51 protein-coding genes and 1 tRNA gene (1 of these 52 cut by a window edge) are annotated in these 56029 nt (G+C 64.6%); 26 read left to right on the top strand and 26 right to left on the bottom strand.

Going from position 1 to position 56029, the window contains the following annotated elements; translation table 11 throughout:
- Nucleotides 1-5 precede the first annotated feature (5 nt).
- From ACP4XC_RS11540 to ACP4XC_RS11525, 4 genes are all read left to right on the top strand, one after another.
- Nucleotides 6-791: a sulfite exporter TauE/SafE family protein gene (locus ACP4XC_RS11540; protein WP_427169678.1), complete on the top strand. Its 786-nt coding sequence runs from the start codon at nt 6-8 to the stop codon at nt 789-791.
- A 7-nt stretch (nt 792-798) separates the two neighbouring features.
- Nucleotides 799-1608, top strand: coding sequence for a TrmH family RNA methyltransferase (locus ACP4XC_RS11535; protein ID WP_427169676.1), 810 nt, complete (start codon nt 799-801; stop codon nt 1606-1608).
- A 187-nt stretch (nt 1609-1795) separates the two neighbouring features.
- A complete protein-coding gene (locus tag ACP4XC_RS11530; RefSeq protein WP_024365679.1) occupies nt 1796-2053 on the top strand; it encodes a type B 50S ribosomal protein L31 in 258 nt (85 codons plus the stop codon).
- A 78-nt stretch (nt 2054-2131) separates the two neighbouring features.
- Nucleotides 2132-3241 carry a lipoate--protein ligase family protein gene (locus ACP4XC_RS11525; protein WP_427169673.1) on the top strand — a complete coding sequence of 370 codons (1110 nt, stop codon included), beginning with the start codon at nt 2132-2134 and terminating at the stop codon, nt 3239-3241.
- Nucleotides 3242-3250: 9 nt separating this feature from the next.
- Here the strand turns inward: ACP4XC_RS11525 and pepN are convergent, their stop codons facing one another.
- On the bottom strand, nt 3251-5917 hold the full coding sequence (pepN, locus tag ACP4XC_RS11520) for an aminopeptidase N (protein WP_427169671.1): 2667 nt from the start codon (nt 5915-5917) through the stop codon (nt 3251-3253).
- 12 nt (nt 5918-5929) lie between these two features.
- On the bottom strand, nt 5930-6973 hold the full coding sequence (locus ACP4XC_RS11515; RefSeq protein ID WP_427175093.1) for a YeiH family protein: 1044 nt from the start codon (nt 6971-6973) through the stop codon (nt 5930-5932).
- Between the two features lie 158 nt (nt 6974-7131).
- On the opposite strand from ACP4XC_RS11515, the gene ACP4XC_RS11510 reads away from it, so the two are divergent.
- The 3 genes from ACP4XC_RS11510 (at nt 7132) to ACP4XC_RS11500 (ending at nt 10541) form a co-directional block, all read left to right on the top strand.
- Nucleotides 7132-8691: a circularly permuted type 2 ATP-grasp protein gene (locus ACP4XC_RS11510; protein WP_427169669.1), complete on the top strand. Its 1560-nt coding sequence runs from the start codon at nt 7132-7134 to the stop codon at nt 8689-8691.
- 75 nt (nt 8692-8766) lie between these two features.
- On the top strand, nt 8767-9693 hold the full coding sequence (locus ACP4XC_RS11505; protein WP_427169667.1) for an alpha-E domain-containing protein: 927 nt from the start codon (nt 8767-8769) through the stop codon (nt 9691-9693).
- Entirely contained in the window at nt 9690-10541 is an 852-nt protein-coding gene (locus ACP4XC_RS11500) for a transglutaminase family protein (RefSeq protein WP_427169665.1), read from the top strand. Before ACP4XC_RS11505 ends, ACP4XC_RS11500 begins: the two co-directional genes overlap by 4 nt.
- A 94-nt stretch (nt 10542-10635) precedes the next feature.
- Here ACP4XC_RS11500 and ACP4XC_RS11495 read toward each other — a convergent pair whose 3' ends face one another.
- Complete coding sequence (locus ACP4XC_RS11495; RefSeq protein WP_427169663.1) at nt 10636-11121, bottom strand: pyridoxamine 5'-phosphate oxidase family protein; 486 nt, start codon at nt 11119-11121, stop codon at nt 10636-10638.
- Nucleotides 11122-11294: 173 nt separating this feature from the next.
- Between ACP4XC_RS11495 and ACP4XC_RS11490 the strand changes: the two genes are divergently transcribed.
- Nucleotides 11295-12977: a GAF domain-containing sensor histidine kinase gene (locus tag ACP4XC_RS11490; protein ID WP_427169661.1), complete on the top strand. Its 1683-nt coding sequence runs from the start codon at nt 11295-11297 to the stop codon at nt 12975-12977.
- A 26-nt stretch (nt 12978-13003) separates the two neighbouring features.
- Here ACP4XC_RS11490 and ACP4XC_RS11485 read toward each other — a convergent pair whose 3' ends face one another.
- Nucleotides 13004-13747, bottom strand: coding sequence for a response regulator (locus ACP4XC_RS11485; protein ID WP_427169659.1), 744 nt, complete (start codon nt 13745-13747; stop codon nt 13004-13006).
- A gap of 260 nt (nt 13748-14007) precedes the next feature.
- On the opposite strand from ACP4XC_RS11485, the gene ACP4XC_RS11480 reads away from it, so the two are divergent.
- Entirely contained in the window at nt 14008-14448 is a 441-nt protein-coding gene (locus ACP4XC_RS11480; protein ID WP_427169657.1) for a universal stress protein, read from the top strand.
- A gap of 126 nt (nt 14449-14574) precedes the next feature.
- Here ACP4XC_RS11480 and ACP4XC_RS11475 read toward each other — a convergent pair whose 3' ends face one another.
- Nucleotides 14575-15405, bottom strand: a complete 831-nt coding sequence (locus ACP4XC_RS11475) for an oxidoreductase (protein ID WP_427169655.1) — start codon at nt 15403-15405, stop codon at nt 14575-14577.
- A 169-nt stretch (nt 15406-15574) separates the two neighbouring features.
- On the opposite strand from ACP4XC_RS11475, the gene ACP4XC_RS11470 reads away from it, so the two are divergent.
- Nucleotides 15575-16414, top strand: a complete 840-nt coding sequence (locus ACP4XC_RS11470; RefSeq protein ID WP_427169653.1) for an SDR family oxidoreductase — start codon at nt 15575-15577, stop codon at nt 16412-16414.
- Nucleotides 16415-16461: 47 nt separating this feature from the next.
- On the opposite strand, the gene ACP4XC_RS11465 is transcribed toward ACP4XC_RS11470, so the two are convergent.
- The 3 genes from ACP4XC_RS11465 to glgC form a co-directional block, all read right to left on the bottom strand.
- On the bottom strand, nt 16462-16926 hold the full coding sequence (locus ACP4XC_RS11465; RefSeq protein ID WP_427169651.1) for a pyridoxamine 5'-phosphate oxidase family protein: 465 nt from the start codon (nt 16924-16926) through the stop codon (nt 16462-16464).
- A gap of 94 nt (nt 16927-17020) precedes the next feature.
- Nucleotides 17021-18472, bottom strand: coding sequence for an SDR family NAD(P)-dependent oxidoreductase (locus ACP4XC_RS11460; protein ID WP_427169649.1), 1452 nt, complete (start codon nt 18470-18472; stop codon nt 17021-17023).
- A gap of 51 nt (nt 18473-18523) precedes the next feature.
- Complete coding sequence (glgC, locus tag ACP4XC_RS11455) at nt 18524-19936, bottom strand: glucose-1-phosphate adenylyltransferase (protein ID WP_427175092.1); 1413 nt, start codon at nt 19934-19936, stop codon at nt 18524-18526.
- 95 nt (nt 19937-20031) lie between these two features.
- On the opposite strand from glgC, the gene glgA reads away from it, so the two are divergent.
- Complete coding sequence (gene glgA, locus ACP4XC_RS11450; protein WP_427169647.1) at nt 20032-21228, top strand: glycogen synthase; 1197 nt, start codon at nt 20032-20034, stop codon at nt 21226-21228.
- A gap of 101 nt (nt 21229-21329) precedes the next feature.
- On the opposite strand, the gene ACP4XC_RS11445 is transcribed toward glgA, so the two are convergent.
- Nucleotides 21330-22130: an AfsR/SARP family transcriptional regulator gene (locus tag ACP4XC_RS11445; RefSeq protein ID WP_427169645.1), complete on the bottom strand. Its 801-nt coding sequence runs from the start codon at nt 22128-22130 to the stop codon at nt 21330-21332.
- 303 nt (nt 22131-22433) lie between these two features.
- Here ACP4XC_RS11445 and ACP4XC_RS11440 point away from each other — a divergent pair, with 303 nt between their 5' ends.
- Together ACP4XC_RS11440 and ACP4XC_RS11435 are read left to right on the top strand one after the other, a co-directional pair.
- Nucleotides 22434-23756 (top strand): aspartate kinase, encoded by a 1323-nt coding sequence (locus ACP4XC_RS11440; RefSeq protein WP_427175091.1) that lies wholly within the window; start codon nt 22434-22436, stop codon nt 23754-23756.
- 94 nt (nt 23757-23850) lie between these two features.
- Complete coding sequence (locus tag ACP4XC_RS11435; RefSeq protein ID WP_427169643.1) at nt 23851-25323, top strand: aspartate aminotransferase family protein; 1473 nt, start codon at nt 23851-23853, stop codon at nt 25321-25323.
- Between the two features lie 95 nt (nt 25324-25418).
- Here ACP4XC_RS11435 and ACP4XC_RS11430 read toward each other — a convergent pair whose 3' ends face one another.
- On the bottom strand, nt 25419-27491 hold the full coding sequence (locus tag ACP4XC_RS11430) for an acyl-CoA dehydrogenase (RefSeq protein WP_427169641.1): 2073 nt from the start codon (nt 27489-27491) through the stop codon (nt 25419-25421).
- 50 nt (nt 27492-27541) lie between these two features.
- Nucleotides 27542-28231, bottom strand: a complete 690-nt coding sequence (locus ACP4XC_RS11425) for a TetR/AcrR family transcriptional regulator (protein ID WP_427169639.1) — start codon at nt 28229-28231, stop codon at nt 27542-27544.
- Between the two features lie 61 nt (nt 28232-28292).
- Between ACP4XC_RS11425 and ACP4XC_RS11420 the strand changes: the two genes are divergently transcribed.
- From ACP4XC_RS11420 to ACP4XC_RS11410, 3 genes are read left to right on the top strand one after another with little or no spacing between them, the layout of a single operon-like run.
- Entirely contained in the window at nt 28293-29657 is a 1365-nt protein-coding gene (locus ACP4XC_RS11420; protein WP_427169637.1) for an acetyl-CoA C-acetyltransferase, read from the top strand.
- A 9-nt stretch (nt 29658-29666) separates the two neighbouring features.
- Complete coding sequence (locus ACP4XC_RS11415; RefSeq protein WP_427169635.1) at nt 29667-31007, top strand: 3-oxoacyl-ACP reductase; 1341 nt, start codon at nt 29667-29669, stop codon at nt 31005-31007.
- The gene (locus tag ACP4XC_RS11410) at nt 31004-31918 is read left to right on the top strand and encodes a MaoC family dehydratase (protein ID WP_427169633.1); all 915 of its coding nucleotides are present in this window, start codon (nt 31004-31006) and stop codon (nt 31916-31918) included. The genes ACP4XC_RS11415 and ACP4XC_RS11410 overlap by 4 nt, the downstream gene beginning before the upstream one ends.
- 91 nt (nt 31919-32009) lie before the next feature.
- Here ACP4XC_RS11410 and ACP4XC_RS11405 read toward each other — a convergent pair whose 3' ends face one another.
- From ACP4XC_RS11405 to ACP4XC_RS11385, 5 genes are read right to left on the bottom strand one after another with little or no spacing between them, the layout of a single operon-like run.
- Nucleotides 32010-33176 (bottom strand): FUSC family protein, encoded by a 1167-nt coding sequence (locus ACP4XC_RS11405; RefSeq protein ID WP_427169631.1) that lies wholly within the window; start codon nt 33174-33176, stop codon nt 32010-32012.
- 51 nt (nt 33177-33227) lie between these two features.
- Nucleotides 33228-34358, bottom strand: a complete 1131-nt coding sequence (locus ACP4XC_RS11400) for a serine hydrolase domain-containing protein (RefSeq protein WP_427169629.1) — start codon at nt 34356-34358, stop codon at nt 33228-33230.
- Nucleotides 34359-34397: 39 nt separating this feature from the next.
- Nucleotides 34398-35480 (bottom strand): glutathione S-transferase family protein, encoded by a 1083-nt coding sequence (locus ACP4XC_RS11395; protein WP_427169627.1) that lies wholly within the window; start codon nt 35478-35480, stop codon nt 34398-34400.
- A gap of 9 nt (nt 35481-35489) precedes the next feature.
- Entirely contained in the window at nt 35490-36245 is a 756-nt protein-coding gene (locus ACP4XC_RS11390; protein WP_427169625.1) for a M50 family metallopeptidase, read from the bottom strand.
- Nucleotides 36242-36607, bottom strand: a complete 366-nt coding sequence (locus ACP4XC_RS11385; protein WP_427169623.1) for a TraR/DksA family transcriptional regulator — start codon at nt 36605-36607, stop codon at nt 36242-36244. The genes ACP4XC_RS11390 and ACP4XC_RS11385 overlap by 4 nt, the downstream gene beginning before the upstream one ends.
- A gap of 187 nt (nt 36608-36794) precedes the next feature.
- Here ACP4XC_RS11385 and ACP4XC_RS11380 point away from each other — a divergent pair, with 187 nt between their 5' ends.
- Complete coding sequence (locus ACP4XC_RS11380; protein ID WP_427169621.1) at nt 36795-37298, top strand: hemerythrin domain-containing protein; 504 nt, start codon at nt 36795-36797, stop codon at nt 37296-37298.
- A 50-nt stretch (nt 37299-37348) separates the two neighbouring features.
- The gene (malQ, locus tag ACP4XC_RS11375; protein WP_427169619.1) at nt 37349-39502 is read left to right on the top strand and encodes a 4-alpha-glucanotransferase; all 2154 of its coding nucleotides are present in this window, start codon (nt 37349-37351) and stop codon (nt 39500-39502) included.
- Nucleotides 39503-39544: 42 nt separating this feature from the next.
- Here the strand turns inward: malQ and ACP4XC_RS11370 are convergent, their stop codons facing one another.
- The 6 genes from ACP4XC_RS11370 to ACP4XC_RS11345 all read right to left on the bottom strand — a co-directional run bounded on the left by ACP4XC_RS11370 (nt 39545) and on the right by ACP4XC_RS11345 (nt 44362).
- Nucleotides 39545-40408: an HNH endonuclease gene (locus ACP4XC_RS11370; protein WP_427169617.1), complete on the bottom strand. Its 864-nt coding sequence runs from the start codon at nt 40406-40408 to the stop codon at nt 39545-39547.
- Between the two features lie 26 nt (nt 40409-40434).
- Nucleotides 40435-41082: a hypothetical protein gene (locus ACP4XC_RS11365; RefSeq protein WP_427169614.1), complete on the bottom strand. Its 648-nt coding sequence runs from the start codon at nt 41080-41082 to the stop codon at nt 40435-40437.
- A gap of 64 nt (nt 41083-41146) precedes the next feature.
- A complete protein-coding gene (locus ACP4XC_RS11360; protein WP_427169612.1) occupies nt 41147-41305 on the bottom strand; it encodes a hypothetical protein in 159 nt (52 codons plus the stop codon).
- A 28-nt stretch (nt 41306-41333) separates the two neighbouring features.
- Entirely contained in the window at nt 41334-41810 is a 477-nt protein-coding gene (locus ACP4XC_RS11355; RefSeq protein ID WP_427169610.1) for a hypothetical protein, read from the bottom strand.
- A gap of 546 nt (nt 41811-42356) precedes the next feature.
- Nucleotides 42357-43640, bottom strand: coding sequence for a class I SAM-dependent methyltransferase (locus tag ACP4XC_RS11350; RefSeq protein WP_427169608.1), 1284 nt, complete (start codon nt 43638-43640; stop codon nt 42357-42359).
- 179 nt (nt 43641-43819) lie between these two features.
- A complete protein-coding gene (locus tag ACP4XC_RS11345) occupies nt 43820-44362 on the bottom strand; it encodes a hypothetical protein (protein ID WP_427169605.1) in 543 nt (180 codons plus the stop codon).
- 324 nt (nt 44363-44686) lie between these two features.
- Here ACP4XC_RS11345 and ACP4XC_RS11340 point away from each other — a divergent pair, with 324 nt between their 5' ends.
- Both ACP4XC_RS11340 and ACP4XC_RS11335 read left to right on the top strand, forming a co-directional pair.
- On the top strand, nt 44687-45826 hold the full coding sequence (locus ACP4XC_RS11340) for a S53 family peptidase (protein WP_427169603.1): 1140 nt from the start codon (nt 44687-44689) through the stop codon (nt 45824-45826).
- Between the two features lie 180 nt (nt 45827-46006).
- The gene (locus ACP4XC_RS11335) at nt 46007-48046 is read left to right on the top strand and encodes a hypothetical protein (protein ID WP_427169601.1); all 2040 of its coding nucleotides are present in this window, start codon (nt 46007-46009) and stop codon (nt 48044-48046) included.
- 83 nt (nt 48047-48129) lie between these two features.
- Here the strand turns inward: ACP4XC_RS11335 and ACP4XC_RS11330 are convergent.
- Nucleotides 48130-48212: transfer RNA gene (locus ACP4XC_RS11330), tRNA-Leu, on the bottom strand.
- Between the two features lie 153 nt (nt 48213-48365).
- Between ACP4XC_RS11330 and ACP4XC_RS11325 the strand changes: the two genes are divergently transcribed.
- Together ACP4XC_RS11325 and ACP4XC_RS11320 are read left to right on the top strand one after the other, a co-directional pair.
- A complete protein-coding gene (locus ACP4XC_RS11325; RefSeq protein ID WP_427169599.1) occupies nt 48366-49670 on the top strand; it encodes a M20/M25/M40 family metallo-hydrolase in 1305 nt (434 codons plus the stop codon).
- A gap of 47 nt (nt 49671-49717) precedes the next feature.
- Nucleotides 49718-50881: an acyl-CoA dehydrogenase family protein gene (locus ACP4XC_RS11320; protein WP_427175090.1), complete on the top strand. Its 1164-nt coding sequence runs from the start codon at nt 49718-49720 to the stop codon at nt 50879-50881.
- A gap of 41 nt (nt 50882-50922) precedes the next feature.
- On the opposite strand, the gene ACP4XC_RS11315 is transcribed toward ACP4XC_RS11320, so the two are convergent.
- The gene (locus ACP4XC_RS11315; protein ID WP_427169597.1) at nt 50923-51156 is read right to left on the bottom strand and encodes a DUF5703 family protein; all 234 of its coding nucleotides are present in this window, start codon (nt 51154-51156) and stop codon (nt 50923-50925) included.
- Between the two features lie 39 nt (nt 51157-51195).
- Between ACP4XC_RS11315 and ACP4XC_RS11310 the strand changes: the two genes are divergently transcribed.
- Nucleotides 51196-51465, top strand: coding sequence for a hypothetical protein (locus ACP4XC_RS11310; protein ID WP_427169595.1), 270 nt, complete (start codon nt 51196-51198; stop codon nt 51463-51465).
- A gap of 42 nt (nt 51466-51507) precedes the next feature.
- Here the strand turns inward: ACP4XC_RS11310 and ACP4XC_RS11305 are convergent, their stop codons facing one another.
- A complete protein-coding gene (locus tag ACP4XC_RS11305) occupies nt 51508-52461 on the bottom strand; it encodes an aldo/keto reductase (RefSeq protein WP_427169593.1) in 954 nt (317 codons plus the stop codon).
- 51 nt (nt 52462-52512) lie between these two features.
- On the opposite strand from ACP4XC_RS11305, the gene ACP4XC_RS11300 reads away from it, so the two are divergent.
- Both ACP4XC_RS11300 and mshC read left to right on the top strand, forming a co-directional pair.
- Nucleotides 52513-53346 carry an undecaprenyl-diphosphate phosphatase gene (locus ACP4XC_RS11300; protein ID WP_427169590.1) on the top strand — a complete coding sequence of 278 codons (834 nt, stop codon included), beginning with the start codon at nt 52513-52515 and terminating at the stop codon, nt 53344-53346.
- A 15-nt stretch (nt 53347-53361) separates the two neighbouring features.
- Nucleotides 53362-54639, top strand: a complete 1278-nt coding sequence (gene mshC / locus ACP4XC_RS11295; RefSeq protein ID WP_427169587.1) for a cysteine--1-D-myo-inosityl 2-amino-2-deoxy-alpha-D-glucopyranoside ligase — start codon at nt 53362-53364, stop codon at nt 54637-54639.
- A 44-nt stretch (nt 54640-54683) separates the two neighbouring features.
- Here mshC and ACP4XC_RS11290 read toward each other — a convergent pair whose 3' ends face one another.
- Nucleotides 54684-55589 (bottom strand): PAC2 family protein, encoded by a 906-nt coding sequence (locus ACP4XC_RS11290; protein WP_427169585.1) that lies wholly within the window; start codon nt 55587-55589, stop codon nt 54684-54686.
- 166 nt (nt 55590-55755) lie between these two features.
- Here ACP4XC_RS11290 and ACP4XC_RS11285 point away from each other — a divergent pair, with 166 nt between their 5' ends.
- Nucleotides 55756-56029, top strand: partial view of an HAD family hydrolase gene (locus tag ACP4XC_RS11285; protein WP_427169583.1) — the 5' portion only. It continues 476 nt past the right edge of the window; only the first 274 of its 750 coding nucleotides appear in the window; it begins with the start codon at nt 55756-55758; its stop codon lies off the right edge, out of view.

Raw genomic sequence — 56029 nt, 5'->3', positions numbered from 1 at the left:
ACAGCGTGGAGATTCTCAGCGGCCTTCTTGTCTTTTTTGCCGGCTTGTGGGCCGGAACCATCAACAGCGTGGTGGGTTCCGGAACGCTGGTCACCTTTCCCGTCCTCATAGCACTGGGGGTCGCGCCGGTCACGGCGTCCATCAGCAATGCAATGGGACTCGTGGCCGGCAACGCCGCCGGCGCGTGGGGGTACCGCAAGGAACTTCAAGGCCGCGGCCAACAACTCGTCAGGCTCCTGCCGGCGTCCCTGCTGGGCGGGATCAGCGGCGCATGGCTGCTGCTGCACCTGCCGGAGAAGGTCTTCCAGTACGCCGCGCCGGTACTGATTGTTGTGGCCCTGCTGATGGTGGTGTTTCAGCCCAGGCTGCAAATGTGGGTCCGGAACCGGGAGGAAAACCCCGAACACGCCATCCGGGACAAGGGCCACAGCGTGGCCCTTGTGGTGCTGGTGTACCTGGCCGGGGTCTACGGGGGCTATTTCGTGGCCGCCCAGGGAATCCTCGTGGTGGGAATTCTTGGCGTCTTCATGACCGGCACCATCCAAAACGCCAACGCCATGAAGAACATCCTGGTCCTCGGGGTCAACATCGTGGCCGCGGCGTCATACCTGCTGTTCGCGTTCGGCCGGATCAATTGGCCGGTGGTTGCCATCATCGCCGTCAGCTCGCTGATCGGAGGGGTGGTCGGCTCGAAGGTGGGGCGCAGGTTGTCGCCGCCGGTCCTACGTGGAGTGATCTTCACCCTGGGGTTGGTGGCGCTCGGATTCATGGTCGCCAATCTGCTGAAATAATCGGCCAGTGACTTTTCATTATCTGGAATCCGCCGAGGATCCTCGGGTGTCGGACTATACACAACTGACCGACGTGCACCTCCGCAAGCTCCGGGAGCCTGCCGAGGGCATGTACATTGCCGAATCGTCACGGGTGCTTCGCCGGGCGTTGGCGGCGGGCCACAGGCCACGGTCCTTCTTCCTTGCGGAAAAGTGGCTTGAGGACCTTCGTGACATCTTCTCGGAATTCCCGGACGTTCCGGCGTACGTCGGCTCTGCGGAACTGTTGGAACAGATCACGGGCTTCCACCTCCACCGCGGAGCCATGGCGGCCATGCACCGTCCGGCCCCTGTGCCGCTCATTGATCTTCTTGCCGGGGCCACGCGCGTGGCCGTGCTGGAGGACATCGTTGACCACACCAACGTCGGCGCCATTTTCCGCTCCGCGGCCGCCCTGGGTATGGACGCCGTGCTCGTCTCGCCCCGCTGCGGTGACCCGCTCTACCGGCGAAGCGTCCGGGTGAGCATGGGCACTGTGTTCCAGGTTCCATGGGCGCGCCTGGATTCCTGGCCCGAAGACCTCGAAATCCTGAAAGAACAGGGCTTCACCGTGGCCGCCATGGAGCTCACTCCGGACGCAGTGGACGTGGACGCGCTGGCGGCACGGAATCCGGCGAAGCTGGCACTGGTGCTGGGCACCGAAGGCGCCGGGATGAGCGCAGGGACCCTTGCCGCCGTCGACCTCGCCGTGAAGATTCCCATGCGCGCGGGAGTCGACTCACTCAACGTCGCGGCCGCCTCAGCGGTGGCGTTTTGGGAGCTCCGTCCCCGGGCATGACGCCCGGAAGGACGCCCGGAACGGCGCCGGGAACGGCCCCCGGACTGAAACCGCCACCGGTTCGTCACCACGGCTGTTATCCGCTAGTATTGATAGCTGGCTGTAACGTGCCCTCCGGGGCCGGATCAGCTATCCCATTCATACCTGGCAACTGGCAAAATCCAGTTGTGCGAACAAAGGTCCCATTATGAAGTCTGATACTCACCCGAAGTACGAAGCTGTTGTTTTCAACGACCTGGCTTCCGGCGTCAAGTTCCTGACCAAGTCCACCGTGTCTTCCAAGAAGACCATCGAGTGGGAAGACGGAAACACCTACCCGGTCATCGACGTCGAAATCTCCTCCGAGTCCCACCCGTTCTACACGGGTAAGCAGCGCATCATGGACTCCGCAGGCCGCGTCGAGCGCTTCAACGCCCGCTTCAAGGGCTTCGGCGGCAAGAAGTAACTTTCTTCCCCAAGGTCAACTGGAAAAGCCCGCACCTTTTGGTGCGGGCTTTTGCGTTGTTGGGGCAGGATGGAATACATGACACCAAACCTTGCCGGTTCCGGCAACGCTGATCACAGGACCGACGACGGCGGCCGCCGCCACGGGGAATACAAGGTTCCCGGCGGCAAGCTGGTGGTGGTCGACTTCGACGTCGTCGATGCTCGCTTCGCTAATGTGTCCCTGAGCGGCGATTTCTTCCTGGAACCCGATGAGGCGCTCCTGGACATTAACCGTGCCCTCACCGGGCTCCCCGAGTCCGCGGCGTCCGCCGACATCTCCGCGGCCGTGGCGGCCGCCCTTCCGGAGGATGCCGTCCTCTTCGGCTTTTCCGCCGATGCCGTGGCCGTGGCCGTCCGGCGGGCCCTCGCAAAGGCCACGGGGTGGGGCGACCACCATTGGAATGTCATTGCACCGTCTGTGCTGCCCACGCACCTCAATGTGGCCCTGGATGAGGTCCTCACCGAGGAGGTCGGCGCCGGACGCCGCAACCCCACCCTCCGGTTCTGGGACTGGGAGGAGCCTTCGGTGGTGATCGGCAGCTTCCAGTCCGTGCGCAACGAGATCCACCCGGAGGGCGTGGCCCGCCACGGTATCAGCGTGGTGCGCAGGATCAGCGGCGGGGGAGCGATGTTCATGGAAGCCGGCAACTGCATCACTTATTCGCTGTACCTGCCCCAGACGCTCGTGGACGGCATCAGCTTTGCGGAGTCCTACAGTTTCCTCGATGCGTGGGTGATGGCCGCGCTTGGGAAACTTGGGATCAGCGCCTTCTACGTCCCGCTCAACGACATCGCCACGGAACAGGGCAAGATCGGTGGGGCGGCGCAGAAGCGGCTGGCGAACGGCGGGATGCTGCACCACGTCACCATGAGTTATGACATAGACGCCGACAAGATGGTGGAGGTCCTCAGGATCGGCAAGGAAAAACTGTCCGACAAAGGCACCACCAGCGCCAAAAAGCGCGTGGATCCGCTCAGGCGCCAGACCGGACTGGACCGTATGGACATTGTGGCGGCCATGATGGAGGTCTTTTCCGGACGCTACGGGGCTACCCCGTCAGTGCTCACCGAGGCGGAGCTGGCTGCTGCCCGGGACCGCGTGGGCACCAAGTTCGGCACCGACGAGTGGCTGCACCGGGTGCCCTGAAGCGGTGCCCTATTGAGGGTTGGCCCGGGCGGGGGCCGCATCCTGAAGCGCTGCCGCCTGCGCCACGAGGGCACGGTGCAGATGGCTTCGCTGTTCGATGATGATCCGGCGGAGGGCAGGCGGCGCGGCCGGATGACCCTCCAGCCACGCGTCCGCGCGCGCCACCACTTCGTCCCGGGCCGCCACGGCCTCCGGCGTGCCGGCCGCTAATTCCGGGCCGCCGAGGTCCCGGCCTGCAGGGAAGAGGCCCTTCACGATCCGGTTGGCGATTTCGATGCTGCGACCTGACCACACGGACTCCAGGCAGTCGAAGTACGGCTCCACAAAGGGCTCCAGCAGTTCTGCGGGCGCGGTGTTGAAGCCGGCGATTGTGGCGCTGAGCAGCTGGTTGGAGAGACCGGTGCCATGGACCGCCGCTTCCCAGGCGGCGGCCTTCACCGCGGCTTCCGGGCGTGAAGCGAGAGCCGTGGCGTGGCCTGCCCGTCCCGAAGCGGTGTTGTCCCGGGTCAGCTCGGCATCGAGTTCCTCGGCGCCGGCCCTGCCGTTGGCCGCCAGTGCCTGCCAGAGGCTCCAGCGAAGCTCCGCGTCCACGGCAAGGCCGTCGATAACGGTGGTCCCCGTCAGGATCCCGCGCACAAGATCGAGTTGGCCGGCATCCTGGCGGCTGATGGACGCCAGCGTGCGGGCCCAGGCGAGCTGGTGGTCCGAGCCAGGCCGGGCCGAGTGCAGTTCGGAGGCAACCACGGACAGGAATGCGGAGCGTGCCGCATCGCGCTCCATCACCGGTATGTACCGTTCAATGGCCGTCGACGCGTTGCCGAGGACATTCAAGAGGACACCGATGCCGGATTCCGCCGGGCCAAATTTCTGTACCGCCTCGACATAGAGCGCCGCCGGGGTGACGCCATCCAGCGCCGAGTCCCAGAGCGCCGTCCAGCAGAGGGCGCGTGCCATGGGATCCTGCACCGAACCCAGCGAGGCCCTGACCGTGGCTTCGGACAGGGGGTCGAGCCGGACCTTTGCGTAGCTGAGGTCATCGTCGTTGACCAGCAATAACGCGGGCTTCCGTTTGCCTTCCAGCTCGCCCACCACAGTCCGCGGCCCGGTCACATCCGTTTCCACGGCACCGGAACGTACCAGCGCGCCATCGCCGTCGAAGTTGTACAGCCCTATCCTCAGCCGGTGCGGCCGGTGCTGCTCCAGCCCGGTTGCCGGGTCCACGGCATCCTGGATGACGGCCACCTCCCCGAAGACGCCCTGGTGCTCCTCAACCTGCGCGGTGAGGGCAGAGATGCCGGAGGTCTGGAGCCACTGGCGGGCCCACAGCGAGAGGTCCCGCCCCGAGGCGGCTTCAAGCACCGCCAGCAGATCATCGAGGGTGGTGTTTCCGTACTCGTGGTCCCGGAAGTACCGGCGGGAGCCTGCGATGAACGCTTCGAACCCCACATAGGCCACCAGCTGCTTGAGGACCGAGGCGCCCTTGGCGTAGGTGATCCCGTCAAAGTTCTGCTTCGCGGCCTCGAGATCCGGAACGTCGGCCACGATGGGATGCGTGGTGGGCAACTGGTCCTGGACGTACGCCCAGGCCTTTCGGTTGTTGGCGAAGTTGACCCACGCCGTGTCCCAGTCCGTGGCCCGGTCAACGCCCAGGGTGCCCATGTAGTCGGCGAAGGACTCCTTGAGCCACAGGTCGTCCCACCACTGCATAGTGACAAGGTCCCCGAACCACATATGCGCCATCTCGTGCAGCAGGGTGTTGGCGCGCGCCTGGTACTGGGAGTCCGCGGCGCGTGAGGTGAAGACGTAGTTTTCCGTAAACGTGACCAGCCCGGGGTTTTCCATGGCGCCAAGGTTGTACTCGGGCACGAAGGCCTGATCGTATTTTCCCCACGGGTAGGGGTAGTCGAACAGGGAGTTAAAGAAAGCCAGGCCCTGTTTGGTGTGCGTGAAGAGCCGTTCGGTATCGAATGACCCCGCCATCGACGCGCGGCAGTAAAGTGCCAGAGGAATCTCTAGCCGGGTGCCGTCGTCATGCGCTCCGCTCCAGTGGTCCTGCGCCTTGAAATATGGCCCGGCCAGGACTGTGGTGATGTACGTGGACATGCGCTTGGTGGTGGCGAAGTCCCAGCGGCTCGTGTCGGGATCGCTGGTCAGCCGGGTCCTCTGCGCTTCGACGCCGTTGGAGGCGACCTCCCAGTCTGACGGTGCCATCACGTGGAAGGTGAACTCCGCTTTGAGGTCCGGCTGTTCGAAGTTGGCGAAGACGCGCCGGGCGTCCGCCGGCTCGTACTGGGTGTAGAGGTAGCACTGGCCGTCGGCAGGGTCGACGAAGCGGTGCATGCCTTCCCCGGAGGTGCTGTAGAGCGCCGTCCCGGTGACCGTCACCTGGTTTTCAGCCTGCAGGTTCTCCAGCCGGATACGGGAACCCTCCACGACGTCGGCGACAGAGAGCCCTTTGCCGTTGAGGAAGACACTGTGCACCTCGCTGCTGATGAAGTCCAGGAACGTGGCTGCCCCGGGTTCGGCCGCCGAAAAGTTGATGACGCTGCGGCTTGTGTAGCCAGGGACACCGGGATCCGGCGCCTGCCGGACGTCGAGGGAGACATCGTAACTGTGAGTGGTAATCAGGGCTGAGCGTTTTGCCGCTTCGTCGCGTTGCAGGTTCTCATTCGACACCGGACTATCTAATCATGTGCCCTGCTGGATCATCAGTACGGCGGCCCCGAGCCCAAGGGCCGCTATCAGGATCCACGACGCCAACGCCGCCAGCACCGCGCGCGATCCCGTGTGCAGCAGGGTCCGCACGGTGACTGCCGAGCCCAGGCCGAAAAGCGCCATGCCCAAGAGCACGTCCTGGGCAAACGAGGCAGCCTCGAGCCAGCCGGGGGCGAGCCAACCGGCGGATCGGAGCGCCGCCATCGCCACGAAGCCAGCCACAAAGAGGGGAATCACCGGCGGGAGTCTGGGCTCCGTGCCGTCGGTTTCCAGCGCCCTGCCTTTGGGGCCGTTGGGGCCGCGGGTCATGGCCACCCGCTGATGGACCCCTGCTGCCGCCACCATGGGCGCCAGCAGGATGACCCGCGTCAATTTAACGACGACGGCGATCGCCAGGGCCCCGGTTCCTGCGGTCTGCGCCGTGGCCACCACCTGTCCGACGTCGTGCACTGATGCGCCCGTCCAGGCGCCGAAGACGGCGGGTGTAAGGCCCAGCGGGTGCATCAGCAGCGGAAGAACCCCGATGGCCAGGGTGCCGCACAGTGTCACCAGTGCCACGGGCAACACGGTGTCCACGTGCCTGACCCGTCGCACGGCGGCCATGGCGCCGATAGCCGAGGCCCCGCATATGGAGAAGCCTGTGGCGATGAGGAGGGACGCCTCCCGGGGCAGCCTGAAGAGCCGGGAGATGGCGTAGGTGCCGCCAAAGCTGACCAGGACCACGGCCGTGATCAGCAGCAGTGCGGCCCACCCCAGGTCCAGCACATCCGCGAGGCTCACCTTCAGGCCGAGCAGCACTATCCCGGCGCGCATGAGGTGCTTCCCGGCGAAGTCCAGGCCCGGCCGGGCCCGGCCCGATTGCCAGGTCCCGGAGCCAGGAAAATTGGCGCTGAGCAGGCCGAGGAGCACCGCCAGGGTCATGGCGGGCAGCGCCGGCACCAGAGCGTGTACGGTAAAGGCCACGCCAACGGCGAAACCGGCTGTCAGCAGTCCGGGCAGCAGGGGTGCGACAGGCATAAGGATCCGGCCCCGGGGGGCGGCGGTGAATCTGGACAATGGCACCCACCTACCTTGCCGGAACAAAGGTGGAAACCACGAACCGTGGTGGTATGTCCAACACGCCACATTGGTTCCCAGTAATGAATTCGAAACAAAAAGGTGGTTGGCTAATTAGCATGTCTGACCTATTCCAGGATTACTCCGAGGCCGCCGGCCGCTCCGGCGCCTACGACGAGATGTTTGCGCCCGGTCAAAAAGCGAGAAAGTCCTACGGACAGGTTGCCGGAGCGCTTCGCGAGCTGTCGCTGGCCGACGTCACCGCCCGTGCGGACTCGATGGCGCGGACGTTCCTGGACCGAGGGGTCACCTTCGACTACGCCGGCGAGGAGCGGCCGTTTCCGCTGGACATCGTGCCGCGCGTCATCCCGGCCGACGAATGGGATGTCCTCGAAAGGGGAGTGGCCCAGCGGGTCCGTGCCCTCGAAGCGTTCCTCAACGACGTGTACGACAAAATGACGGTCGTCTCCGACGGCGTCATCCCGCGTCAGCTCGTTACCACCAGCGCCCACTTCCACCGCCAGGTGCACGGCTTCGAACCGGCCGGCGGCGTCCGGGTGCACATTTCGGGGATCGACGTGGTCCGTGACGCCGCGGGCACCTTCCGCGTGCTCGAGGACAACGTGCGGGTCCCGTCCGGTGTCAGTTACGTCTTGGAGAACCGCAGGGCCATGGCCAAGGGCCTTCCCGAGGCTTTCGGCCAGCAGCTGATCCGCCCCGTGGAGGAGTACCCCCGCCGCCTGCTGTCCGCGCTGCGCAAGACCGCCCCCGCCGGCGTCGACGATCCCACCGTGGTGGTCCTCACTCCCGGCGTCTTCAACAGTGCCTACTTCGAGCACACGCTCCTGGCGGGCCTGATGGGTGTGGAGCTGGTGGAGGGCCGCGACCTCATTTGCCGCGGCAACCGCGTGTACATGCGCACCACTGCCGGTGAGCAGCGTGTGGATGTCATCTACAAACGGATCGACGACGACTTCCTGGATCCGCTGCAGTTCCGTGCGGACTCCATGCTGGGCTGCCCCGGCCTGGTGAACGCCGCGAGGGCCGGTGGCGTCACCATCGCCAACGCCGTGGGCAACGGCGTGGCGGATGACAAACTCGTGTACAGCTACGTGCCCGACCTCATCCGGTATTACCTCAATGAGGAGCCGGTGATTGCGAATGTGGACACGTTCCGGCTGGAGGAAAAGGAAGCCCGGGAGCACGTGCTGGACCGGCTCGATGAACTTGTGGTCAAGCCGGTGGACGGCTCGGGCGGAAAGGGGCTCGTTATCGGCCCCGACGCGTCCCGGGAAGAGCTTGATGCGCTGCGCAAACGGGTCATCGCCGATCCGCGGGGCTGGATTGCCCAGCCGGTCCTGCAGCTGTCTACGGTCCCGACTCTCAGTGGTGATAAATTTGGGCCCCGGCACGTGGACCTGCGGCCTTTTGCGGTCAACGACGGCGACGACGTCTGGGTGCTTCCCGGCGGCCTGACCCGGGTGGCGCTGAAGGAAGGTTCACTGATCGTCAATTCCAGCCAGGGCGGCGGATCGAAGGACACCTGGGTGCTCGCCGATTCACCGCAGGTGCCGGTGGAGACCCTGCCGCGCGCGTCCATCACCGTCCGGGAACGGGTGTCCGTGTGGCCGGTTGAAAGCAATTGGCGGGACCGCCAGACGGAGCAGCAGCAGCAGTGATGAGACAGCCGTTGATTGCCGCCGCATCAGTTTTTGAATTCACCCAGATTTCGGACCCGCAGGAGGTAGCCGCGAATGCTTAGCCGAATTGCCGAGTCCCTTTTCTGGATCGGCCGGTATGTGGAACGGGCAGATGGAACAGCCCGCATCCTCGATGTCCACCTTGAACGCCTTAACCACCTGCCCACAGAGGAACGGCGCAGTGTCGCACGGGAGCTCCTGGCCGTCATGGGCGCACGCCCGGAGAGCCAGGAATTTGGCCTGGAGGAATTGCTGCACGCCCTGGCCTATGACAAGACCAGTGCAACCTCCATTGCCGGGTCCCTGGGTGCGGCCCGCGAGAACGCCCGCAGGGCACGCGAGACTGTCTCCTCGGGCCTGTGGGAGAGCCTGAACACCACGTATTACGGGCTGAACCAGCACCGGAAGGACGTGGTGGGAACGTACCGGTTCTGCCACTGGGTCCTGGAACGGACCGCCATGGTCAGCGGGCTGGCCGACACCACGGTCAGCCACGACGACAGCTGGCTGTTCCTGGCTCTGGGCCGTTCCCTGGAACGGGCCGACATGACGGCGCGCATGCTCTCCACGCGCGACGTCCTCTCGGCGGGCATGTCCTGGGTGAACATGCTCCGGTGCGCCGGTGCCTACGAGTCCTTCCTGCGCACCCGGCGGGCCGCCTTCGGCGACCAGCATGCTGCTGAATTCCTGCTTCTGGACCGGCTCTTCCCGCGGTCCATCGTCTACGCTTTGCGCGATGCCGATGACTGCCTGGCCAAGCTGGACCCCTCGGCCCAGCGCGTGGGCTTCATCAACGACGCCCGCCGGATCGTGGGCCAGGCACGCACCTTCCTGGAGTTCCACCGCACCGACGATCTCATGTCCGAACTGCCCGAGCACATGGAGCGCGTCCAAAAGGCCGTGTCGCAGGCTTCCGACGCAATTTCCCGTAAGTACTTCAATCAGGCGGATGAACTGGCCTGGGTGGGAGAAGTTTCATGACCCGGCTGAGTATCGTTCACAAGACCGGATACAAGTACAACAAGCGCGTCACGCTCTCGTACAACGAAGCGCGCATGACTCCGCTCACGGACCCTCAACAGGTGGTGCTGGAGTCCTCGATGAAGGTCTCACCCTCGCAGGCCGCCATCAGCAGCTACCGTGACTATTGGGGAACCCGGGTCACGGCGTTCGACATGCAGATGCCGCACGAATATCTTGAGGTGCTGGCCACTACTACGGTTGAGGTGCACCGGGTGGAGCGCGCCCCGGCCGAGGGCGACATTGTCTCCTGGCAGACCATGTCCGCCCCCGAGACGCTCGACCAGTTCAGCGACTGGATTCCGCAGTCACGCCTCAGCGGCCCCGGTGACGAGGTTCTGGCCATCATCCCCGGCGTCGTCGAGGACAGGAGCCCCTATGGGGCGGCCATGGCCATCTTCGAATGGATGCGCGGTGAGATGACCTATATGAAAGGCTCCACTGGCGTCACCACGAACGCCGCGCAGGCCTGGGGCCAGCGGCAGGGCGTGTGCCAGGATCTGGCGCACCTCGCCATCGGCGCGCTGCGCAGCTGCGGCGTCCCGGCACGGTATGTCTCGGGCTATTTGCACCCGCGGTCCACGGCGGACATCGGCGAAACCGTTGCCGGCCAGTCGCACGCCTGGCTTGAGTGGTGGGACGGGGAATGGCGCAGCTGGGATCCGACCAACCACAAACCGGCCGGCGATTTCCACGTCACCGTGGCACGCGGCCGCGACTACCGGGATGTGCCGCCGCTTAAGGGCATTCTTTCGGGCGGCGGCGGTTCGGCACTGAACGTCAGTGTGGAGATCACGCGCCTGGCCTAGTTGTCCACGTTCACCCAACTGGCTCGCACTTAATGCCGTTATGGAGACCCATGGCGACATCTAATGCGAGCCAGTTGGGTTGGTGGGGTGCGGGTTACTCGAACCCGGAGCGCGTGGCATCATCCAGCGGCGTCCACCAGGTCAGCGGCGGCGTCACTTTGAACCGCCGGCCGGTGACGTTGTCGGGCGTGATCCGCACGAAATGCTCCTTTTTGCCCGCCTGCCAGGGGAACAGCAGCAGGCCCACCGTGTCCAGGACTTCCTCAGTGTTCTTTACGGGGGCGGCCTGCCCCTTGATCACCACGCTCCAGGCTATGCCGGTGTCGGCGTCCACACCGTCGGCCTCCACGGCCACCGGGGTATCGCCCGTGGCCGCCTGGAGCTTGGTGCCATCGGCTGTCCTGAAGACCAGCGTTCCGTGGTCCACTTTATAGTTGATGGGGAAAATGTCGGGGTGATCGTCCACCCAGACGGCCAGCCGGCCCACGGAGACGCTCCGCAAAAGCTTCCAGCACTCGTGGTTATCGAGGTTTTCGACGTCGTAGGGGTTCTCAGGGCCCGGTTTCCGATCAGCGCTCATGACGCCGAGCCTACGTGAGGATATGCGCGGGAGGCTAGGGCATAACGGCCCGATGACGGGAAACAAGCGCCGTCGCGAGGCACAGCCTGAGTCCTTGGGGGTATTCTGGCAGCACGCCGTGTGCGTGGATTCAACGGTGAGGAGTTGTGCTTGTGGAGAAGGCCAATAGCGAGATGCCTGAACGGTACACCCCTGCGGGGAGTCTGCGAATCGAGGACCTGCTCAAGGATTTCGTTTCCCGGGCGGGGGAGCTCCTGCAGTTCCAGGAACGGATGGGCGGCCTCTTGGAAGCGGTTGTCGCGGTGGCGGAGGACTTGAGTCTCGACGCCGTCCTGGAACGCGTGGTGCAGTCGGCGTGCCAACTGCTTCATGCCCGTTACGGAGCCCTCGGTGTCATTGGCGACGACCGCGCGCTGAGCCACTTCATCACCATCGGGATCGATGGCGAACTCGCCAAGCACATTGGACCGCTGCCCACAGGCCACGGGGTGCTGGGGCTTCTGATCTCGGACCCCCGGCCCCTCAGACTCCACGATCTCCGGCGTCACCCCGAGTCCTACGGATTTCCCGATCATCATCCTCCCATGCAGTCATTCCTCGGAGTGCCGGTTCGGGTACGCGACGTCGTCTTCGGCAACCTTTACCTGACCGAGAAGGAGGGAGGCGGCGATTTTACCGTTGAGGACGAGGAACTTGCCGTGGCTTTGGCCGCAGCGGCCGGCGTCGCTATCGAAAATGCACGGCTCTACGACGACGCCCGGCGCCGTTCCCAGTGGTTGGAAGCCTGCATGGATGTTTCGGGGATGATGCTGGGAACCGACGAAGCATCCACAATGGACGGCCTGGATCCAATTGCCGAGCGCGCGATGCTGGAGTCCGGCTCGGAACTGGCACTGATTGTGGCACCCTCAAGCGACGGCTCAGGTTATGTCGTGGCCGGCGCGGCAGGTGATCATGCCTCGCAGTTCTCCCAGATGCCCCTTGCCGTAAAACCCGGGGCGCTCCAGAGTGTGCTCGCCGGCGGCGATCCACTGTTGGCAGATAATGCCGCTGACGTGCTCATTGCACTGGAGGGTTACGCAACAGGGCCTCTTCTGGCGATCGCGCTCAGCACCCAGGGTGCCCACCACGGCTTTCTCTTCCTCGTCAGGGCTGCCGGTGCGGTGGCCTTCAGCCGCACCGATGTGGAGATGGGGTCCGTCTTCGGTTCGCATGTTGCGCTGGCCCTCGAGTTGTCCCGGGTCCATCGTCTTCGGGAGGAACTGCTCGTCTTCACAGACCGTGACAGGATCGCCCGGGATCTGCATGACCTGGTGATACAGCGGCTTTTTGCGGCCGGCCTGAGTGTCCAGAGCCTCAACCGTTTCACCCACGAGGACCTGGCACTGGACCGCATCGGGGCCATCACAGGGGAACTTGACGAGGCGATCCGGAGCCTCCGCGACACCATCTACTCGCTCAAGCGGGGCAGTTCGGATACTGAACTTCTCAGCGGGCGGATCCGCCGGGTGACGGGGAGCGCCGCCAAGTCCATCCCGTTCGCGCCGGTGCTGACCATCACCGGCCCGGTTGATTCGGTGCTGCCCGACGCCGCGGACCATGTTGTTGCCGTCATTTCGGAAGGCCTGAGCAACGCCATCCGGCATTCCGGAGCGGATTCCATTGAAGTGTCCGTGGCGGCTCTCAGCGGCCGGGTGACCGTGCTGATCACGGACAACGGCACCGGGTTCAATGAGCCGGACAAGCGGAACGGCCTCGCCAACCTCGAAGAGCGCGCCAGCATGCTGGATGGGACATGCACCGTCACCAGCGCACCGGGAACAGGAACGAGTTTGGAGTGGTCGGTCCCGATTTAGCGGGCTACCGCAGGACGTATAGCAGCCTAGCGGGGCACCCCGTGGGCCCGGCTACCCTCCGCCTCCGCTGAGGCGTGCCCCTTGGGCGCCGGCGGCGCCGCTGTGTTGGCGATATACACGGCGGCCTGTGTGCGCCGTTCGAAGCCCAGCTTTGCCAACAGGGACGAGACGTAGTTCTTTACCGTTTTTTCCGCCAGGAACATCTCGGCGGCAATTTGTCGGTTGGTGAGGCCGCCGCCCACCAGTTCCAGGACGCGTCGTTCCTGGGGAGTCAGGCCCGCGATCCTGGGATCGATCTGTTGCGGCGCCACAAGGCTATCGACGATGCTTGCCGCCATACCTTCGTCGAAAAGCGACTCGCCGGCCGCAGCCCGGCGAAGGGCACCTATCAGATCGGTGCCGCCGATCTCCTTCAAAACGTAACCGCGTGCCCCCGCGAGGACCGCGCCGCGCAGCGCCTGTTCGTCATCGAAACTCGTCAGGATCAAGCAATTCAAGGATGGATCCACAGAACGAACATCCCTGCAGACTTCGATTCCCGTTCCGTCGGGAAGGCGGGCATCAAGGACGCAGACGTCGGGGTGCAGTGCCGGAATCCGTCGTGTGGCCTCCACTGCCGAGCCGGAACTGCCCACTACCTGGAAGCCCTCGCCTTCGAGGAGCTCCTGCAGGCCCCTCCGGACCAGTTCATGGTCGTCTAGGATGAAGACGCGGAGAAGCCCGGCGGAATCTTGGCGCGGGGAGGGAACCGCGTCTGCCCGAGGGATCATGATCCTCCTGTCCGGCCGCCGGAGCTGCCATTGTCGGTCCGCTTTCAGCTGTTTGCGGTGCAGATCCCATTATGTCTGTCCCGGGCCCGGTTTCGGGCATCCGGCTCTGCAATTCTCTTTCAGGGGAAAGTGCCGAGCAAGGGTCGTTGGTCCCCCAGGAGGCATGACTTTCGGCCCTATCCCGCACCAAGGACGCAGCCACATCCTTGAAGGGCAACGGCCGGATGGCACGTATAGCCGTGCCTGTGAAAAGGAGAATAATGGGCGAAAACCGGGAGATCCGAACCATCGTCGTTGGGATTGACGGGTCCGACGCGTCCGTTGAAGCCCTGCGGCAGGCGCAGGCCCTGGCCGAGCCCCTGGGTGCCCACGTGGTGGCCATGGCGTGCTGGGACTACCCGCCAGTTTATGACGGCTACGTTGCCATGGGCATCAACGACTTCGATGTCAGCGCCGGCGAGATACTCAAGGAAACCGTGGCCAAGGCATTCGGACCCGAAACTCCGGAGAATGTCGAGTCCAAGCTGGTTCAAGGGCGCCCCAGGCCCACGCTCCTCGAGGCCAGCAGGAACGCGGACATGCTCGTTCTGGGCCGTCGGGGACATGGGGGATTCGGCGGGCTGCTGCTGGGCTCCGTGAGTTCCGCCTGCGTCGCCCACGCCCATTGCCCGGTCCTCGTGGTGCACACACCTGAAAACTGAGGGACGCCGCAGTCCATGATCGCCAACTCTTGATCGTCGTCGAGCGGGGTGAGCCTTTGGACGCCGAGCATGCCTGGGGCGATCTGGCTCACTGGCCGCACTGCCCAGACGGGTGTATTCCATTCCTCAGCCCTCGATCCCGGTGCTGAGGCTGAGGTCCCGCCATTGGTCCAGTTCGGCGCGTTCTGCCTGGGCGACGGCGGCAAAGGCATCGCAAGCGTCTTTGCCGAGGACCGCCAGGAACGGCGGGTTCGGGCTTTCGACGATCGCCATGATGGCTTCGGCGGCCTTTGCGGGGTCGCCAGACTGGCTGCCGTGGACGGTGTCGTGCTCCTTGCGCCGTTTCCCCGCCGTTTCCGCATAGTCGCCGATCGCCGTCGCGGACTGGGTGAGTGAACGTCCGGCGAAGTCCGTGCGGAAAGCGCCGGGCTCAACGACGGTGACATTGATGCCGAGCGGCTGCACTTCCTTCTGCAGGGATCCGGACAGGCCCTCCAGGGCCGCCTTTGTGGCCGAGTAGTACCCGGATCCGGCCGGTTTGATCCGGGCTCCGATCGAGGAGATGTTCAGGATGTGCCCTGCCCTGTTCGCGCGCATGTCGGGGAGGACCGCTTTGATCATGTCGACGGCGCCGAAAACGTTCGTGTCGAACAACAGCCGGACGTCGGCGTCGTCCGCTTCCTCTACCGCCGCACGGTAGCCGTAGCCGGCATTGTTGACCAGCACATCGATCGCTCCGAAGCGCATCCGGGCCTGCTGGATCACCGAGCTGATCTGTTCGCGGTCGGTGACGTCGAGGGGGAGGGCCAGCGCCGTGTCGGGGAAATCGTCCGCGATCTCCTGCAGGGTGGCGGCGTTTCGTGCGGTCACGACGGCGTTGTGGCCGTGGGCGAGCACTGCCTGGGCCAGGGCCCGGCCAAGTCCGGTGGAGCATCCTGTGATGAGCCATGTTGCCATGAGTGTGTTCCTTTCATTCTCCGGAGTCGGAGCTTGGCGGGATGCCAGGTCTGGACGCCAGGAGGATTTACATCCATACAACAGGAGAGCATCCACGGGTGGGAGGAACTGTTGATACAGGTACTCCCAGTGCCTCCCGCCCTCGGCTGAAGGCTTCTAGGGTTGATGCATGGAGACCAACTTGGGCGACGTCATTGTTGTCATCGGAGCCGGCTCGATCGGGCAGGCAATCGCCCGGCGCGTCAGCGCCGGCAAGAAGGTTGTGTTGGCCGACCTGGACCAAGGCAACGCCAACGCCGCGGCCGAGGTCTTGAGCAACGCCGGTTTCGAAGTCACCACAATGACCGTCGACGTTTCCTCGCGCCAGTCCATTCACGCCCTGGTCAAGACGGCCACCGCCGGGGGCGAGGTCACCGGTGTCATCCATGCCGCAGGTGTCTCGCCCAGCCAGGCGTCGCCGGAAACCATCCTGGCCGTGGACCTCTACGGCACTGCCGTGCTGCTGGAGGAATTCGGGAATGTCATTGCCTGCGGCGGCGCCGGCGTGGTCATCGCCTCCCAGTCCGGCCACCGCCTCCCTGCCCTGACTCCCGAGCAAAACAAAGCCCTTGCGACGACGCCGGCCGACGAACTCCTGGCGCTTCCCATGCTTCGGCCCGGCCAGATCACAGACTCCCTGCACGCCTACCAGCTGGCCAAGCGCGGTAACTCGCTCCGCGTGATGGCCGAGGCCGTGCGATGGGGCAAACGGGGTGCTCGGGTCAATACCATCAGCCCGGGCATTATTTTCACCCCGCTGGCCAAAGATGAACTGGCCGGCCCCCGCGGCGAAGGATATCGGCGCATGATCGAGCTGTCCCCGGCGGGGCGGGGCGGCACTCCGGACGAGGTCGGCACTGTGGGCGCGCTTCTTATGGGCCAGGACGGCGCGTTCATCACCGGCAGCGACTTCCTCATGGACGGCGGCGTCACAGCATCGTACTTCTACGGCGACCTTGCACCGCAGTGATCGGACACTAAGCTCGCAGCACCCTTCGAAGGGCGGCTGCGTGGCGGCTATTCGAAGGACGCCCGGCGTGGGTCGGACAGCCGCGTGGTCCACAGATCGGGTTTCTTTACCTTGAACCGCCGGCCCGTCAGTGCCTTCGGGGCCAGCCGAACGTAGTAGTCCTTGTCTCCCGGCTGCCACGGCTCAAGGAAGAGGGCGTCAACGGCGTTCTTCTCTTCAGGGCTTTCGATTAGCTCAGACTCGCCGCGGGCCACAACGCTCCACGCCATCTGCTCGTGTGCATCGTAGCCGTCAATTTCAAAAGCGACGGGTTTGGCGGTCATGGCGGCCCAGAGCTTCGTCCCCCCAGCGGTGCGGAACACGATGGCGCGGCGCTCCAGAACGAAGTTCACGGGGAAGATCTCCGGATGACCGTCAACTATAAGCGCTATTCTCCCGACGGTTTCGGTATCGAGCATGACCCAGCACTGGTCGATGGATAGCTGGCCTTCCGGCGGCGTCGTGGTGTCCATGTAAACACACGTTACGTACCCGCCCGCGGGCTCATTAGGGCCATAAGGCCTCTATCGCCGGAACGCGGCTACTGATAGCGCCCCCTTGACACGCCTACCACGGGCTTGGCTTGTAGTCCTTCAGGAAGACGCCGTACTGATCCTCGCCGCCTTCGCCCATAACGATCGGATCGTAGACCCTGGCGGCACCATCCACCAGATCCAGCGGAGCGTGGAATCCCTCTTCCATCAGCCGGACCTTGGTGTAATGCGGGCGTTCGTCCGTAATCCATCCGGTGTCAACGGCCGTCATGAGGATGCCGTCGGAGTCGAGCATTTCCTGCGCGCTGGTGCGGGTCATCATGTTCAGTGCTGCCTTGGCCATGTTCGTATGGGGGTGTCCCGGGCCCTTGTAGGCGCGGGAGAACTGTCCCTCCATGGCACTGACGTTGACGATGTATTTGCGTCGTGCCGTGGAGCGTCTCATGGCCCCGCGCAGCCGGCTCACCAGCAGGAACGGGGCAGTGACGTTGCAGAGTTGGACTTCGAGCATCTCCAAAGGATCCACTTCGTCCACCACCTGGGTCCAGCTGTTAATCGTCGCCAGGTCCGGAACAAGGCCGCCGGCGTCGATCGCAGTTCCGGAGGCAATCCGTTCCAAGGAAGCCGAACCGGTCGACAGCGCCAGCGACGTCACGGCGTCACCGGCAAGGACAGGATGCTCCAGGACAGTGCTTGCCAGGGCGAGGGGGTGCTTGTCATGGGCGTGGCCGAAAGTCACCAGCTCCGGGCCGCCACGGGCGGCGTCGAGCGCGGCGGGCAAGGGTTCATCCTCGGCGTCCACGAGCGGCTTGTACGCGTTCCCGGACCGCCGGACGGTCTGGGCTGCGTTGTTGATGATGATGTCCAGCGGGCCGGCGGCATCCAGGGAGTCGGTCAATGCCATCACCTGGGAGGGATCGCGCAGGTCGATTCCCACAATCCTCAGCCGGTGCAGCCACTCACCGCTGTCCTCCATGGCCGCAAAACGCCGGGCGGCGTCCTTGGGGAACCGGGTGGTGATGGTGGTGTGGGCACCATCGCGCAGCAGCCGCAATGCGATGTACATTCCAATCTTGGCGCGGCCGCCGGTCAGCAGCGCCCTTCGGCCGGTCAGATCGGTCCGGGCGTCCCGCTTGCTGTGGCTGAAAACTGCGCACTCGGGGCACAGCTGGTGGTAGAAGGCGTCGACCTGGGTGTAGTGCCTCTTGCAGATGTAGCAGGGACGGGATCTGATGAGGTGACCCGCAATCTCCCCGGTGGCCGATGGCTCCAGCTTGTTGCCCCGGGTTTCGTCGTCTATCCGGTCCGGCGCCGCCGTCGCGGTCTGAGCAAGGACGGCGCGGTCCGATTCGGCGATCAGGTCCCGCTTGGTGACCCGGCGGTGGCGCTTGACTGCCTTGAACATCTTCCCAGTGGCCTGACGCACCGAGACGTAGTCGGGGTGCTCCTCGTCGTAGGCGTGGATAGTGTTTAGAACCTTAAGGCAGGCCTGAATGTCCTCAGGCGTCAAATCGGGGGAGCTCATTGTCCCAATTTTACAGCCTTCGGGCAGACCGGCCTGCCCGAAGGCATCGTCCTACAACGCTGTGGAGGATTGCCTATCCACGCCCACCGCGGCGGCCTGGGTTTCGCCGACCTTTTCGAGGGAATCGCGAACGCCGGGATAGTTTGCCGTAGCAGTCTTCACGGCATTCGGCACAAGGTGCAGGTTGGCTGCGGAAAGGGCGCGCTCAGTCTCGTCCGGCTCGGGGACAAGCTGGCCCTTCGAGAGGACCGTGATACCGGACTCCGTGACTTTGAAGCCGCGGGCACGGTCCAGTTCCGGGTCCAGTCCGATCGTGGCTCCGGCGGGGACTTTGACGTTCTTGTCCAGGATGGCGCGCTTGACCACGGCGCCTTCACCAATCTGGACCTTGTCCATCAGGACCGAATCCACGACACGGCTCGAGGTTCCCACGTATACGTCGTTGGAGAGCACCGAGCCTTCCACGATGCCGCCGGAGATGACCACGCCGCTGGCCACGATTGAATCCAAGGCTGTGCCCACGGTGTTGCCCTGGCCACGCACGAACTTTGCGGGCGGCGAGATGCTCTGGCGCGTGTAGATAGGCCATTCGGAGTTGTACAGGTTGAATACGGGCATCGGGGAGATGAGGTCCATGTGGGCGTCGTAGAAAGAGTCGATGGTGCCCACGTCGCGCCAGTAGGTCCGGTCCCGTTCGGTGGAACCCGGGATGTCATTGAGCGTGAAGTCATAGACGCCGGCCTCGCCCTGGTTCACGAAGTAAGGAATGATGTCGCCGCCCATGTCGTGCTTGGTGTCCAGCCGCTCCGCATCAACGTGCAGCGCGGCAACAAGGGCATCGGCGTCGAACACGTAGTTGCCCATCGAGGCAAGGAACTGTGATGGATCGGCGGCAAGTCCGGGAGTCGACGACGGTTTCTCCACGAAAGCGGCAATCTTTTGGGGGTTGTCCTGATCGACTTCGATCACGCCAAACTGATCGGCCATGTGGAGCGGCTGGCGAACAGCGGCAACCGTGGCTTTGGCCCCGCTGGCAACATGCTGCTCCACCATCTGGGCGAAGTCCATGCGGTAGACGTGGTCGGCGCCAACCACAACCACGATGTCGGGGTTCGCGTCGTGGATAAGGTTCAGGGACTGGTAGATAGCGTTGGCGCTGCCAAGGAACCAGCTCTTGCCAACACGCTGCTGCGCGGGCACGGAAGCCACATAGTTCCCCAACTGAGTGGACATCCGCCACGTTTCGGAAATGTGGCGGTCCAGGCTGTGCGACTTATATTGCGTAAGCACAACTATCTGCAGATACCGCGAATTGACAAGATTTGACAATGCAAAGTCAATAAGCCGGTAACTGCCGGCAAAGGGCACCGCCGGTTTAGCACGGTCTGCCGTCAGCGGCATTAGTCGATTTCCTTCGCCGCCCGCGAGGACAATTGCCAGAACTTTCTTCATCGGCATGGTGATAACTCCCTGTACGCCTTCGTAGCACCCCAAAGATCCGGCACGCCCGGACTCCTTCACACTAGAACAGATACGGCGGAAGGACTACCTTGGGTATCGTGCGAATAGACATTGTGACCAAAGAGTTCCCGCCCGAGATTTATGGTGGCGCCGGAGTCCATGTGGCTGAATTGAGCCGGGTACTGGCCAAACATGTGGAATTGCAGGTGCGGGCCTTCGGGGCGCCCCGGGATCCCGATTACCATGGTGCGACCGTGACGTCCTACTCAGTGCCCGCCGATTTGGATACCGCCAACGCGGCCGTCCAAACCCTCGGCGTGGACCTGCGTATCGTTCCGGATATCGCCGGGGCGGACCTTGTGCATTCGCACACCTGGTACGCCAACATGGCCGGACACCTGGCGTCCTTGCTGCACGGCATTCCGCATGTTCTCAGCGCCCACAGCCTGGAACCGCTGCGGCCCTGGAAGGCGGAACAGCTCGGCGGCGGCTACGCGTTGTCTTCATGGGTGGAGAAGACCGCTTATGAAGCTGCTGCCGCAATCATCGCGGTCTCGGAAGGCATGCGCCAGGACATCCTGCGCAGCTACCCGGACGTGGATCCTGCCAGGGTCAGGGTTGTCCATAACGGAATCGACGTGGCGCTGTGGAACCGCGCCGAGGGCGAGGACGCCATTCGCGCTCTCGGCATCGACCCGGAACGGCCCAGCGTTGTCTTTGTGGGCCGCAACACGCGCCAGAAGGGCGTTCCTTACTTGCTTCGCGCGGCGGCCAAGCTGCCGGCGGACGTCCAACTCGTACTGTGCCTCGGCGCAGCCGACACTCCTGAGCTGGCCGCGGAAACCGCGCGCCTCATCGAGGAACTGCAAGGTCAGCGCAGCGGCGTCGTGCTGATTGAACGAATGCTGCCGCGCAACGAGCTGATCCAGGTCCTGAGCCATGCGACGGCCTTCGCCTGCCCCTCCATCTACGAGCCGCTGGGCATCGTCAACCTGGAAGCCATGGCCTGCGGGGCTGCAGTGGTGGCGAGCGCCACGGGCGGCATTCCCGAGGTGGTCCAGCACGGCGAGACAGGTCTGCTTGTGCAACTGGACCAGGTCACCGATGGGACCGGGACGCCGCTGGATCCTGAAAAGTTCGTCAACGAGTTTGCTGCAGCCCTCACTGAAGTGGTGTCCGATCCTGAGCGCGCGCGTACCATGGGCCAAGCGGGACGGCGCCGTGCGGAGGAGCACTTCTCCTGGGACTCCATCACCCAAACCACCCTTGAGGTTTACCGCTCCGTCCTTAAGTAACCGGTTTCAGGTAACCGTTTCAGGTACCGCTCCAAGTAGCCGGCTACCTATAGCCATCCTCAGGTGGCCGGGGCAAATGACGGGCCAAAAGGCCTGCACTCCTACCGCCGCGGGTCCTCAGGCAGCGTTCTCTGCCGGAGGGCCCGCTTGCGTGGGGTGGCCCGGGTGTGGGCGTTTGCCTGAGTCCGGTGTTCCTCGCGGGTGAGGATAGGTTGGACCAACGCGGCGATCTTCTCCGAAGGCGCGACACCAACTTCCTCCCACAGCCGGCGGCGGAAATCCTGGTAGACATGCAGGGCGGACGCAAGATTGCCGTCGGCCATGTGGGTTTCGATCCTTAGCCGATGGGCGCTCTCGCGGAGCGGATCAATGGCCACGGCGGCGCCAGCGGCATCCAGGGCGCCGTCGATGTCACCTCGTTGCAGGCAGGTGCGGGCCAGCCTTTCAAGAACATTCAATCTCAGTTGCTCCCAGCGCTCCTGTTCGGCCACGGCCCAATCCTCATACCAGCCCGGGAGCAAGCCCGGCCCGCGGAGTTCCTGGAGCAGGTCGGCCTCCAGCGCAGGGGAGGACGACTCATCCAGCCGGCTGATCTGTTCCCGTATTTCCCGGGTGTCCACGCGGACAGTGGAGCGCAGCTCCAATGGATCATTGCCATCAACCAGCAATTCAGGGAGCCGGTGGGATATCACCCAGATGCTTTCACGAAGGTTGCCGGCGGCCTTCAGCTCTGAGCTCTCCGGCCAGAGCAGCCCGGCGAGGGTGGTTCGATGAATGCTCTTATGCAGTGCGATGGCGGCAATCACGCGCTGCTGGCGGAGGGCAACCGTGACGGGCCGGCCGTTGCAGCTCAGCTGCCAGCCATCCACGAGAGTCAGGGACCACTGACACGGTCCATCCATGGGTATAAGCCCTCTCACCTCAAAGCATGGTTTAAGGCACCCCCGAGCAATTGAGACCGTGAACTTCAGCTTGCACGGCTGGCTTATGGGTGTCAACGCTCCACCCCAAATCGCCGACGACCTGCCGCGCCAGCCGACGCCGACAGCCTGTGTTCTTCCGACTCTCGGGTAATAACAGAGCAGTGACAGATGCGTAACAGCCGTTGCTCTATAAGTCGAGTGTAGGAATGTGTCGGGACCATAGGGGACATTGTGTACCGCCAGACTGCCGTTGATAGCCAACCGTTCGACGTAGGCCCCGCCCTGCCGCTGCAGGGCCTCCACTCGGGGAGAAGCCTCAAAGTTCCCTCCGGCAGCCTTGTGGTCCAGAAGTACGGTGGATCCTCCGTGGCGGATCCCGAGGGCATCCGCCGGGTCGCCGGCAGGGTCGCCGCTGCCCACATCGCCGGGCATCAGGTGGTGGTGGTGGTCTCAGCCATGGGCGATACCACGGACGAACTTCTTGAGCTCGCAACGCGGGTGGCCCCCAGTCCCCGCTCGAAAGATGTGGATGCCCTCCTGACCACAGGCGAACGCATCTCCACCTCCGTCTTGGCGATAGCCCTCGCGAGCCTGGGTATTCCTTCCCGGACATTCAGCGGCAGCAAAGCCGGACTCATCACCGACGGAACCCACCGGAACGCCCACATAGTCGACGTGCAGCCCGCCAAAATCCAGGCCTGCCTCGACCACGGGGCAGTGGCCATCGTGGCCGGTTTTCAGGGCCGAAGCCGCAAGAAGGGGAAGATCACCACGCTGGGCAGGGGCGGATCCGATCTCACGGCCGTTGCGCTGGCGGCCGCCCTCGGGGCTGCCGTGTGCGAGATCTATACCGACGTCGACGGGGTCTTCACCGCCGATCCCCGGGTGGTGCCCCGGGCCAGGAAGATCGACTCGATTTCGAGCGACGAAATGCTGGAGCTTGCGGCCTCCGGAGCAAAGGTGTTGAACCTGCGCTGTGTCGAGTATGCCCGCAGGTTCTCAGTGTGCATCCATGTCCGCTCCTCGTTCACCATGGACGAAGGCACCCTCATCGTGCCCGCTATCCATGACCCGGCTGCCGGCCCCCGGACTCCCAGCAAGGAGCAGCCGGTGATTACCGGCGTCGTGCGGGAGCGCTCGACTGCCAAAATCACCGTGGCCGGGGCCCCGAACGATGCCGCAGGCATATCCCTGGTTTTCGGGGTCCTCGCCGGGACGAACGCGAACGTGGACATGATTGTGCAGAATACGTCTTCCGACGGGGCTGACCGCATGGACTTGACGTTCACCGTACGGGCCGCGGACGGCCCCCGTGTTGTCGAGGCGCTCGAGGGCGCACGGCAGATCATCGGGTTCCACCGGCTCCACTACGACGAACAGATCGGCAAGTTGTCCCTGGTGGGGCTGGGAATGAGGTCGGACCCGCACGTGGTCGCCAAGTTCTTCAAGGCCCTGTCCGCCGCGGGAATCAACGTCGAACTGATCTCGACGTCCGAAGTCCGGATCACCGTCGTCACACGCGCGGCGCAGCTCGATGAGGCGGCCCGGGCAGTGGATGCGGCCTTCCATTTAAGCCCCAGGCAGGAGGCACTGACCCTGCGATGAGCCAGCATTCACGTTGCCGGACCCGCACAACGGGTTCCGGTCCGAAGCGGTCGGCGTACGATCCGGCCCTGTTTTCCCGTGAACGGAGAAGATCATGACCATCCAACATACTCTCGACTCGCCCGTCCCCCACGTCTCTGGTCCGCTGCCCGGCCCCCGTTCCGCGGAATTACTAGCACGGCAACAGCAGCGGGAATCGAACGCCCGAACCTATCCCCGCCACCTTCCCATTGCGATTGCAGAGGCAGCGGGTTCGTACGTGCGGGACCTGGACGACAACGTCTTCATCGATTTCCTGGCAGGCGCAGGTGTGCTGTCGCTGGGCCATAACCACCCCGAACTCGTCCGTGTGGTCACCGACCAGCTCGGAAAATTCACCCACGGCCTGGACTTCCCCACGCCGGCGAAGGACGCTTTCACGGAAGCGCAACTCTCAATGCTTCCATCCGGCATGAGGGACCGGATGAAGCTCCACTTCTGCGGCCCCACCGGGGCCAATGCCGTGGACGCGGCAGTCAAGCTCTGCAAGACCGCTACGGGCCGCGGCGATATCATCGCGTTCCAGGGAAGCTTCCATGGCAGCAGCGCGGCAGCCATGGCCCTCACCGGACTGCTTGAGCAGAAAAGCCCGGTGCGCAACGGGCTGCCCGGGGTGCACTTCTTTCCATTTTCCTACTGCACGCGCTGCCCCCTGGGCCTGCGGCCGGAATCCTCATCCACCAACTGCGCCACGTACCTTGAGATGTCGCTGAAAGACACGCACAGCGGAGTGCCACTGCCGGCCGCCGTTATCCTCGAACTGATCCAGGGCGAAGGCGGGGTGATCCCCGCTACCCAGGAATTCGCCCGCCGGGTCCGGAACGTGACACGCGAACTGGGTATTCCCCTCATCGTCGATGAGGTTCAGACCGGATGCGGACGCACCGGGACATGGTTTGCGTTCGAACAGTACGGGATTGAACCTGACGTCATCGTGGCGTCCAAAGCACTCAGCGGCATCGGACTCCCGGTCTCAGTCATCATCTATGACCGTGCTCTGGACAAGTGGGAGCCAGGTGCCCACACAGGCACCTTCCGCGGCAATCAACTGGCATTTGCCGCCGGCGCCGAAGCCGTGCGCATCATGCGCCGTGACGATGTACTGGGCAACGTGCGCAGGCGCGGGGACCAGATTGCCACTCTTCTGGCGCCGCTGCACCGCAACCCATGGGTGCGGGAACTCCGGGGGCGGGGACTGATGTGGGGGATCGAACTGGCCGACCCGGTCACCGGCAACCCGGCGGGCGACATCGCTGGCGGAGTGCAGGACAGGGCGCTGCGCAAGGGCCTGATTCTCGAGCGCGGGGGCAGGCACGACTGCGTGGTGCGCATGCTCCCGCCGTTGAACGTGACCCCTGACGTCGTCGCAATCGCCTGCCGGCTGCTTCTCGAATCCATTGATGAGGAACTAGAGCTCGCCCGCCGCCTCGGGGGGCGGCGGAATGACAGGGTCCCCGCATCGGACCATGACGGCCTCCCGCCGGTCCGGCGGAAGGCCAGGGCGGCACGGGAGCGGCTCCACGGGTAGACCAGAGACCGTCAGCAGGGGGCCGGCGCCTTCGCCGCCGTCATCGGCGTCAACCGGCAGGGAACCGTCAGCGGCCCCCGCAGCTCACCTCGCCGCTACCCAGGCTTCCGGGCCAGCAGCACCTTCCCGTCCACCGGAGCCGCCCCGCTGGCGCGCTCGGCGCGGAAGTAGGCGCGCGCCTCATCCTGCCGGACCTGCTCGGCGCCGGTGGCGATCGCGGCGCGGAGGTGCTCGGGTCCGTAGCCAAAGGCGTCCACCAGGTCCAGTGCGTGCGGACGGATCTTCACGAGCAGGCGGTTGATGTAGTCACCCACGGTCCGGCCGCGCTGCATTGAGAGCCGGCCGTTCATCAGGTACCACGAGAGGCTTTTCTCGATGAGCGAGAGGCCAAAGAGGTCGCGGAGCCACGTCAGCACCCTGAGAGTGCCGGGATCTCCGACCTCCCGGAGAGCCTCCGTGAATGCTTCCCACTGAAGCAGTTCGGCGTGGGCCTGGGCAGCTTCAATGAGGTCGTCCTGATGCTGATTGAACACAGCCGCTGCCTGGTGCTGCGGCATCTTGTTGGCACCCTTCAGCGCGGCGCCCGCCTCGGCGACCATGGTCTGCACCCTGTCAGTGAGGAGCGTTCGCTGGCTCTCTTCGTCGCGGAGGGCAATGGCGGCCTTCTGAACCGAGCCAGTGTCCGCGACAAACTGGGCCACCTGCCGCAGTCCGGTCCGATGGACCGCCGCTCCTGCAGCCTGAGTAACCACATACCGTGCCAGCACACCCACATCCACATTGCGGAACTCCCGGGCGTAGTCTGCCAGGAGCCGTTTGGCTACGAGCTGCAGCAGCACGGTGTTGTCCCCCTCGAACGTTACATAAACGTCCAGGTCGGCGCGCAGGGAGGCGAAGCGGTTCTCTATCAGGAATCCAGCCCCCCCACAGGCTTCACGGCATTCCTGAAGGGTGTCGAGGGCATGCCAGGTGCTCAGCGGCTTCAGAGCGGCAGCGAGGGTTTCCAGGTCCTGGCGGTCCTCATCCGTGCTGTGGGCGCCAGAGAACACGTCGTCGAACTTCTGCAGGAGCTGCTCATGGGCGAAGCCCGCCGCGTAAGTGGTTGCGAGCCGGGTGAAGAGACGGCGTTGGTGCCGCTGGTAGTCCAGGAGCACTTCCTCATCGGTGTGGGATGACGCATTGAACTGCCGCCGCTCGCTGGCGTAGTGGATGGCGGTCTTTAAAGCCAGTTTGCTGGCGGCCACCGCGGCGCCGTCCAAGGAAACCCGCCCCTGTACCAGGGTCCCAAGCATCGTGAAGAAGCGGCGCCCCGGGCTGGCAATCGGGGACGTGTAAACGCCGTTGGCGTCGACATCCCCGTACCGGTTCAGGAGGTTGGTCCGCGGAATCCGGACATTGCTGAAGTGCAACCGGCCGTTATCGATTCCGTTCAGGCCGCCCTTGACGCCGTCGTCCTCGCCGCCGATGCCGGGCAGGAATTCTTTGGTGCGGGGATCGCGCAGGTTCATGTAGAAGGCATGCACGCCGTGGTTGACTCCGCTGGTCACCAGCTGGGCGAACACCACCGCAGCGATGCCGTCGATGGCGGCGTTGCCTATGTAGTCCTTCCACGCGGCGCGGAACGGTGTGTTGATTACGAATTCCTGCGTCGAGGGATCGAAGGTGGCCGTTGTGGCGATGCTCGCGACATCCGAGCCGTGTCCGGTCTCAGTCATTGCGAAACACCCGGGGATGTCCAGGTTCATGATGCCGGGGAGCCATTTCGTGTGATGCTCCGCGGTTCCGAGGTGCATCACGGCGGAACCGAAGAGTCCCCATTGCACGCCGGCTTTGATCTGCAAAGACGGATCGGCCGTGACAAGTTCCTCAAAGCCGGCGATATTCCCGCCGTGATCATCCGAACCGCCCAGCGCCGAGGGGAAAGCGCGGTGCACGGCATTGTGCTCAACAAGGTACTTGAGCTGACCGAAGGTGCGCCTGCGGTGTTCGGTGTGCGTGAGTCCCTCGGTCTTGTGCAGTTCCGGGCGCCCGGACAGTTCTCGGGTCTGCTTCCGGATCTTGGCCCATTTGCCGAGGAGCTGCTCGCCCAGGGCTTCGACGTCGATGGAGGGTGATCCTTGGGGACGCCCCTTTGCGCTGTTTGTGGCGCGTTCGACTACTTCAGTCATCTGGATTCCTTCGTTGGTTCTGAGAGTGCGTAGCTCTTTGGAGCCCGCTTCTAGCGGAGGTCTTTCGTTTCCATCTGGGGTGCTATACCCACACAGAGCCATGCCGTGATCTGACGGGCCATCGTTTCCTGGTCTGGCTTGGCGGGCGACTCCGGCGTGGCGAGCCACTGCTCGCCCGCGTTCCGCACCAGTCCGATGGCCGCCGTCGGCCAATAACCGATGACAGCCTCCTTGCCTGCACCCAGATGGGAGCGCATGGGGCGGGCGATCATGTCCCGGACCGCTTCGAAGAAATGGCCAAGCGCTCCCGCCGTCGCAATGTCTGCACCTGCCTCAGCCGCCTCGCCGGGGGAGTACTTCGTGACAAACGCGTAGACGTTAGGGCTCGCCCCAGCCATTTGCAGATACGCGGAGACCATGGCGAACAGGCCCTCCCGAGGACTCTGGGCGCTCTCTACGGCCTCTTGCATGCGGCGCTGCATCTGGCTTAACACCGCCTCGCCCACCGCCTGCTGGAGGCCGGCTTTGTCACCGAAATACCGGTAAAACACGGACTTGGACGTCCCTGCGGCCGCGGCAATCTCTTCCATCGAGGCATCGCTGCCAAGGATGTGCACGGCCCTTCTGGCGGATTTGACGAGCTCTCGACGACGCTCCTCGCGGTGGGACTGCCAGCGCGCTGCCCGGCCGTCGACGGCGCCGCCGAACGGTACGGGATGGTCAGCAGGGGGAATGTTCACGATACTGAGCGTATCAGGTACGCTGGGTATCGATAACCGTTTTGATCAAAGGAGTCAGCACATGTCCTCTAACGGACAGTCCGCAGCCGGACCAGAGGTAACCCCCCACACTCCCGCCGCCGGTACCGGAACGCTCCGGCGCGCCGTGGTGGTAGGCGGCAACCGCATCCCTTTCGCCCGGACTGGAGGCGCTTACACCAAGTCGTCGAACCAGGACATGCTCACCGCTGCCCTGAATGGGCTGATTGCCCGCTTTGGCCTCCAGGAAGAACGTATTGGCGAAGTTGCGGCCGGAGCTGTCCTCAAGCATTCGCGGGACTTCAACCTCACCCGCGAGGCTGTCCTCGGTTCGGCACTGTCCGCCGAGACCCCTGCCTATGATCTGCAGCAGGCATGCGCCACGGGGCTGGAGACCGTGCTTGGCCTGGCGAACAAAATCAAACTCAGCCAGATCGATTCGGCCATCGCCGGAGGGGTGGACTCCGCGTCGGATGCACCCGTGGCTGTCAGCGAGGGCCTCCGCGAGGTCCTTCTTGACCTCAATCGCGCCAAGACGCTGCCGCAGCGGCTCCAGGTGCTGAGCCGCCTGCGTCCCAGGGATCTGTCGCCCGACGCTCCCAACACGGGCGAGCCCCGGACCGGGCTCTCGATGGGAGAGCACCAGGCCCTTACCACCGCCCAGTGGCACATCACGCGGGAGGCGCAGGACGAACTGGCGTTCAAGAGCCACCGGAATCTCGCCGCCGCTTACGATGCAGGCTTCTTCGATGACCTCATCACCCCGTACCGGGGCCTGAGCAGGGACTCGAACCTCCGCGCCGACACTAGCCTGGAAAAGCTCGCCACGCTCACGCCCGTCTTCGGCAAGAGCCTGGGCGCGGAGGCCACCATGACAGCCGGAAATTCCACCCCCCTCACAGATGGCGCATCAACGGTTCTGCTGGCCTCGGAGGAATGGGCTGCCGCTCACGATCTGCCCATGCTTGCCTCTGTGGTGGACGGCGAGGCGGCGGCCGTCGATTTTGTCCATGGCAAGGACGGCCTGCTGATGGCCCCGGCATTTGCGGTGCCGCGGTTGCTGAAGCGCCGCGGCCTGAGCCTCGAGGACTTCGATTTCTTCGAGATCCACGAAGCCTTCGCCGGGACCGTCCTGAGCACGCTCGCGGCCTGGGAAGACGAGGAATTCGGCCGGACGAGGCTGGGCCTCGACGGCGCGTTTGGGACCATCGACCGGTCCAGGCTGAACGTGAACGGCTCCTCGTTGGCGGCGGGGCACCCGTTTGCTGCCACCGGCGGGCGGATTGTGGCCTCCCTGGCCAAGATGCTCCACGAAAAAGGCCAGGTGGATGGACGCCCGGCCCGCGGCCTGATTTCGATCTGTGCCGCCGGCGGCCAGGGCGTCGTCGCCATTCTCGAAGCAATCTAGGGGGACCCAATGACGGACAAATACACGCAGTTCGTAAGCAGCGGATTGGGCAAGGAATTAGCCAGGAAGCTTGGGCTTCCCCAGCCCGTGGTGCTTCGGCGCCATGCACCCGGCCAGCCGCTGGTGCCCGGGCCCGTCCTGGTGCAGGGCGATACCCGCGGGGCCGATGAGCTGGCCTCAGCCCTGCTGTCCTGGGACCTCGATGTTCGCCGGCACGCCGTGCCACGCGAGAAACTGGGCGCCATTGTGGTGGTCCTCGATGAACTGGTCCATCCCGTGGACCTGGAGAAGCCGGTCCTGGCCGCCGCCGCATCACTGCGCGACCTGGCGCCAAGCGCGCGGGTGGTCACCCTGTCCCGGACGCCGGCGAGCGCCGCCGCGCCGGCGGTCTCGGCGGCCAGGGAGGGAGTTCACGGACTGCTGCGCTCCCTGGCCAAGGAGCTGCGGGCCGGGGCCACCGCCAACGGCATTGTCCTGGCCGACGGCGTAAACACCACCACCCCCAGCACCCTGGGTGCCTTGCGGTTCTTCCTCTCAGGACGGTCCGCCTTTGTGGACGGGCAACTGCTGACGGTCACTTCGGGATCGGGCTCGCCGCCCGACGACGTCGAACGCCCCCTTGCCGGAAAGGTCGCAGTGGTGACGGGTGCTGCCCGCGGCATCGGCGCGGCTATTGCCCGCACCCTGCATCGCGACGGCGCCACGGTGGTCGCCGTGGACGTTCCGGCTGCCGGGGATCACCTCGCAGCGGTGGCCAATGAGGTCCGGGGTACGGCCCTGCAGCTGGACATCACCGGGGCGGACGCAGGCAACCGCATCATCGGGCACGCGGTGGAGCGGCACGGGCGCCTGGATATTGTGGTTCACAACGCGGGCATCACGCGGGACAAGCTGCTGGCCAACATGGACCCGAGCCGGTGGAGCTCCGTGATCGGCGTCAACATCGCGGCCCAGCTCCGCATCAACGACGCGCTGCTGGCCTCGGAGCACTTCCGGAGCGCCCCCCGCATTGTCTCCGTGGCGTCCACCAGCGGGATTGCGGGAAACCGCGGGCAAACCAACTACGCCGCGTCCAAGGCGGGCGTGATGGGCATGGTGCGGGCCACGGCCCCATTCCTCGCCACAAGCGGAGGCACCATCAACGCGGTGGCGCCAGGTTTCATTGAAACCGAGATGACCGCCCGGATACCCTTTGCAACCCGGGAAATCGCCCGGCGGCTCAACTCACTGCAGCAAGGTGGCCGGCCCGGCGATGTCGCCGAGGCCATCGCTTTCCTCGCCAGCGACGCCGCCGGCGGAATCTCGGGAGAGATCCTGCGGGTGTGCGGACAGAACATGGTGGGAGCATGACAGGCACCCAGCCCCTCGTCCTCGCCGAGATGCCCTCACTATCGAAGCTTTACCTAAATGCCGCAGCCACTGCGGCCCGGCGCAGGGTGCTCGGCGCCGACGCGGGCATTACGCTGCCGTCGAACGGGCACGAGGTCAGGGGCGTACGTGCGGATGTGGGGAACTTGACGGCCTTCCAGCATCTGGTTGGCGAGACCGCCAGCGATATCCTGCCCGCCGGCTTCATCCACGCATTGGCCTTTCCGCTGGCCATGAGCGTGATGAACCGCGAGGACTTTCCGCTCCCGCTGCTGGGAATGATCCATCTCAACAACCGGGTGGAGCAGCACAGTCCCGTGCTTTTCACGGAGGCCGTGGACATCCGCGCGTGGGCTGAGAACCTGCGCGGGCACCGCGCCGGATCGCAGGTTGACCTTGTGGCGGAAGTGCGCGGGGAAGGGGAGGCAGGCGCCCGCTGGAAGGGTGTGTCCACGTACCTGGCCAAAGGCGTCTTTCTTCCCGGGATAGACAAACCCTCCGCATCCACGGGGCCTGGCACGTTTTCGGCTCCTGACCCCACCGCACTTTGGCAGCTTGGCGTTGATACCGGACGGGCGTATGCCGCCGTTTCGGGTGACTTCAACCCCATCCACCTCAGCGTTCTCACGGCCAAGGCCCTGGGTATGCGGCGCTCCATAGCCCACGGCATGTACCTCGCTTCCCGGGCGCTGGCCGACGTCGGCGCCGTCAAAGGTGATTCCTTCAGCTGGGACGTGGCCTTTGAGGCACCGGTATTCCTGCCGGCACGGGTGGCCTTGGACATCGGCACCGTCCACTCCGAGACCGGGACATGGCAGCGTTCCCGCTACGTGGCGTGGAACCCGCGCTCGGGCCGCAGGCATTTCAGTGGAGAGGTTGCTGCCCTGGCTTAAGCCGCAGCACTGGAGCGGCGCCGGCGGCTCTTACACCCGGCGCCGCCGCCTTCATGCCAGGCTCGTGCGTTCGGCTCATGCAATCTGGCGGTTAGTGCGTCTCCGCGCCGGGCGCGCCGGGCGCCGGCGCCTCATTGCCCGCTTGGCTCGCCTTGACCACGCGCAGCATGCGGTGCAGGCTCATCAGGACGGATTCCACTGCGCTGGGCGCGTCCACGCTGTGAGGTTCGGAGGCTATCCGCCCGGTGAGCTCTTTGACCTTGGCATCGGCCGTTTCGGCGAGCTCGGCCTGCTGCTTGGGGTGGTCCTCCTCCGTGGAGCGCAGCACATCACCCAGAGAGGAAATGGCGCCGGCGAGCTGTTCCGTGTACTCGTCGGGGACCACAAAGGGGGTGTCCGGCGCCCAGATGACGTCCGAGAGAACCTGGGTCACATCCTGGATGTGGAAGGTCACTTGTTCCAGATCCCGGAGGTTTTGGTAGTCCCGGTCCACATCGCGGGGATGGAGGCGCCGGCGGGGATTGGCCCGGCGGCTGGCGTCGGCCTTCTGCACGGCGAGGCGCACCGAACGGGCGTGGTTGGCCAGGGTGTCAGAGCGGCGCGACCAGTCCTGATGCTCCGGCGGCCAGCTTTCCTTCAGCGCCTTGCCCATGTCCCAGAGTTGCTGGGCAAGCGCCTGGCGAAGTTCTGCAATGCTCAGCGCGGCGGCACGGAAATGCAGCGGTGGGAAGACGAGCAGGTTCACCAGGATGCCGACGGTGACGCCGACCCCCATCTGAAACAGGTACCCGAAGCTGAACTTGTCCGGGTTATGGCCTCCGACCAGCAGAACCAGCAGCGCCGCCGTCGGAATCCAGTCCCTGCCCGAACCCAGCCGTGGCAGACCGGCGAGGACCACGCCGAGGCCCATGATCACCGCCACCGTGAGAGGCGAGGGGTCCCCGAGGATGAACAGCATAAAGGCCAGCCCGATGCCGAGGGCCAGGCCAACCAGTGTCTGCACCCCCTGGCGCATTGAGCCGGCGACGTTTTCGTACATGGCAACCAAGGCGCCCAGCGGCGCGTAGTACGGATAGTCGGCAGCGGAGCCAGGCATAAAGGGCGCGATGGCGAAGGCAATACCGGCGGCCAGTGCCGCCTTGAGAGCGAGCTGGAGGCGGGGCCACAGCAGTGTGGCCGAAACTGTGCTGGCCACCGCGCGGAAGAGTCGGTGCAGTGGGGAAGGAGCACTTCCAGCTGGCTCATGTGGATTAGTCATCGCGCATCACCTTAGGGCCCGGACATTGCTGCGACAAGTGGATGATCTTTTTCAGGAGATGGCTGCGGCTGCCGGCTCAGTGGCAGCGGCCGCGCGCCTGACTGTTTGGGCCAGACGGTGCGCACGCCCCGGGGTGCGGCCCTCCTCCTGGCGCCGCGGGATGTATCCAAAGCCGAGGCCGTACGAGGGGTCTGCGAAGCCCAGCGCGGCGTTGGCGCCTTCGTGGCCAAAGGCCCTGTGGCTGCCGAAGTTCCGTGCTGGATGCGGTTTCATAAACACTATGGCAAACGCGTTGTCCTGACCGGAGGTGCGGTCCTGCCCCCAGACCTGCTCCTCCGCCATGACCCGAATGGTTTCCCTGTTCAGGAACCCTGGGCCGCCGTCGATGCCGGTGGTGGCTGCTGCGTAGAGGCGCGCCAGGCCGTGGGCGGATCCCACCCCGCCGGCGCTGCTCATACCGGCGGACCGGACCACCCGGTGATTGGGCAGTTCCATGACGCTGCCGACCGCCGCATTACCGTTCAGTCCATCGATGCTCAGGGGATCCAGCCACGGCTGATCCGGCTCCACATCGAAGAGAACCTCAAGAAACCGGGCCTCCTGGACTTGCGGCAGTCCCAGATAGAAGTCGACGCCGAAGGGGACCCGAAGCCGGGTCTCGTAGAGTTCCTGCAATGTGCTGCCGGTGAGACGGCGGCAGAGCTCCTCCATCAGGATGCCGATGGTCAGTGCGTGGTATCCGAACGTGGTGCCAGGGCGCCACAGAGGCTCGGCGGCGGCAAGCCGTTGTGCTGCCCGGGCCGTTGCGAACTCGTCAAGGGCGAAGCCGCCCGCCACGCCCAGCAGGCCGGCGCGGTGTGAGAGGGCCTGCCGGACGGTGATCTGGCCTTTTCCATGGACGGCGAACTCCGGCCAATAAGAGGCCACGGTCCGGTCCAGGTCGAGCAGACCGTCCTGGACCAGCAAGGCGATCACAAAAGCAGCCGCGCCCTTGGAGCACGAGTAGGCCCCGGTGATGGAATCGGCCGATATGTGCGGGCCGCCGGTCAGGTGTACCACAGAGACTCCGCGGTGATACACCGACAACTGGGCGCTGTACTCCGGGTCCTCACGGAGGAAGGAATCGAAGAGGGCACGGACTTCGTGGAAGTCCGCCGTGGCGAACCCTTGTGACAGTGGCATGGACCTACCCTAGCGGTGGCGCCGGCCGGCGCCGCGCACTCAGTGAGCGCCGTGTCCCGGCGCCACTTCTTCGCCGTCGTGGACCGGGCCCGGTGCTGTGCCGTCGCCGAAGGGACGGCCGCCCAGCCGTTCACGTCCGTGGTCCGTCAACCAGCCCGAGAGTTCCGGCCCCTGGGGAACAATCCTCGTGGGGTTGATGTCCTCGTGGACGATGTAGTAATGCTGTTTGATTTGGACGAAGTCGATGGTGTCGCCGAAGCCCGGAGTCTGGAAGAGGTCCCGGGCGTAGCCCCACAGCGCCGGCATTTCGCTGAGCTTTTGCCGGTTGCACTTGAAGTGGCCGTGGTACACCGCGTCGAACCGGACCAGGGTGGTGAACAGGCGTACGTCCGCTTCGGTGATGGTCTCCCCGACCAGGAAGCGCTGGCCCGCAAGCCGCTGCTCCAACCAGTCCAGGGCGGTCCAGAGCCTTTGATAGGCAGCATCATAGGCGGCCTGGGAGCCGGCGAAGCCGCAGCGGTACACCCCGTTGTTGACTTCCGTAAACACCCGTTTGTTGACCGTGTCGATCTCCTGGCGCAAGGACTCCGGGTAGAGGTCGGGAGCTCCGGGCCGGTGGTATTCCGTCCACTCCGTGGAGAAGTCGAGGGTGATCTGCGGAAAGTTATTGGTGACCACCTGGCCCGTGGGTACCTCCACGATGGCCGGAACGGTGATTCCGCGGGGATAGTCCGGGAACCTGCGGAAGTAGGCATCCTGGATCCGCTCGATGCCGAGCACGGGGTCAACTCCGCCCGGGTCCAGATCGAAGGTCCAGGAGCGTGCATCGTGTGTCGGTCCGGGCTGCCCGAGCGAAATCACGTCCTCCAAACCCAGCAACCGGCGAACAATCACCGTTCTGTTTGCCCACGGGCAGGCACGGGCAGCAATCAGCCGGTACCTTCCGGGTTCCACGGGCCACCCGGGCTCGCCCTGCTGGCCCGGTGCGGCGTTGCGGGTTATCCGGTCCTCGATGTAGTTGGTGTCCCTGGTGAACTCTTCTCCGCCTGTGACATAGGCGCCGCGGGTGCTGAAGCTGTGATCAGCGTGGGGCATGGTGCCGGACTGGATTTCAGAAGTCATGCTTCCACTTTATGTCGGCCCCATGGCAAGAGAGGCGAGGACCAGGGCCACCGGCTGCCAGGCGACCCACCAGGCTCCCGCCACCACGGCCGAGAAAAGCGCAATCCAGACGAAGGACGGCACGGACGTTGCCCTGTACAGGAGGTGCGCGTCGGAGCTCGCCAGCTTCTCCCGGCGCCGGAGGTGAACGTTGGCGAGCTTGGCCAGATCACGGACCGCGGCCACGAGCAGGGCCAGGCCAAGTGCGATCACCACATGGCCCGTGAATTCGGGCGGCACGAAAAGTGCCAGAAGCACCGACGCGGCAAGTGCTGTGAACGTGATGATGAAGCCGATGGCGTTGCGCAGGAACAGCAGCGAAAGCCACAGGATGACTGTGCCGCCCGACAGGGCGGCGGGGCCCCAGCCGTGGAAACCCGACCAGACCATGGCTGCCCCAACTACACCCGGCACGGGGTAGCCCCAGAACATGGACCAGACTGCGGGGAAGCCTCCCCGGCTGTAGGTGGTGGTGGTTCCGGAATGGTCCAGGTTCAGCCGGATGCCCCCGAGCCGTTGTCCGGTCATCAGGGCGGAAAAGGCATGGCCCAGTTCATGGGTCACCGTCGCAAGGAGGCCAAAGTAACGCCACGATAGCCGCGGCAGGGAGAGCACAACAGCAACCAGCACCACCAGCACCAATTCCACCGTCGTCACATGAGGAGAAGGTGACTGGGTAAGACTGGAAACGATTCTCTGCCACAGACTATCGGCCATATTGCTCATGCCCTGCCGCCGGATTGCCCGCGTGCGTGGTCAATGCAAAAGGGCGTCCACGGCCGTGCCTCGAGCCGTCCTTCGGCAATGGGGGCACCGCAGACTTCACAGCGCCCGTAGCTGCCCGCCGCGATCCGTCGCAGCGCAGCCTCGACCTGTTGGAGGGACTCGTTGCTTTGCCGCATGAGCGCGGACGCTTGGGAAAGCTCGAAGGCGATGGTGGCTCCTTCAGGATCGTGCTCGTCGTCGACGTTGGAGTCCTGGCGGGCCGCGTTGGCTGCGCTGATATCCTCGCGCAAGGCCGGGATTAAGATCATTCTTCGTTCCCGCTCCGCTTCGAGGAGGATTCTGAACCGTTCGACGTCAACCATAGGATCCAAGGCTAGCCCGGCGGCCGCTGCAGGCGAAGCCGGGACCCCGGGGCGGGCCCGGGGGAGGGGGCCCAAAGCCCCTTGCCCGGTTGCCGGCAGTCCCTAGAGTGAAAGTGGATGCGGTCACAAGACGGCCGGAAGCTTCCTGCCCCGCCGCACTTCAACTCCGTCCAGCCCGGGAGAGGTCATGAACCAGCCGATACACAAAGATGCAGGGGCCGAAAACACGGCCATGGAGGCTGTGGAGCGGCACCACGCCAGCATGCTCAAGCGGCTCACCGCCTTGGTGGCTGCCTTGACGCATTCTGTCGAGGTAAGGGATTCCGTAGCCGAGCACGACGCCCACGAGGTTCTCCTTGAATGGTGCGAAAACGATCTGGTGCCCCATGCACTCGCCGAAGAGGGCCCGCTGTACGGGGGACCTCGGGGATCGGCGGAAGGCAAGCTGCTGGTGGAGGGCATGCTGGCCGAACATCAAGTGATCGTGGGTCTCGTGGAGGAATTCAGGAGCGCCAAAGGGGTTGCTGCCGCCGTGGCCGCCGGGGCCATCCAACGGATCTTTGCCTTGCACCTGGACAAGGAGAACCACCTCCTGATGCCGTTCGTTGCTGCGTCCCCCGACATGTCCCTGGCCGCGGCAGTCGAGGGACTGCACGAATTGGTCGGCGAAGCGCACATCAGGCGTACGTAAATTGCCCCCGTGAGGTTGCCCTCGACCCGCCACCCAATAGAGTAAAGGCCATGGCAGGCTTAGGTGACCACGAAAAAGACGAAGAGCTACTCCGCAAACTGGCGTCGGCCCATGGGGTGGGCATTTCCTTTCGCGGCTGGGACGGCATGGAACACGACGTCTCCTCCTCGACATTGCTGAGTGTGCTGACCTCACTGGGGATCCATGCCCGGACCTCCGGGGACATGCTGGAGGCCTTGAAGGACGCGGAGCTGGCCCCGTGGCGACGCCTGCTGCCTCCAGTTGTGGTGGTCCGGGAGGGCCGCGAGTCCGTCGTCGCCGCCCACGTTCCCCACGGGGATCCGGTGAATCTCTGGATCAGCCTCGAGGACGGAACACACCTCGACGTTCCGCAGCGGGACCATTGGGAGGAACCGAGGGAGGTGGACGGCATTCTCAAAGGACGGGCAAGCTTTGCTCTTCCCGGATTTCTCCCGCTTGGTTGGCACACCCTGCACGCGGACGCCGCCGGGGACCACGCGGAGTGCACTCTCGTGGTAACGCCGGAGCGGCTCGAAACCACACAGCGGCTGCAGGGGACCCGCCACTGGGGGCTTACGGCCCAGCTCTACTCCGTGAGATCGTCCCGGTCATGGGGGGTGGGCGATTTCGCCGACCTCGCCGATCTTGCAGCGGCATCGGGACGCGACGGCGCCGGCTTCGTGCTGGTCAATCCCCTGCACGCCGCAGAACCCTGCCCTCCCATCGAGGACTCGCCCTATCTGCCCACCACGCGGCGCTTCTTCAACCCCCTGTACATCCGCGTCGAGGACATCCCCGAATACGGCTATCTCGACTCCGAATCCCGCACCCAGGTGGAAAAGCACGCCACCCGGCTGCATGCCGCGAATGCCAGCGGCGGACTCCTGGACCGCAACTCCAGCTACGAAGCAAAGCTGGCTTCCCTTGAACTGATTTTCCGCGTTCCCCGAAGCGCCCGGCGCGCCGCGTCGTATGAGGACTTCTGCTCGGGACACGGCAGGGGACTCGACGACTTCGCACTATGGTGCGCGCTCGCCGAGGAACTGCCGCCCTCCGCACCCGAGTGGGCCGGCCCGGCGTCATCGCCGGACTCCGCATATTCGCAGGCAATGCGGGAACAGCTGTCGGACCGCGTGGAGTTCCACCGGTGGCTGCAATGGATCTGCGACCAGCAGCTGGAAGCTGCGCAACGTTCGGCCGTCCAGTCGGGCATGCCCATTGGCGTTGTTCACGACCTTGCAGTGGGCGTGAAAATGGGCGGCGCCGACGCCTGGATGCTCAAGGACGTTCTCGCCCGGGGCGTCACGGTGGGAGCACCGCCGGACATGTTCAACCAGCAAGGCCAGAACTGGACCCAGCCGCCATGGCACCCCGGCCGGCTCGCGGAAACCGGCTACGGGCCCTACCGTGACATGCTTCGAACCGTCCTGCGCCATGCGGGCGGAGTCCGCGTTGACCACATCCTCGGCCTTTTCCGCCTGTGGTGGGTGCCTGCCGGCGCAGGGCCCGCGGAGGGAACCTATGTGTATTACGACCATGAGGCCCTCATCGGGATTCTTGCCCTCGAAGCCCAACGTGCCGGCGCGATCGTGATCGGCGAGGATCTAGGGGTCTTCGAGCCGTGGGTCCGCGACTACCTATCCGAGCGCGGCATTTTCGGCACCTCCATCCTGTGGTTCGAGTACGACGCCGACGGCCCGCTGCCGCCCGAACGCTACCGGCCCCAATGCCTCACGAGCGTCAACACGCATGACCTGCCGCCGACCGCCGGCTACCTTGCAGGTGACCACGTCACGCTTCGTGAATCGCTGGGACTGCTCGCGCGCCCCGTGGAGGAGGAACACGCGGCGGCCAGAGCCGAGCAGGAAGCGGTACTGGCCCTCGTCCGCGACCACGGGCTCTTACCGGATCCGGCACACAGCAGCGTCCAGCAGACGGTCGAGGCACTCTACGCCTTTACGGCGCTAACGCCTTCGGTACTTCTGGGCGTGGCACTCGTGGACGCTGTGGGAGAAACCCGCACACAAAACCAGCCGGGCACGGAGGCTGAGCACCCCAACTGGCGGATACCGTTGGAGGGGCCCGACGGGCCAGTGCTTCTTGACGATCTGCCCGCTAACGAGCGCTTCAATTCGCTGATCAAAGTGATGCGGAATGCGCTGGAGCCAGCGGACAGGGCCTAAGGGCGCCGGCGCGCGTCGCGTGCGCCGGCAACCGCCGAACGCCTAGTCGGAAGTCGCACCCATGATCCGTCGGGCGTTCCGCAGCGCCTCAAGTTCGGCGGATTCAAGCACCTGGCCTTGCAGATACCCGGCGGCCCCAATGATCCGCCGCAGTTCCGAGGGTGTGCGCGGCGTGGTGACGCCCCGGTGCGCCATCGCATGGCAATTAGCGCAGAGCGGCACGAGGTCGGTGATCGGGTCCAGCTCATAGCCGCTGCCCAGCTCGGCAACCGGGACAACGTGGTGGACGTGAATGAAGTCCTTGCCGATCTCGCCATAGACCATCTCGAAGGAAAACCCGCAGGCGGCACAGTTCGTACCGTAATGGGCGAGGCACAACCTCCGTGCGTGCTCATCGCGTTCATAGCGGTTCACATCCACCCGGCTGATAGCGGCCCCGGGATAGGTGCCGGGGACCGGCTGCGTGGGATCCGGGGACGGTTCGGGGCCCAGCTCCCGCCACAGATCCCTGATTTTCGCCTCATCCTCCTGATTGATGCACATGCCCGAGCCATAAACGCTGTTCCAACGAACACCGGGGATGCGTTCCTCGAGGACGTCCGCCGCTATCTGGTCGCCCAGTGGCAGCAGTGAGTCAAAAGCGACGGGGACCAACATCGCTGAGGTCCCCGGACCGCCGGGAGCGGACGGTGGGGGACCGGACACGATTCTGCCATGGCCGATCAATCCCGGCCCTTGCCTGCCCTGCCACACCAGCCAGGCGTCCGCACCCGCCAGGTCGGTCCGACGTCGTCCTACGCTCCAGTGGTGAACGAACTGACCGGTTTCCTGTACATGCAGGACCACCGACCCATAGTTCCATTCGTTCCAGTGGTCTGGATTCCATCCGACGATGATGGCGCTCATGAACCTATTGTCCCAGCGAGCAGGCGTCAGTAACCCGTCGGGAATTCATAAGTGGCGGTCACCGGCGCCGGGGCTTGACCGAAAGTTAGGACAATTTCGTCGTGCGCTTCCAATACGACGCCCCTGACGTCCCTGTTTTGCCTGTTCCCGTTGACATAGACGGTCCAGCCGTCGGTGCCCCCGTGCGAAGTTCCGGGGAGCTTGCTGGTTCCGTCCAGAATGCCCCATTCGGTGAGGACCTGGCCGAGGGTGTAGAGGGCCCCGACGGTGGGTGCTTCGATGTGTACGATGCCGGTGGTGTCGTGGGTGTGAAGGGCAGAGATTCCGTTGGGCTTGCCGTCGGCGCCGAAGCTGAAGCCAATGTCAGCCGGCACCGGCACCCTTGTGCCGTTCACAAAGACATCGAGGTGGGTGTGAATGTGCTCGGCGGCGCCCTCTGCGTCGAGGACGGTCAGGCCCGCTGCGCCAATGCGTCGGGCCGCTCCGGAGTGGTCCAGCCCCCATTCATCCGTTGCCGCCGGCTGGGACGTCCCCGGCGCTGCGGAAGGAGTTGATTCCGACGTCGCCGGTCCGGCCGGGCCGGGCATGGACGGCGCGCACGCCGCTGCCGTCAGGATGACGGCCAGGGGCAACGCGATGGCTACGGTCTTTTTGAACACTGCCTTCTTGAACACTGCGCACTCTTTCATCGGCAAGGGGAACCCGATCCCATCGGCCCAGCACGGGGTTCACGCCTCCTCAGAGGCCTGGCAAGACAGGCGTCTCAAAGTCCGATGCCGGCGTGTCGCGTGCCCCGGGATCCCCCGCAGCGTCCACCACCGGGGCTTCGCCCAGTTCGATCAGCAGGTCGTTGATGGAAATCTGGCCGGTGAGCTCAAGCGAGTGTTCTTCGCACATGGAACGACGATAGTTGCTTGAGCGGACCTCACGTCACATGGACACGCTGGGACCTGAGCCAGCTGTGGGCCTGGTCCCTGTCCGTGAAGTATTGACTGGGACAATTTGGCAGCGGCAGGCCGAGGAGACCGTGCGCGATGACACGGTCCACCGGCGTGCCACCAAGAATGGCGAACGCTGTGACCGTGACCGCTCCGCTGTACACGCCAATTGCTTCACGGCTCACCGAGCCCACCCCGGTGATCTCCAACAGGACGCCGCCAGGCGCTCCGCCGGTGAGGGTCAGCAGCTGCTCTCTGGTTCGAAGCCCGTCCTCTTCGGTGATCCGCGCGTTGGGCCTGAGGGTGATGCGGGCGATTCCCTCGCTCAGGCGGCCGACAACCACGTTGCCGCCCGTCCGCGCGAAATAGTCGGTAGCCCCCGGCCCGGACGCGGGCATTGCATCGTGATGGACCAAGTCGGCCGCAGGCTCCCTGGCATCGTCGGAAGTGGATCGGAATGTCATTTAGCCCCCAGTGTGGGGCGGTTCTCACCACGACCCGCTGCCGCGTGCATCCTGTACCTGTCCAGGCCAGGGTCGCCCCCCGCCGTCAATCTAATGTGACAAGGCACGGAAGTCCACATCGAGTCCAAAAAACGCCACCCGGTTCCTGCCCATTTCCTGATAATGGCATCAATGCTGTCGACGGGGCAGCCGATCGGGAGGACGATTAAAGGGCAATCACGGAGAGGAGGTTAGTGATGTGCTACTCGCATAACAAGGATTTCCGGCAGGACGTCAAAAAGGAAGTCGGCCGGGAGTCCGGTCGCCGCAGCGAGAGAACCCCGTCGGCCCGTTCGGAGCCGAGGGAGCACTTGGACTTCAAGTTCTGGGCTTTCCCCCGCCGCAGGCGGGAAAGTGCACCACAGGAGCCGGTGGTTGACCGCAGCAGCGAAAAAGTATAGCCGTAAGAGAGCCGGAGGGCCCTGGGTACCAGGGCCCTCCGGCTCATGTGTCTGGACTCGGTTTCCCGGACTCACCTGCCCAGGGACGCCTTCGATCCACTCAGTCTCAGATCCATTCCGTGCGCCGCAGCGGCGGCTCCGCTCCACCGGCCCGTTGCACGAGCACCTGGTTCACGCCAGTGAGCCCTGACTCAAAACCCAAGGCGCTGGCCGCCATGTAGAGGCGCCAAATACGCGCGCGCCCTTCGCTGCTTGCCTGGACTGCATCGGTCCAGTGTTCCTCCAGATTCCGGACCCAAGCCCTGAGCGTCAATGCGTAATGGCGGCGCAGCGCCTCGACGTCCAGGACTTCGAATCCGCCGGCCTCAAGGGCGGAGATCATGTGGGCGAGGCTCAGCATTTCCCCGTCCGGAAAGACGTAGCGGGGAATGAAGGAGTCCGGATCCGGGCTGATGGGTCCGGCGTTCCATGAGATGGCATGATTCAGCAGGCGGCCGCCGGGGGAAAGGAGATTGTAGAGCCGGGAGACGTAATTGCCGATCTGCTCGCCGCCCACGTGTTCTGACATTCCGATGGAGCTGATCGCGTCGAAAGGTCCGTCGTCGACGTCGCGATAGTCCTGCACCCGGATCTCGATTCGCTCGGTGAGTCCGGCCTGGGCCGCCCGCTTTCGGGCCAGTGACGCCTGCTCGGTCGAGAGAGTGACTCCGACGACGTCCACCCCGTAGCGCTGCGCGGCATGCAGGGCGAAGCTTCCCCAGCCGCACCCCACGTCCAGGACCCTCATGCCTGGACGCAATCCCAGCTTGCGGCAGACCAGGTCGAGTTTGGCGTCCTGGGCGGCGTCCAAGCCCGTTTCTTCGTCGTTCCAGACCGCGCAGGAGTAGACCATTGAGGGTCCGAGGACCAGCGCGTAGAACTCGTTACCCACGTCATAGTGGTGCGAGATTGCCGCGGCGTCCCTTCGCCGGGAGTGCCGCCGGCCGAGGCGGGTGATCTTGGCCTCCTCCGGCGGAGGCGCCGGATTCGGCCCCAGCGCCCCGAGTGCGACGGCGGCGCGGAGCAGGGACCATTTCTCGCGTGCCGTAAGAGGTCGGAAAGGGCCCGTTTCGGCGAATTTACCCGCCGAACTCAGGGCGGCGAAACTTCCGAAGATATCGCCGGGCGCCTCGATGTCGCCGGAAACGTATGCACGGCTCAGCCCCAGCTGGCCAGGGGACCAAAGCATCCGGCGCAAGGCTCGTCGGGACCGGAATTCCACAACCGGGGCCCCCTCCGGACCGGCTTCGGAACCGTCCCATGCCCGCAACCGGAGGGGGACCTCCGGTGTGCCCAGGACGATGGCCAGCGATTCGGCCAGCCGTGATGCGACGCTCGTCGGTTTCGTCATGTCATTGCCTCTCTTCCGCTGCCCTGTGTGGCTGTATGGCTCCATGGCGGCAGCCCTCCAGTCCCCGGAACTCCTAACCTACCTATCCCGTTGTTGCTGCGGTAGGGCCGTCCGGGCGCTAGTCTCGCTGAGATGTCCGGTGTAAGAAGCATGGCGAGCCGCGTCTCCGAGTGGCATCTTTAGCGGGGTCCGCGGAGTCGCGCCGCCGCCCACCATCCCACCAGCAGGCCGCCAAGCGCGAGGAGGAAGGCTCCGACGGTATCGTTTGACTCCCCGTGTTCTGCACCGTGCGGGGCCAGGGCCCGTCCTTTGTCCGCTTCAGGAGGCAACGGGGAGTCCGGGGCGGGGGAGGACGGGCCGGGCATGGCCCCAGGATCCGTCGCGGTGGCTTCCGTCTGCGCGGGCACAACTTCGGCTGTGCTATCACCCGACGGGCCTGCGTCGGTGGAACCAACGGGGGCGGCGGGTACAGCGCGGCCCGGGGCGCCCGGCGGCTGGGCCGTCCCTGTCACGGCAGGCGACGGCGTGGACGGGACAGACGGCGGAATGGCGGATGGCGTGGCTGTTGCGGTCGGTTTGGCCTGCGCAGGGGAGCAGATCAGCCCGGGAACGAGGTTACCCGCCGGGCCGCACCGCTCCGCGGCCGCAGGCGACGCCAGGATGAGGGGGATTGAGGCAATTGCCAACACCACTGCATAGGCGGCGCTCCTCGTGGTCATCATCGGGACCATCTTATGGTCCACGGCCGGATGGACCCGGAAAATTCCCTGACGGCGCGTCCCCTCGGCAGCGCCAGCCATCTGGCCGCCGGAAACGGCCAACTGTTTTCGGCGAAGGCGACTGGGGCCATGATGCCGGGGCGGTCCTGGCTAATTCACGCCGAAAAAGTGTGGCGCAAATCGTTCGAGAGGCATAGCCTGTGAGCGGTCTCTCCCTCTCGTCGGCGCCATGCCGATTAGTTTCCTGCCTCCGCCGGCAGCCGCCGGAAAGGTGGCCTGCCGGCGCCCGGAAGAGACGGTCTCTGTTTCTCATACCCGGGGGTTCCTATGTCTTCGCTCCAGCGCACTGCGCCCATTTTCCTAACCCTTGCCGCGCTCGTTCTGGCGGCAGCGGCGCCAGCCACGGCCGCCGCGGCTGCGGACACGGGACCACTGGACAGCCAGGGTCCGGCGCATGAGCACTATGCAAGCCATCCGCTGCGCGTTAAGCCCACGGTCACCAACACATCGCCCACCGGCCTGTCGCCCTCGACGATCAAGAGCGTCTACAGCTTCCCGACATCATCCACAGCCGGAGCGGGAACAACGATTGCCATTGTGGACGCTTACAACGACCCGAGCATCGAGTCCGACTTGAACGCCTTCAGCACTCAGTTCGGGCTACCTTCCTGCACCACGGCAAACGGATGCTTCACCAAGGTCAACCAGACCGGGGGCACCAACTACCCAAGGACCGACGCCGGCTGGGCTCTGGAAATCGCCCTCGACGTAGAGTGGGCTCACGCCGTGGCGCCCGGGGCCAAAATCCTGCTGGTGGAGGCCAAGAGCAGTAGCTTCACCAACCTGATGGCCGCCGAAGACTACGCCTCAGCGCATGCGCAGTACGTGTCCAACAGCTGGGGCGGGTCTGAGTTCAGCGGCGAATCGACGTACGATTCTCACTTCACCCGTTCCGGCGTCAGCTTTTTCGCCTCCGCGGGCGACAACGGCTCCCCGGCCACCTACCCGTCAGCTTCCCCTAACGTGGTTTCGGTCGGCGGCACAACTCTGAACCTGAACAGTTCCGGTGCCCTGACCAGTGAAACGGGGTGGAGCAGTTCCGGCGGCGGTTGCAGCGCGTACGAATCCGCTAACCCGGCACAGTCCTCGTTTAGCCAGTATGCCCAGCTGAATTGCGCAGGAAAACGCGGCACCCCTGACGTCTCCCTGGATGCTGACCCGGCCTCCGGCGTCTCCGTCTACGATTCCACCGCGTACAACGGCAAGTCCGGCTGGTTCACGGTGGGAGGCACCAGCGCTTCCTCGCCGATGTGGGCGGCACGTTCCGCTGACGCGGGAACCGTTGTGGACTCGAGCTACATTTACGGCTCCTCGCTGAGCTACCGGGACATCACCAGCGGCAACAATGGGAGCCCCTGCCTCGTGGGTGCGGACCTTGTGACCGGCCGCGGCAGTTGGGTCGGCTGATCCCTTCGACGAGCCGTTCGACGAAGACGGTGCGGCCATCAGCGCCGACGGCAAGGTGGCGAACGCTCGGGAACGACGCTGCCGGCCGCCCCATCACATGGCGCAAATACCGGCAGCTGGCCCTGGATGCTGGGCATGACATTGTGGCGTGATGGCGCCAGAAACGTTGGGGGAATGGGTATGGGTCTTTTCAGCGACGGCCACGGGCGATCAGCAATCCTTGTGCTGTCAGCCCTTGCGCTGCTCGGGTCATCACTTGTGATGGCTCCCGCCGCACAGGCCTCCTCTCAGGTCTACAATCCGTGCCAGCGCCTGAGCGATGGGCAAACGAAGTTCTCGGGTTACGGGGCAAACAGAGTCACGTTTGCGACTGCCACTGACCGCAACTCCGATGTCCTCACGATCACGGCATGTGTACGCTCTGGCAGCGGATACGTTCAGGAATGGCAGGACTGGGGATACGGAGGAATCAACGGCTTCGCCGCGCAGAACCAAGAGTGGGAAGACACGTACCGCTCACCCACAGGCTCATTCAGCTTCACCGAGGCGCTGGGACGGTCAAACCCCGGAACGGCCCTGTCCTACCATACGATCAATTATTGGTCGCGGTGGGGTGGGGAACGCGGAGCAAACTACAACCAGTACTTTGAAGGTGCCGGCGGGCCAGCCGACGAAAACCTGTACGACAACATGAACCTTGGCTACTACGAGCAGGCAGCGGTCATCAACTACAACCGTCAGCCTGACAGCGCAGTCGTTCAGGGCGCGTCCTTTGCGATCTTCTTCCACGCTGGTCGGGTTCCCAGTGCCGGCTGCATTTCCACCAGCCTCAGCACGGTAAACAGGCTTCTTCAGACGAACCGACCGGGTGACCGGATCGTCATGGGCGCTGTGGATGACGTGTTCACTCCCTACTCAAGTAATCCATTCGGCGCGATCACTCAGAAGTACGCGTCGATTGGCGGACCTGCGAGCGGACTTGGCAGCCCCAACGGCAACGAGACCGGCGGCTTGAAAGACGGCGGCGCCTACCAGAGCTTCCAAGGGGGCGCCATTGTCTGGTCCCCGTCTTATGGGGCACGCGTCTCTGTCGGGTCCATTCGAAACGAGTGGGCCAGCACCGGCTTTGAAAACGGCGTTCTGGGCTACCCCACTTCCGATGAAGCGGGCGGCCTCAAGAATGGCGGCGTGTATCAGATGTATCAAAGCGGCGCGATCGTATGGTCGCCCGCTTCTGGAGCACACGCCTCAACCGGTGCGATCCGAAGCAAGTGGCAAAGCGCCGGCTTTGAAAACGGGAAGCTTGGTTACGCCACCTCCGACGAAGTGGGAGGCTTGAAGAACGCTGGCGTCTATCAGATGTATCAAGGCGGCGCTATCGTGTGGACTCCGGCCACCGGCCCCCACATTTCGACAGGCTACATCCGCACGCTCTATGGCAACGCCGGCTTTGAGAATGGCGTCCTCGGCTACCCCACTTCGGATGAGTACCCCATCGGCGGAAGCGGAGTAGCCCAGGACTATCAGGGCGGCGTTATCGTCGTATCCAACAGCGGAGGGTACATCGTGTCAGGCGCCATCGGCGCAGAGTACAAGAACAACCCTGCCATGGGTTACCCGACGAGCAGCGAAGCCGGGATCAAAGACGGCGGCAAGTACCAGTTGTTCCAGAGCGGGGCGGTCATCTGGTCCCCGACAACCGGGGCGCACGCCTCTCTCGGCGGCACGCGTGCGGCGTGGGCCAGCACCGGCTTTGAAAACGGAACACTGGGCTACCCCACCACCGATGAGGTTCCGGTTCCCGGCGGCGTCTACCAGAAGTACCAGGGCGGTGTCATCTACTGGTCTCCTTCAACGAGCGGCAAGTTCATGTCCACTGACTATCAGGCCAAGTTCGACGGTTCAAACGGCTTGAGCGTGCTCGGGTTCCCGAACTCGAACAGGGTCACGGGCATCAAGGACGGCGGCCAGTACCAGAGTTTCCAGAACGGAGCCATCGTCTCGGCACCGGCAGTCGGGATCCGCTTGTCCGTCGGAGCAACCCGGGCGGCATGGGCAGGCACCGGCTTCGAAAGCGGCAAGCTAGGCTACCCCACCACCGACAATTACACCTCCACCGACGGAAGCACCGTCCAGGACTACCAGAACGGCAGGATCATCGTCAGCACGACGAAAGTCACGACCATCACGTACGGAACGGGCCTGCCTCCGGTGAACTAGCCTCAATCCATTGGTACGGCTGAACGCACGGTTGGGCACACAAAAAAACCCCTGGAATCCTTGGATTCCAGGGGTTTCCCTTGTGCGCGGAGGGGGACTTGAACCCCCACCCCCTTTCGAGGACTAGCACCTCAAGCTAGCGCGTCTGCCATTCCGCCACCCGCGCAGGTGGTAATCCGGAGATCCCTTCCGCCTTCCAGCGTTTTGGATTTCTCCGAAGCAGCGAGAAAGACTCTAGCATGACTTTTCGCCAAACAAATAATCGGGGCTTGTGGGTAGGCTGAAACCAGCATTCAAGCCGCCCCACGAGGAGTGAAACATGACTGAAGTACGCCCCGAGGATGAAGTTGTCAGGATCTGCCAGGAACTGATCCGAATAGATACTTCGAACTACGGTGACGGCTCAGGCCCGGGGGAGCGCAAGGCGGCGGAGTACACCGCCGGCCTGATCACAGAGGTCGGCCTGGACGCTGAAATCTTCGAATCCGCCCCCGGCAGGGCGAGCGTGGTGACGCGCCTGGCCGGGGAAGACCCGTCAGCCAGCGCCCTGGTGGTTCATGGTCACCTGGACGTGGTCCCGGCATTGCGGGACCAATGGTCCGTGGATCCCTTCGGCGCCGAGCTCAGGGACGGCCTGATCTGGGGCAGGGGGGCGGTGGACATGAAGGACATGGACGCAATGATTCTCTCCGTCATGCGGAACTTTGCCCGCTCGGGACGTAAGCCCAAGCGGGACCTCATCTTCGCCTTCTTCGCCGACGAGGAAGCCGGCGGAAAGTACGGGGCAAGCTACGCCGTCGACAACCGCCCTGAACTTTTTGAGGGCGCTACCGAAGCGATCTCGGAGGTGGGCGGCTTCTCGGCCACCATTGGCGGCCGGCGGACATATCTGCTCCAGACGGCGGAAAAGGGTCTCTCCTGGCTCCGCCTCGTCGCGCACGGCCGCGCCGGCCATGGCTCCCAGATCAATACCGACAACGCGGTGACGCGGCTTGCGGGCGCGGTCTCCCGGATCGGCGAGTACAACTGGCCGATCGAACTCACGCCCACAACACGGCAGTTCCTCGACGGCGTCACCGAACTCACCGGCGTCGAATTCGACCCGGACGATCCGGACAAGCTCCTCAAGGAGCTGGGCACGGTTGCCCGCTTTGTGGGCGCCACGCTGCAGAACACCACCAATCCCACCCTGCTCAAGGGCGGCTACAAGCACAACGTCATTCCCGAATCGGCCGAGGCACTCATCGACTGCCGCACCCTGCCCGGGCAGGAACAGCAGGTACTGGAGGTCGTGCGTGAGCTCGCCGGCACCGGCGTGGACATCAGCTATGTGCACAACGACGTCTCGCTGGAGGTGCCGTTCGCCGGTAACCTCGTCGACTCGATGATCGATGCCCTGCATTCCGAAGACCCCGGCGCCAAGGTCCTGCCCTACACTCTCTCCGGCGGAACCGACAACAAGTCATTGAGCCGGCTCGGCATCACCGGCTATGGCTTCGCCCCGTTGATGCTTCCGGACGAACTGGACTTCACAGGGATGTTCCACGGGGTTGACGAGCGGGTGCCTGCCGATTCGCTGAAGTTCGGAGCACGGGTCCTGGACACCCTGCTCACCAATTACTGAACCAACGGACCACTGAGCCGCCCGATGACGGAGCCGGAATGCCGAATATGAACCCTGAAGATATCCTGCCCGACTCCCTGTTGGACAGGATCCGGGGCCGCGCCGCCGGCTACGACCGTGACAACGCTTTCTTCCACGAGGACCTCTCGGAGCTGAAGGCGGCAGGCTACCTGGAGATTTTTGTCCCTGCTGCCGACGGCGGACTGGGACTAGGGCTCGGCGGCGCGGCACAGCTGCAGAGGCGGCTGGCGACGGCGGCGCCAGCCACGGCGCTGGCGGTCAACATGCATCTGGTGTGGACCGGCGTCGCCCATGTCCTGGCAGCCCGCGGTGATTCGTCGCTGGACTTCGTCCTCAAGGAGGCGGCGCACGGAGAGATCTTCGCCTTCGGCAACTCCGAGGCGGGCAACGACTCCGTGCTGTTCGACTCGCGAACCGAAGCCGTCCCGTTGCCGGACGGCGGCTACAGCTTCACCGGCCGCAAGATCTTCACCAGCCTGTCGCCGGCATGGACGAGGCTGGGGATCTTCGGCAAGGACTCCTCGGCCGGGGAGGGCGCCGGGGAACTGGTTCACGGCTTCCTCACCAGGGACACCCCGGGTTACGAGATCCTGCCCGACTGGGACACTCTGGGAATGCGTGCCAGCCAGTCGAACACCACGGTGCTGGACGGCGCCGTCGTACCTGCGGATCGAATCTTCCGCAAACTGCCGGTGGGCCCGAATGCCGACCCCCTGATCTTTGCGATCTTCGCCTGCTTCGAGACCCTGCTCGCCGCGGTGTACACGGGCATCGGCGAACGGGCCTTCACGCTGGGGGTTGAGGCCGTCCAGCACCGCACCTCCTTCAAGAACGGCGGCCGAAGCTACGCGCAGGATCCGGATATCCGGTGGAAGGTGGCGGAGGCTGCCATGGCGATGGACGCGCTATACCCGCAACTGTCGCGGGTCGCCGCAGACGTCGACGAACTGGAAGACCTGGGCAGCCAGTGGTTCCCCCGGCTCGTGGGACTCAAGGTCCGGGCCACCGAGACGGCCCGGAGCGTGGTGGACCTCGCCATCAGGGTATCCGGCGGCTCCAGCTATTTCCGTGGCTCCGAGCTCGAACGCCTCTATCGCGACGTTCTGGCAGGAATGTTTCATCCCTCCGATGACGAGTCAGCCCACAACACCGTGGCCAGCGCCTGGCTGGGGCCACTGGAAACTCCCTGACTGGCGCCAGGGGCTGCGACCGGGGTGTCCACCCCGCGTAACTAGACGGTCCGCCGGACCGGAGTGATTTTCCGGCGGAGCCAAAACCTGCGTCCGCCACCCACATAAAGAACGCTGCGCTCCAATTCCCACTTGCCGTACTCGGAGTGTTCCACCAGAAGGCGGCGGGCTTCGGGCAGCGAATCCTCAGGGCTGACCGTCAGTACCAGGTACTCGTACTGCCTCAGGTAGTCCCTTTCCCGGCGGACTGAACTGTTCAGAAAATGTTCCTTCATTGCTCTCCATTTTCGTCCATTTCCCGCTAACGTGAAGTCATGAGCATCGATCCGCGTGTCGCGCTTCAATCCCTGACAACAGCACTGGAAGAACACCTTATTGCTGCCTCCGCTCGACGGGGCGACGGCGACCCAACGGTCGAAGCGGCGTTCTTTGCCGTTGCTGATGCATTTGAAGTCTATGACGATTCCCTCTACGAAGCCTATGGCGAAGTGACCCCATTGGAGGTCATTGACGACGTGGAGGAGATCGACGAGGAAGAGGACTCGGAAGACGAGGATGAGGACCTCGAAATAGTCGAGGATTGAGCCGCCCGGCGCGGCCGCAGCCCACGTAAAGACGTCATAGGATCACGCCTGCTTCAGGAAATCCCGGGTGGCCGAAACATCCTCAAGAGCCCGGGCGATTTCCGCCGGCAGGGGCGCCAGTTGGGCATCCAGGATCTCTTTAAGCTGCACAGGCGTCCGGGGCCCCACAATCGCGGTTGCCACTCCATGCTGGGCCAACAGCCAGCTCAGCGACACATCGAGGGGTGACCGGCCCAGCCCGCGGGCCGCCATGGCCACGGCCTCGACGATCCTGGAAGCGTCTTGGTCCAGGTACGGCTCCACGTAGCCCGCAAGCCGTTTCTGGGCAGCGCGCGAATCGCCAGGAATGTGCCCGCGGTACTTGCCGCTCAGCACGCCACGGCCCAATGGCGCCCAGGCCAGGAGCCCGAGTCCGGCGTCTTCGATGGCCGGAATGACTTCCGATTCCGGCTGACGCCGTAGCAGGGAGTACTCGGACTGGCTGGCCACCAGCGGGAAACCCGCAACGGCCGCCGCCTTGGCTGTCTGCCAGCCGGTGAAGTTGGACACTCCCGCGTAGCGGGCCCGGCCGGAGCGTACCGCGAATTCCAAGGCGGATAACGTCTCCTCCAAAGGGACATTCGGATCCCAGGCATGGGCAAACCAGATATCGACATAGTCGGTGCCCAACCGCGCAAGGCTCGCATCCAGTCCGGACAGCATCCCGCTCCGGGATGCATCCACGCTGCGCCGGCCGTCCGCCGTCGAGATTCCCGCCTTGGTGGAAATCACCACCTCGGAACGGGCGACGACGTCGCCCAGCATCGCGCCAAGCATGGCTTCGGCTTGGCCCTCCGCGTAGGACGCCGCCGTGTCGATCAGGGTGCCACCGGCTTCAACGAAAGACCGCAGCAGGGCCGAGGCATCCTGCTCATCGGTTTCGCGGGCCCAGGACATGGTGCCGAGGGAAAGGGCGGACACGCGCAAACCACTGTTGCCGACATAACGCTGCTGCATGTCAGTAGCTTACGGGGATTCGACCCTGTACATGACGTAGTGTCTATAAACGTGAACTGGTTTGAAGCAGCCTTTCTGGGCCTTGTGCAGGGACTGACCGAATTCCTCCCGATTTCCTCGAGCGCCCATCTGCGCATCGTTGGCTCGTTCTTGTCGAACGCCGCCGACCCCGGGGCCGCCTTTACGGCCATCACGCAGTTGGGTACGGAGACCGCCGTGATCGTTTATTTCTGGCGGGACATCGTCCGGATCGTCACGGCGTGGTTCGGTTCGCTCGCCAGGCGTGTTCCCGCTAACGACCCCGACGCGCGGATGGGGTGGCTGGTGATTCTCGGCAGCCTGCCCATCATTGTTCTCGGCCTGGTCTTTCAGGACCAGATCGAATCGGTTCTGCGCAGCCTTTGGATTGTGGCCACGACCCTGATCGTCTTCGGTCTTTTCCTCGCCGTAGCCGATGCCGTGGGAAGCCAGGAACGGGACCTGACCCGGTTGAGGTACAAGCACGGCATCCTTTATGGACTGGCCCAGGCCATGGCATTGATTCCCGGCGTGTCCCGCTCCGGCGGCACCATCACCGCCGGCCTTCTGATGGGCTACACCCGCGAGGCGGCCGCGCGCTATTCCTTCCTGCTGGCCATCCCGGCTGTGTTCGGCAGCGGCCTGTATCAGCTGTACAAGGTGGTTGCGAAAGAAGGAATCACGGGTCCCTACGGGCTCCCTGAGACCGCCCTGGCCACCGTTATCGCGTTTGTGGTGGGCTACGTCATCATCGGCTGGTTCCTGAAGTTCGTCTCCACCCGCAGCTACCGGCTGTTCGTCTGGTACCGCATTTTCCTTGGCCTGGCGCTGTATTTGCTGCTCGGTTTCAATGTCATCAGCGCCTAGCACTAGGCTTGGCCTGTGAAATCCTGGACCTCCCGCCCTGTTCCCCAACTCCCGGGCAGCATGCCTGCGGTGCGAATTTTCGACACCGCCCAAAACGCCGTCGTCACCCTGGAACCGACGGGGGAGCAGTCGATGTACGTCTGCGGGATCACTCCCTATGACGCCACCCACATGGGCCACGCGGCCAGTTATGTGGCGTTCGATCTGTTGAACCGTGCCTGGCGGGACGGCCGCCAGCATGTTGCGTACGTCCAGAATGTCACCGACATCGACGATCCGCTGCTGGAGCGGGCCACCGCCACCGGCGTCGACTGGCGGGAGCTGGCAGCGAGCCAGATCAAGCTCTTCCATACCGACATGGAAGCCCTCAACGTCCTTTCGCCTGACCACTACGTCGGCGCGGTCGAATCCATTCCCGAGATCGTCGCTGCGATTGAGCAGCTTCTGCACAGGGGACTGGCCTATCGTGTTGCCGGCAGTCCCGGAGAGCCAGACGGCGACGTCTACTACGACGTCGAAGCAGCCGGCAAGCATTCAGTTGACGAGGAGGCGTGGACACTCGGATCCGTCTCGGGACTTACCGAAACAGCCATGCTGGAACTCTTTGCGGAGCGGGGCGGGGACCCCGGACGCGCGGGCAAGCGCCAGGCCCTGGATCCTCTCCTGTGGCGGGTGGCCCGCGAAGGGGAACCAAGCTGGCCCGGCGGTGAGTTGGGAGCCGGGCGGCCCGGCTGGCACATCGAATGCACCGTGATCGCACAGAAATATCTGCCCGCACCATTCACCGTCCAAGGCGGCGGTTCTGACCTGATCTTCCCGCACCACGAGATGGGTGCGGGCCACGCGTATTCCTTGACCGGCGTCCCGCTGGCGAAGCACTTTGCCCACGCCGGCATGGTGGGCCTCGACGGGGAGAAGATGAGCAAGTCCAAAGGCAACCTGGTGCTCGTTTCCAAGCTCCGGGCCGACGGGGAAGAACCGGCGGCTATCAGGCTCGCCATCCTTGCCCATCATTACCGCAGTGACTGGTCCTGGACAGCGGCCGGCTTTGCCGACGCCAAAGCGAGGCTCGAGAACTGGCGGAACGGACTGACGTTCGCGCCGGCGGGTTCGGCAGCTGGCCTGGTAGCCCAACTGCGGGCGTCGTTGGCCCACGACCTGGACGCCCCGGCGGCACTCGCCGCCATGGACCGATGGGCCGACGAGGCACGCCAAGGAAGCCAGGCCGGTGCGGCACTGGACCAGGCGTTGGTGAGTGACGCCGTCAGCGCGCTGCTCGGCGTCGAGCTCTAACGGCGCCAATCTAGCCTTCGGGCTAAGCGTCGGGCCGTCGAGCCTTAGGGCTTGTCCTTGCCCCGGCGTTTGAGGTAGCGCTCGAACTCGCGTGCGATCGACTCGCCGCTGGCTTCGGGAAGATCAGCGGTGTCCTTGGCCTCCTCCAGCTGCCGCACATAGGCCGCGATCTCCGGATCCTCCGTGGCCAGCTCGTCCACTCCACGTTCCCAGGCGTCGGATTCCTCCACCAGTTCCTGGGTGTCCAGCGGCACCTGGAGCAGTTCTTCGATCCGGTGAAGCAGAGCCAGCTGCGCCTTCGGGGACGGGGCCTGGGCAACATAGTGGGGGACAGCGGCCCACAGCGAAACTGTGGGCAGCCCGGCGAGGAGCGCCACTTCGGCCAATACGCCCACGATACCCACGGGTCCTTCATACTGTGACGATTCGAGGTTCATGCGTTCGCGCAAGGCACTGTCGTCCGTTGAGGTGCTGACCGGGATGGGCCTGCTGTGCGGCACATCGGCGAGCAGGGCACCGACGAGGATGACGTAGTCGACGTGCAAGGCCTCGGCGTGTACGAGCAGTTCCGCCGTGTATGCCCGCCATTTGTAGGACGGCTCCGTGCCTTGGACGAAGATCACGTCCACATTCGAATCCGGCGCGCTTGCCTTGTAGATCCGGGTGGAGGGCCATTTGATTTTCCGCTCGCCAGAAGCCGTGCGCCGGATCGTCGGCCGCGTGAACTGGAAGTCGTAGTACTCGTCGGCGTCTATGGAGCCCACTTTCTTGCCGCCCCACAGTTTGTTCAGGTAGCGAAGGGCGTCGCTCGCGGCCTCACCGGCATCGTTCCAGCCCTCAAATGCGGCCAGCATCACAGTGATCCGCTGACCTTCGGGCACAGGCAGCAGCAACCGCTCCGGTTCGGGGGTGACGGCAGGTTCGGGGGTGTCTCCGTCGAAGCTATTCATTCCTTCACCCTACGTCCAAGACCGGGGCGGACGCATGGAATGAAGCGCCGCGAATGTCCCCCGGCCGCAACAATCCTGCGATCCCGCCCTCTTATTCGCCGAAGGCGTATCGCCCACACCATCCGGGCGGACACCGGGCGGAGGCCAGCACCGTAAACTGGAGGGCATGCGATCCTCAGCTTCCCCGCCACTGCTCAAAGCCGCTTTGTGGGACATGGATGGCACGATCGTTGATACCGAGCCCTACTGGATTGAAGCCGAGCACGCGCTCGTGGCCTCCCATGGCGGCCAGTGGTCACATGCGCAAGCCATGGAACTGGTGGGCCAGTCGCTGGTCTTTTCCGCCGGCATCCTCCAGCAGGCCGGCGTGATGCTGGAAGTCCGGGAAATCATCGACACCCTCACGGACCACGTCATCAGCCGTGTGCGGCAGTCCATTC

This window comes from Arthrobacter sp. 92 (assembly GCF_050260325.1).
In the GTDB taxonomy this organism is placed as follows: Bacteria; Actinomycetota; Actinomycetes; order Actinomycetales; family Micrococcaceae; genus Arthrobacter.
Note: the sequence above shows the minus strand (reverse complement) of the source record. Positions and strands in the feature narration are given on the sequence as shown.

What these genes read in the sequence shown, in the direction of transcription:
- ACP4XC_RS11530 (WP_024365679.1), top strand. Translation starts at nt 1,796, where the DNA reads ATGAAGTCTGATACTCACCCGAAGTACGAAGCTGTTGTTTTCAACGAC.
- ACP4XC_RS11525 (WP_427169673.1), top strand. Translation starts at nt 2,132, where the DNA reads ATGACACCAAACCTTGCCGGTTCCGGCAACGCTGATCACAGGACCGAC.
- ACP4XC_RS11515 (WP_427175093.1), bottom strand. Translation starts at nt 6,973, where the DNA reads ATGCCTGTCGCACCCCTGCTGCCCGGACTGCTGACAGCCGGTTTCGCC.
- ACP4XC_RS11510 (WP_427169669.1), top strand. Translation starts at nt 7,132, where the DNA reads ATGTCTGACCTATTCCAGGATTACTCCGAGGCCGCCGGCCGCTCCGGC.
- ACP4XC_RS11505 (WP_427169667.1), top strand. Translation starts at nt 8,767, where the DNA reads ATGCTTAGCCGAATTGCCGAGTCCCTTTTCTGGATCGGCCGGTATGTG.
- ACP4XC_RS11500 (WP_427169665.1), top strand. Translation starts at nt 9,690, where the DNA reads ATGACCCGGCTGAGTATCGTTCACAAGACCGGATACAAGTACAACAAG.
- ACP4XC_RS11495 (WP_427169663.1), bottom strand. Translation starts at nt 11,121, where the DNA reads ATGAGCGCTGATCGGAAACCGGGCCCTGAGAACCCCTACGACGTCGAA.
- ACP4XC_RS11490 (WP_427169661.1), top strand. Translation starts at nt 11,295, where the DNA reads ATGCCTGAACGGTACACCCCTGCGGGGAGTCTGCGAATCGAGGACCTG.
- ACP4XC_RS11485 (WP_427169659.1), bottom strand. Translation starts at nt 13,747, where the DNA reads ATGATCCCTCGGGCAGACGCGGTTCCCTCCCCGCGCCAAGATTCCGCC.
- ACP4XC_RS11480 (WP_427169657.1), top strand. Translation starts at nt 14,008, where the DNA reads ATGGGCGAAAACCGGGAGATCCGAACCATCGTCGTTGGGATTGACGGG.
- ACP4XC_RS11475 (WP_427169655.1), bottom strand. Translation starts at nt 15,405, where the DNA reads ATGGCAACATGGCTCATCACAGGATGCTCCACCGGACTTGGCCGGGCC.
- ACP4XC_RS11470 (WP_427169653.1), top strand. Translation starts at nt 15,575, where the DNA reads ATGGAGACCAACTTGGGCGACGTCATTGTTGTCATCGGAGCCGGCTCG.
- ACP4XC_RS11465 (WP_427169651.1), bottom strand. Translation starts at nt 16,926, where the DNA reads ATGGACACCACGACGCCGCCGGAAGGCCAGCTATCCATCGACCAGTGC.
- ACP4XC_RS11460 (WP_427169649.1), bottom strand. Translation starts at nt 18,472, where the DNA reads ATGAGCTCCCCCGATTTGACGCCTGAGGACATTCAGGCCTGCCTTAAG.
- ACP4XC_RS11445 (WP_427169645.1), bottom strand. Translation starts at nt 22,130, where the DNA reads ATGGATGGACCGTGTCAGTGGTCCCTGACTCTCGTGGATGGCTGGCAG.
- ACP4XC_RS11435 (WP_427169643.1), top strand. Translation starts at nt 23,851, where the DNA reads ATGACCATCCAACATACTCTCGACTCGCCCGTCCCCCACGTCTCTGGT.
- ACP4XC_RS11430 (WP_427169641.1), bottom strand. Translation starts at nt 27,491, where the DNA reads ATGACTGAAGTAGTCGAACGCGCCACAAACAGCGCAAAGGGGCGTCCC.
- ACP4XC_RS11420 (WP_427169637.1), top strand. Translation starts at nt 28,293, where the DNA reads ATGTCCTCTAACGGACAGTCCGCAGCCGGACCAGAGGTAACCCCCCAC.
- ACP4XC_RS11415 (WP_427169635.1), top strand. Translation starts at nt 29,667, where the DNA reads ATGACGGACAAATACACGCAGTTCGTAAGCAGCGGATTGGGCAAGGAA.
- ACP4XC_RS11410 (WP_427169633.1), top strand. Translation starts at nt 31,004, where the DNA reads ATGACAGGCACCCAGCCCCTCGTCCTCGCCGAGATGCCCTCACTATCG.
- ACP4XC_RS11405 (WP_427169631.1), bottom strand. Translation starts at nt 33,176, where the DNA reads ATGACTAATCCACATGAGCCAGCTGGAAGTGCTCCTTCCCCACTGCAC.
- ACP4XC_RS11400 (WP_427169629.1), bottom strand. Translation starts at nt 34,358, where the DNA reads ATGCCACTGTCACAAGGGTTCGCCACGGCGGACTTCCACGAAGTCCGT.
- ACP4XC_RS11395 (WP_427169627.1), bottom strand. Translation starts at nt 35,480, where the DNA reads ATGACTTCTGAAATCCAGTCCGGCACCATGCCCCACGCTGATCACAGC.
- ACP4XC_RS11390 (WP_427169625.1), bottom strand. Translation starts at nt 36,245, where the DNA reads ATGAGCAATATGGCCGATAGTCTGTGGCAGAGAATCGTTTCCAGTCTT.
- ACP4XC_RS11385 (WP_427169623.1), bottom strand. Translation starts at nt 36,607, where the DNA reads ATGGTTGACGTCGAACGGTTCAGAATCCTCCTCGAAGCGGAGCGGGAA.
- ACP4XC_RS11380 (WP_427169621.1), top strand. Translation starts at nt 36,795, where the DNA reads ATGAACCAGCCGATACACAAAGATGCAGGGGCCGAAAACACGGCCATG.
- malQ (WP_427169619.1), top strand. Translation starts at nt 37,349, where the DNA reads ATGGCAGGCTTAGGTGACCACGAAAAAGACGAAGAGCTACTCCGCAAA.
- ACP4XC_RS11370 (WP_427169617.1), bottom strand. Translation starts at nt 40,408, where the DNA reads ATGAGCGCCATCATCGTCGGATGGAATCCAGACCACTGGAACGAATGG.
- ACP4XC_RS11360 (WP_427169612.1), bottom strand. Translation starts at nt 41,305, where the DNA reads ATGTGCGAAGAACACTCGCTTGAGCTCACCGGCCAGATTTCCATCAAC.
- ACP4XC_RS11355 (WP_427169610.1), bottom strand. Translation starts at nt 41,810, where the DNA reads ATGACATTCCGATCCACTTCCGACGATGCCAGGGAGCCTGCGGCCGAC.
- ACP4XC_RS11350 (WP_427169608.1), bottom strand. Translation starts at nt 43,640, where the DNA reads ATGACGAAACCGACGAGCGTCGCATCACGGCTGGCCGAATCGCTGGCC.
- ACP4XC_RS11345 (WP_427169605.1), bottom strand. Translation starts at nt 44,362, where the DNA reads ATGATGACCACGAGGAGCGCCGCCTATGCAGTGGTGTTGGCAATTGCC.
- ACP4XC_RS11340 (WP_427169603.1), top strand. Translation starts at nt 44,687, where the DNA reads ATGTCTTCGCTCCAGCGCACTGCGCCCATTTTCCTAACCCTTGCCGCG.
- ACP4XC_RS11335 (WP_427169601.1), top strand. Translation starts at nt 46,007, where the DNA reads ATGGGTCTTTTCAGCGACGGCCACGGGCGATCAGCAATCCTTGTGCTG.
- ACP4XC_RS11325 (WP_427169599.1), top strand. Translation starts at nt 48,366, where the DNA reads ATGACTGAAGTACGCCCCGAGGATGAAGTTGTCAGGATCTGCCAGGAA.
- ACP4XC_RS11320 (WP_427175090.1), top strand. Translation starts at nt 49,718, where the DNA reads ATGAACCCTGAAGATATCCTGCCCGACTCCCTGTTGGACAGGATCCGG.
- ACP4XC_RS11315 (WP_427169597.1), bottom strand. Translation starts at nt 51,156, where the DNA reads ATGAAGGAACATTTTCTGAACAGTTCAGTCCGCCGGGAAAGGGACTAC.
- ACP4XC_RS11310 (WP_427169595.1), top strand. Translation starts at nt 51,196, where the DNA reads ATGAGCATCGATCCGCGTGTCGCGCTTCAATCCCTGACAACAGCACTG.
- ACP4XC_RS11305 (WP_427169593.1), bottom strand. Translation starts at nt 52,461, where the DNA reads ATGCAGCAGCGTTATGTCGGCAACAGTGGTTTGCGCGTGTCCGCCCTT.
- ACP4XC_RS11290 (WP_427169585.1), bottom strand. Translation starts at nt 55,589, where the DNA reads ATGAATAGCTTCGACGGAGACACCCCCGAACCTGCCGTCACCCCCGAA.